Raw genomic sequence first — 57,671 nt, 5'->3', positions numbered from 1 at the left:
GTTATTCAGATCAAAGTGGCGCAGGGTGCAAAACCAGGCGAAGGCGGCCAGTTGCCGGGTGATAAAGTGACGCCGTACATCGCGAAGCTGCGTTATTCCGTGCCGGGCGTGACCCTGATTTCTCCACCGCCGCACCACGATATTTATTCCATCGAAGATCTGGCACAGCTGATCTTCGACCTGAAACAGGTCAACCCGAAAGCAATGATTTCGGTAAAACTGGTTTCAGAACCGGGCGTGGGCACCATCGCGGTCGGCGTGGCAAAAGCATATGCAGACCTGATCACCATCGCAGGTTACGACGGCGGCACCGGCGCAAGCCCGCTGTCTTCGGTCAAATACGCGGGCTGTCCGTGGGAACTGGGTCTGGTGGAAACACAACAGGCGTTAGTGGCTAACGGCCTGCGTCACAAGATTCGTTTACAAGTGGATGGCGGCCTGAAAACCGGTCTGGACATCATCAAAGCGGCAATCCTTGGCGCTGAAAGCTTCGGTTTCGGTACCGGCCCGATGGTGGCGCTGGGTTGTAAATACCTACGTATTTGCCACCTGAATAACTGCGCAACGGGTGTGGCAACTCAGGATGACAAACTGCGTCGTAACCATTATCACGGCCTGCCAGAGCGTGTGACGAACTACTTCAGGTTCATCACGCAGGAAACCCGTGAAATCATGGCAGAACTGGGTGTCAGCCAGTTGGTGGATCTGATTGGTCGTACCGATCTGCTCACCGAACTCGATGGCTTCACAGCAAAACAAAACAATCTGGATCTGTCCGCGATGCTGGCAACAGCGACGCCGCACGAAGGCAAAGCGGTGTACTGCACCGAAGGCAACCCGGCGTTCGACAAAGGCCAGCTGAACAAAGACATTCTGGAACAGGCTGCGCCACATATCGATTCTAAGCAGAGCAAAGCGTTCTATTTCGATATCCGCAACACTGACCGTTCAGTTGGTGCCACATTGTCCGGTGCGATTGCTGAAAAGCATGGCGATCAGGGTATGGCGGCAGATCCGGTGCGTATTAACTTCAACGGCACCGCAGGTCAGAGCTTCGGCGTCTGGAACGCGGGCGGCGTCGATTTAATGCTGACCGGCGACGCGAACGACTACGTGGGCAAAGGCATGGCCGGTGGCCGTATTGCTATTCGTCCGCCAATCGGTTCAGCGTTCCGCAGCCATGAAGCCAGCATCATCGGTAACACCTGCCTTTACGGCGCAACCGGCGGCAAGATGTTCGCGGCTGGCCGTGCAGGCGAGCGTTTCGCCGTGCGTAACTCCGGTGCTATCACCGTAGTCGAAGGCATTGGCGATAACGGTTGTGAATATATGACCGGCGGCATTGTATGTGTGCTGGGCCGTACCGGCGTCAACTTCGGGGCTGGCATGACCGGTGGCTTCGCTTACGTTCTTGATGAAGACGGCGAATTCCGCAAACGCGTTAACCCGGAACTGGTTGAAGTCCTGGAAGTGGCCGATCTGGCTATCCATGAAGAGCATCTGCGCGGTTTGATCATCGAACACGTCCAGTTGACCGCATCGACCCGTGGTGAAGAGATTTTGGCGAACTGGCCGGAATGGGCGCCTAAATTTGCCCTGGTAAAACCGAAGTCCAGTGATGTCAAAGCATTGTTGGGTCACCGTAGTCGTTCCGCAGCTGAGCTGCGGGTACAAGCGCAGTAAGAGGTTAAGATGAGTCAAAACGTTTATCAATTTGTCGACTTACAGCGTGTTGATCCGCCGAAAAAAGCGCTGAAGATCCGTAAAATTGAGTTTGTGGAAATTTACGAGCCGTTCTCAGCAACTCAGGCCGCATCGCAGGCAGACCGCTGCCTGTCTTGTGGTAACCCTTACTGTGAATGGAAATGTCCGGTACATAACTACATTCCAAACTGGCTGAAGCTGGCGAACGAAGGTCGCATCATGGAAGCCGCCGACCTCGCGCACCAGACCAACAGCCTGCCGGAAGTTTGCGGGCGTGTCTGCCCGCAGGACCGACTGTGCGAAGGTTCCTGCACCCTGAATGATGAATTCGGCGCGGTGACTATCGGTAACATCGAACGCTACATTAACGATAAAGCGATCGAAATGGGCTGGCGTCCGGATATGTCTCACGTGCAGCCAACCGGCAAACGTGTGGCGATTATCGGTGCAGGTCCGGCAGGTCTGGCCTGTGCTGATGTGCTGACCCGTAACGGCGTGAAAGCGGTGGTTTACGATCGTCATCCGGAAATCGGCGGTTTGCTGACATTCGGTATTCCAGCCTTCAAGCTGGAAAAATCAGTGATGACCAAGCGTCGTGAAATCTTCACCGAGATGGGTATTGAGTTCCAGCTCAATACGGAAGTCGGCAAGGACATCACGATGGAAGCCTTGCTGGCAGAATATGATTCTGTCTTCCTCGGCGTTGGGACTTATCAGTCCATGCGCGGTGGCCTGCAGAATGAAGATGCACCGGGTGTTTACGACGCCCTGCCTTTCCTCATCGCTAACACCAAACAGCTGATGGGCTACGACGACAGTCAGGAAGAGCCTTACGTCACGATGGATAAGAAACGCGTCGTGGTGCTGGGCGGTGGTGACACCGCGATGGACTGTGTACGTACTTCAATCCGTCAGGGCGCAACGCACGTCACTTGTGCGTACCGTCGTGATGAAGAGAATATGCCGGGTTCACGTCGCGAAGTGAAGAATGCGCGCGAAGAAGGCGTTGATTTCAAATTCAACCTGCAACCGCTGAGCATTGAACTGAACGATTCTGGCCGTGTGTGTGGTGTGCGGATGGCTCGTACTGAACTCGGTGCGCCAGATGCTGCTGGCCGCCGCCGTGCGGAAATCGTGGCCGGTTCAGAGCATGTGATGGAAGCCGATGCCGTGGTGATGGCGTTTGGTTTCCGCCCTCACAAAATGGAATGGCTGGCGTCGCACGACGTAGAACTCGATTCATCCGGACGCATTGTGGCTCCGGAAGGCAGCGACAACGCTTTCCAGACCAGCAACCCGAAAATCTTCGCCGGTGGCGATGCCGTTCGCGGTTCTGATCTGGTGGTAACGGCGATCGCTGAAGGCCGCAAGGCCGCAGAAGGCATCATGAACTACCTCGAAGTGTAATTTCATTTTGCCCTTCACGAAGGCCGCGAAAGCGGCCTTTTTTATGGGATACGGTGATACCCGTCGCCGAATTCAGGCAATAAAAAACCCCGCGTAACAACGCAGGGTTTTGGCTGGACGACATCAGAAGCGCGGTGTTATTTCACAACGCGTAGGGCCGGGCGACCACCACGTGGCGGAGCCGGCGGCTCATCATCCGGATCTTCTTCAGCCACATCTGGCAAATCGCCGTCAATGACTGACATGGTCGGCTCTGTCGGCTCTTCCACACTCAGATCGCCAGCAAAGGCGCCTTCGGCTTCATAAGCAGGTTCAGGCTCGAACATGGTACCGGCTCCGTTCTCACGGGCATAAATTGCCAGAACGGCGGCTATCGGTACAAAAACGTTACGCGGTACGCCACCAAAACGTGCATTGAAGCGTACATCGTCGTTGCCCAGTTCGAGATTGCCGACAGCGCGCGGCGCAACGTTCAGAACAATTTGTCCGTCACGCGCAAACTCCATCGGCACCATCACGCCAGGCATCGTCACGTCAACCACCAGATGCGGGGTTAACTGGTTGTCGAGCAACCAGTCATAAAAGGCCCGCAACAGATAAGGGCGACGCGGAGACATGTCGGTCATCTCCATACCTTAACCTCGGGTATGCAAACGCATTTCGCGCTCGGGTTCGGTCAGGGAAGCCAGGAATGCATCACGCTCAAAGACGCGAGTCATATAACCTTTCAGCTCTTTAGAACCGGCACCTGACAGCTCGATGCCCAGTTCTGGCAAACGCCACAGCAACGGAGCCAGGTAGCAATCGACCAGGCTGAACTCTTCGCTTTTGAAGTAAGGCATATAGGAGAAGATTGGCGCAATCGCCAGCAACTCTTCGCGAAGTTGTTTACGCGCAGCATCCGCTTCGGTCGCAGAACCTTGCTCGATTTGACGCATCAGAGAATACCAGTCGTTTTCGATACGGTGCATCATCAGACGGCTCTCGCCACGGGCAACCGGATAAACCGGCATCAGTGGTGGATGCGGGAAACGCTCATCAAGATATTCCATGATGATGCGGGATTCGAACAGCGTCAGCTCACGATCGACCAGCGTTGGCACGGTGCGATAAGGGTTGAGGTCAATAAGATCCTGCGGCAGGTGATCCATCTCAACCTGCTCGATCTCGACACTGACACCTTTTTCCGCCAGTACGATACGTACTTGATGGCTAAAAATGTCGGTCGGGCCGGAAAACAGCGTCATTACCGAACGTTTGTTGGCAGCGACAGCCATGAAAACCTCCAAGTTTATCTAGAATATTACAGCGAGTTATCGCCAGCCTGCAGTTTTTGTCCCGTAGTTTCATAGACAACCATTGGCAAGGCGAACCCAGCCAGGAAGCGCGGCAACGTCAACTGCTCGGCGAACAGGCACAAAAGTGTGTGATAGTTTACCAGATTTTACGCACGCTGTGGGGGACGCTGAGACGATTTCATGGTGAATTGTGTGTCAGGAGATCTTTTCTTCCGAAAAATCGGAATAGTGGGCATAAAAAAACCCGGTGAAACACCGGGTTTTTGACGCTGATTTTCGTGCCGAAGCACTGAGCTGCATAAGCAGCAGAAAATTAACGTTTGGAGAACTGAGGACGACGACGTGCTTTACGCAGACCGACTTTCTTACGTTCAACCTGACGAGCATCGCGAGTTACGAAGCCTGCTTTACGCAGTTCGCCACGCAGATTTTCGTCATATTCCATCAGTGCACGGGTGATACCGTGACGGATAGCACCAGCTTGACCGGAGATACCACCACCTTTAACGGTGATGTACAGGTCGAATTTCTCAACCATGTCGACCAGTTCCAGTGGTTGACGAACTACCATGCGGGCAGTTTCACGACCAAAGTACTGTTCCAGGCTACGCTGGTTAATTACGATGTTACCACTACCCGGTTTGATGAAAACACGAGCGGCGGAGCTTTTGCGGCGACCAGTGCCGTAGTATTGATTTTCAGCCATTGCCTATAATCCCGAATTAAATGTCAAGAACTTGCGGTTGTTGCGCCGCATGAGTGTGCTCGTTACCCGCGTAAACTTTCATTTTACGGTACATTGCACGACCCAACGGGCCCTTTGGCAACATGCCTTTAACCGCGAGCTCGATCACGCGTTCAGGACGGCGAGCGATCATCTCTTCAAAGGTCGCTTGCTTGATACCACCGATGTGGCCGGTGTGATGGTAATAAATCTTGTCGTTACGCTTGTTGCCGGTTACAGCAACTTTTTCTGCGTTCAGAACGATGATGTAATCACCAGTATCAACGTGCGGAGTGTATTCCGCTTTATGTTTGCCACGCAGACGGCGGGCCAGTTCAGTGGCCAGGCGACCTAAGGTCTTGCCGGTAGCGTCAACTACGAACCAGTCACGTTGTACGGTTTCCGGTTTAGCTGTAAAAGTTTTCATTAAAAGCTTACCCAATTAAAGTTACACGTTGGCGAACACCCGAACGCTTACTTGTTTATAAAATAAGTATTTGAGGTTCACACGACCATCGTCCAGCAAACCTACCCCTTCGAATAGCCAATGCTGGCACTTATAAAGTTTCGGGAAAAAAACTTTGTAGTAACGTGGGGTCGCAAGATTATAGAGAAGTCCTCTGCAAAGATCGAACCCTTTTTCGACAAAAAGAAAGATTTCCCTCACGTCGCCCGGAGGGTTCACTTTGCATAACCGGCAGACGCTTTTATATCACAAATCGGGCAAATAATAACCAATCCATAATCAGGGCAGATGCGGACGTTTGAGATATTCCTCGCTTTGCATCTCCTGAAGGCGTGACAAACAGCGCTGGTATTCAAACTTCAGCCGTTCGCCCTGATAAATCTCAAACATCGGCACCGCCGCTGAAATCACCAGTTTCACATGACGTTCATAGAACTCATCAACCAGCGCCAGAAAACGCCGCGCCGCATTCTCGCTGTCAGCGGCCATCACCGGAACGTTATGCAGCAATACGCTGTGATAGATTTTCGACAGCGCAATATAGTCAAGCTGGCTGCGCGCCTCTTCACACAAGGTATGAAATTCTACCGCCAAAACGCCGTCTACCGCCGCGAGCGCCTGCAACGGCCGGTGATTCACTTCCAGCATGACCGGTTCAGCACCAGAATCTCCGTTGTGGTTGCCGGTCAGTTTCCCCAGCATGCTTTGCATCGCCACCGTCGCTTCCGGGCCCGCCGGAGACAGCCACAAATTCGCCTGCGTTAATGTGCGCAAACGATAATCAATGCCCGCATCCACATTCAGCACGTCACAGTATTCTTTAATCAGATCGATGGCGGGCAGGAAACGCGCGCGCTGCAACCCGTTTCGGTACAGCTGATCAGGCGGAATGTTAGACGTCGCAATCAGCGTGATACCGCGTGCAAATAAGGCCTGCAACAGCGTCGCCAGCAGCATCGCGTCGGTAATATCCGAGACAAAAAACTCATCGAAACACAGGACATCAGTTTCGGCTTTGAATTTATCCGCGATCACTTCCAGCGGATCTTCCTGCCCCTGAAGCTGCGTCAGTTCTTCATGCACACGCAGCATAAAGCGGTGGAAGTGCAGGCGCAGTTTGCGTTCGCCGGGCAGACTGTGGAAAAACAAATCCATCAGCCAGGTTTTACCGCGCCCGACACCGCCCCACATATAAAGGCCCTGAACCGGGCGTTGGGCTGTTTTTACCGGCGCTTTGCCGAACAAACGCCCCAGCAAGCCACCGCGTGCTGCCGTGGCAGGCGCCGACGCTGGCAGAGCAGAAAGCGCCTGATAAATAACATCCAGCTGCGCTACGGCCTGCTTCTGAACGGCATCCGGCTGGAACTCACCGGCATCAACTGCACTCTGATAAAGGGTAAGGGGTGATTTGGGTTGCATCGTAGTTAACGTCCCTGAGAAAAAAAATTTACGTTTTTCACGTTGTTTAGCTGCTTTTTTGCCGTGGGTTCGCCGCATTTCCCTGCTGTCTGTGTATGAAAAAAACGACAGGTGGCAGTGATTTTCCCGGCAGGATTCCACTCTGACAAGGTTAACGGTTATAGTGGAGCTATTGCATGACGAATTCGTGTGACAATTACGTTAAAACCATTGTCAAAAAAAGTTAAGTCATAAAAGTTACGTGAAAAAGCCCTGCGGGACAACGAAGTCAAAATAGGAGTCATTATGACCTGGGAGTATGCACTCATTGGATTAGTGGTCGGTATCGCGATTGGTGCGGTGGCGATGCGCTTTGGTAATCGTAAATTACGTGATCAACAAGTCATGAAAAACGAGCTGGAGAAAAGCAAGGCAGAACTCGATGAGTATCGTCAGGAACTGGTGGGCCACTTTGCCCGCAGCGCCGAGTTGCTTGATAACATGGCGACTGATTACCGTCAGCTTTATCAGCATATGGCAAAAAGTTCTAACAACCTTCTGCCGGATATGCCTGAGCAGGATAATCCGTTCAACTACCGTCTGACAGGGTCTGAAGCCGATAACGATCAGGTTCCGGTTCAGATGCCACGCGATTATTCTGACGGCGCATCAGGTCTGCTGCGCGGCGAGCGTCCGGTTCGTAAATAACAGACGTCATTAACCGGTGCGATCCACGGCACCGGTGCTTATAACGGCGCATGTTTCATGCATGTGCCGTTCTTCTGACCTGATCCTTCCCGTGCTGTGAATCACTGTTCTATTGTTCCTAACTGACGTCCATTACAGAAAGCGAGAGAGTTATCGTGATGAAGAAAAAGTCATTTTTGCTCAGTGTGTTAGCTGTTAGCCTTGGATTAACTTTCGCTTCTGCGCCTATGGCGAGTGCTGCTTTACCTACGGAAGTTCAGGGACAGCCCCTGCCCAGCCTGGCTCCGGTGCTTGAAAAAGTGCTGCCCGCTGTGGTTGGCGTTCAGGTTTCCGGCACGCAGCCGCCAAGTGCGGACGTTCCTCCGGAATATAAATTCTTCTTCGGTCAGCAAGATCCTGAGCCGAATACCGGGCCGCAGCCTTTCGAAGGGCTGGGTTCTGGCGTCATTATTGATGCGGCAAAAGGCTACGTGCTTACCAACAACCATGTGGTGAATAACGCCGATAAAATCAGCGTTCAGCTTAACGATGGTCGCGAATACAAAGCCAAACTTATCGGCAAAGACGATCAGTCGGATATTGCCGTGATCCAGCTGATTGATGCCAAAAATCTGACCCAAATTACGATGGCCGATTCCGATAACCTTCGCGTCGGCGATTTTGCGATTGCCGTGGGTAACCCGTTTGGCCTCGGCCAGACCGTCACATCCGGCATTGTTTCGGCGCTGGGTCGCAGCGGCCTGAATCTTGAAGGGCTGGAAAACTTTATCCAGACAGATGCTTCGATTAACCGCGGTAACTCCGGCGGCGCATTGCTTGACCTGAAAGGTGAACTGATTGGTATCAACACCGCCATTATTTCCTCGCAGGGCGGCAGCGTCGGTATCGGTTTTGCCATTCCGGTTAACATGGCCAAAAATCTTAGTCATCAGTTGATCGAATTCGGCGAAGTGAGGCGCGGTCTGCTGGGGATTCGTGGCAGCGAAATGACACCAGAACTGGCTCAGGCATTTAAGCTGGACAGCCAGCGCGGGGCTTTCGTCAACGAAGTTCTGCCTGATTCGGCTGCGGCGAAAGCGGGCATTAAATCCGGTGACGTTCTGGTGACGCTGCAAGGCAAAACCCTGAGCAGTTTCGCTGAATTGCGGGCGAAAGTCGGGACCGCGGGGCCAGGCGTCACTATGCAAATCGGTTTATTGCGCGACGGCAAACCAATGACCGTCAGCGTCACGCTGGATAAAAGCCCGGCGGTGGAAGTCAGCATTGAGAAACTCAATCCGGCACTTCAGGGCGTCACGTTGAGTGACCCGGCCGATAAGAACACCAAAGGCGTTCATGTCGATGACGTGAAAAAAGGCACGCCAGCGGATCAGATCGGCCTTGAGAAAGACGATGTCATTATCGGCGTAAACCGTGAGCCTCTCGAGAATCTGGCGGCATTCCGCAAAATCCTCGAAAGCAAACCCGACCTGATCGCGCTGAGTATTTTGCGTAAAGGTCAAAATATCTATTTATTCATGCCGTAATGCGTTGAAAATCGGATGCAGATGCTGCTGCGTCCGATTAACTCATGCTATCCTTCAGTCACTTTTCCTCTCGCACCCCATATATCCATGTTTGTTAAGCTATTGAGATCTGCTGTTATCGGCCTGATTGTCGCTGGCATTTTGCTGGCGGCGGTCCCTATGTTGCGTAAAAACATCTCAGAACCGATATTTAACCGTAATTTCAATCAGGACAGCGAACAGCCTGTCAGCTTTAACGGCGGTGTCCGTCATGCAGCGCCTGCGGTTGTGAATGTTTATAACCGTAATATGGGCAACAGTTCGCAAAACGAGCTGGCGATCCGCACGCTGGGTTCCGGCGTGATCATGAATGACAACGGTTATATCCTCACCAACAAACATGTGGTGAATAATGCCGACCAGATTATTGTTGCCCTGCAGGATGGCCGCGTTTTTGAAGCCCTGCTGGTGGGTTCAGACAGCCTGACCGATCTGGCCGTTCTCAAAATCAACGCCGGCAACTTGCCGGTAATTCCGATTAACCCGCGCAGAACGCCGCACGTTGGCGATGTGGTCATGGCAATCGGGAACCCTTACAACCTCGGCCAGACCGTGACGCAGGGCATTATCAGTGCCACCGGCCGTATTGGCCTCAGCCCTTCCGGCCGTCAGAATTTCCTGCAAACCGATGCTTCGATCAACCAGGGCAACTCCGGCGGTGCGCTGGTCAACTCACTGGGCGAGCTGATGGGGATCAATACCCTGTCCTTTGACCAGAGCAACGATGGCGCGACCCCGGAAGGCATTGGCTTTGCCATCCCGACTGCACTGGCGACCAAGGTGATGGGCAAACTCATCCGCGATGGTCGCGTCATTCGCGGGTATATTGGCATCAGCGGGCGTGAAGTTTCGCCACTGCACGGGCCGAACAACGGGCTGGATCATATTCAGGGAATTGTGGTTAACGAAGTAACCGCTAACGGCCCGGCGGCGAATGCGGGAATGCAGGTCAGCGATGTAATTGTTAACGTGAATAATAAGCCTGCGATTTCCGCCATCGAAACCATGGACCAGGTAGCCGAAGTCCGCCCTGGTACGGTGATTCCGGTTGAGATTATGCGTAACGGGCAGAAGCTTACGTTGCAGGTTACCGTGCAGGAATATCCTGAACACTGATTGCCGTAACTTCTGAACAAATAAAGAAAAAGCCGGAAAGGTTTCCCCTTCCGGCTTTTTGAATGCGCGCGGCGTAAAGTTTACTCGCCTTTGAAACGCTCAATTTTAGCGCCGAGTTGACGCAGTTTATCTTCGATGCGCTCGTAGCCACGATCGATGTGATAAATACGGTCAACGACAGTCACGCCTTCTGCGATGCAACCGGCCAGAACCAGGCTGGCAGACGCGCGTAAATCCGTCGCCATTACCTGCGCGCCAGACAGTTTCTCAACGCCGTGGCAAATCAGGGTGCTGCCTTCGATTTCAGCATGAGCGCCCATACGGATAAGCTCAGGGATGTGCATGAAGCGGTTTTCGAAGATAGTTTCGGTAATCACACCGGTACCTTCCGCCACCAGATTCAGCAGGCTGAATTGTGCCTGCATATCAGTCGGGAAGCCCGGATGCGGCGCAGTGCGGAAGTTGACTGCTTTAGCGCGTTTGCCATGCATGTCGAGACTGATCCAGTCTTCGCCCACTTCGATATCGGCACCGGCTTCACGCAGTTTTGCGAGTACAGCATCCAGCGTGTCAGGACGGGCTTCACGGCAGGTAATTTTGCCACCGGAAATAGCCGCTGCAACCAGGAAAGTCCCGGTTTCGATACGGTCAGGAACAACACGGTAAACACCGCCACCCAGACGTGCGACGCCTTCGATGGTGATCTTATCGGTACCCGCACCGGTGATTTTTGCACCGAGCGTGTTAAGGAAATTAGCGGTATCGACAATCTCCGGCTCACGCGCGGCGTTTTCGATAATGGTCGTGCCTTCCGCCAAGGTCGCTGCGCTCATGATGGTCACGGTGGCGCCCACGCTGACTTTGTCCATCACGATATGCGCGCCTTTCAGACGGCCATCAACGGATGCTTTTACATAACCTTCTTCCAGCACAATAGTCGCACCGAGCTGTTCCAGGCCGGTAATGTGCAGGTCAACAGGGCGCGCGCCGATCGCACAGCCGCCCGGCAGGGAAACTTCACCACGACCAAAACGCGCCACCAAAGGACCGAGAGCCCAGATGGAGGCACGCATGGTTTTCACCAGATCATACGGCGCACAAAACTCATTGACCGCGCTGGCATCCACGAACACAGAACCGTTGCGTTCGATTTTGGTGCCTAACTGGTTCAGTAATTTGATAGTGGTATCGATGTCTTTCAGGTGAGGAACGTTCTGGAGTTCAACAGGTTCCTCAGCAAGCAGTGCGGCAAACAAAATAGGAAGTGCGGCATTTTTTGCACCAGAGATAGTAACTTCGCCACTCAGACGAGTCCCACCCTGTACACGAAATTTATCCATTATGACTGCTCTCTTAAATTTCAACTCTGATTAAATACGAGGAAGCTGCCGGCGCTCCGGCAGTCTTATAAACCGCTCAGTTTACGGTCACGCGCCCATTCTTCCGGGGTATAAGCCTTAATAGACAGCGCATGAATTCGATTGTCGGCGATGTATTCCATCAGCGGGGCGTAAACGGTCTGCTGTTTTTTCACGCGGCTCATGCCATCAAACATCGCACCAACGACAATGGCCTGAAAATGACTGCCATCGCCAGTAATGTGGGCTTCATCCAGTGCCAACGCGTTCATCAGCACTTCTTTAATTTCACTCGTTTCCATAGGGATCTATTCTTCTGAAGAATCATAACAGCCAGATATCTTATAGGGATCGGACCAAATCTTAAACCACGAAAAAGCCCCTGAGGAAGAGTTTCGCACAGGGGCTTTGTGGACATTAAGGCAACGATTTACATCACACCGCCTAACCTCCCGTAACTGTTCACTTATTTGCCAGTGAGTCAGTCGGGATAATGTCCTGAAGATTATATAACGCAATCAGCGTATGCAGCCGGTCGGTAATGCCTGCGATGGTCAGCGCACTCCCCTGCTGGCTGGCTTCTTCGCGCAGATGCACTAACAGCGCCAGGCCCGAAGAATCCACGCGTTCAAGCCCGGACACGTCCAGAGTGGTCACGCCGGACATCAGTTTTTTACGCGCATCCCAAAAAGCCACCAGCGTTTCGCGATCCAACTCACCCTGCAAGGTCAGTCGCGGCGGCTGCGATTCCCAGCGCAGAGCTTCACTCATTATTGCTTATCCAGTGTGATCGGCTGAGCAGCGGCTTGTTTCAGACGGGCAGTCAGGCCATCGATGCCTTTCTGACGCAGGATGTCCGCCCACTCGTTCTGCTTGGTCGAAATCATGCTCACGCCTTCTGCAATCATGTCATATGCCTGCCATTCACCGGTGCGGCTGTTTTTACGCCACTGGAAATCCAGACGTACTGGCGGACGGCCATTGGGATCGGTGATGGTGACGCGGATAGCGATGATATCTTTGTCCGCATAAGACTGTTCAGGCTGCACGGTGTAGCTCTGGCCGTTGTACATCGCCAGTGCCTGACCATAGGCCTGCTGCAAATATTCAGAGAACGCCGCAAAGTATGCGTCACGTTGTGCAGGCGTTGCCTGTTGGTAATAGCGGCCTAATACCAGCGCACCGGCATATTTAATCTGCACGTACGGCAGCAGTTCATCACGAACGATCTGGCGCAGGTAGTTAGGATCCTGCTTGATTTTAGGCTGTTCGGTTTTCAGGCGGGTGAAGGTTTTATTCGCCGCTTCATTCATCACGCTGTAAGGATTGGTTTTATCCACAGCGGCATTGGCCAGCGGAGCCATAACCACCAGCAGTGCAGCGATCACTAAACGTTTAAACATACTTATTTTCCTCTTTTATGGAGAATCCGTGATAGCAAATCTTAATGGGCAGCCGGCTGTGGCGCCGTATTAGCGTCAGGTGCAGGTGCGGCATTCCCTTCAGTTGCTGCCGGAGCAGCCGCTGCATCAGGGTCAGCCTTGCCGTCGCCGCTTTTATAAAGGAACTGGCCAATCAGGTCTTCGAGAACCAGTGCGGATTTCGTGTCCTGAATGACGCCACCGTTTTTAAGGATAGTCGTTCCCATCTCCGGGTCTTCAAATCCAATGTTCAGCGCCAGGAATTGTTCACCCAGTAAACCCGAGGTACGGATAGCCAGCGTACTGGTGCTTGGGATCTGGTTGTATTTCTGGTCGATATCCATTTCCACTCGCGGAGAATAATTTTTATCCAGCGTAATGCTGCTGACGCGACCGATCACCACACCGCCAACTTTCACCGGCGAGCCGCTTTTCAGGCCACCGATATTGTCGAAGTCCGCAGAAATACGATAAGTCGGATCCGAACCGATAGAACGGATGTCAGCCACTTTCAGGCACAAAAAGACCACCGCAATCAACGCGATGATTAAAAATGCGCCAACCCAAATCTCACTCTTTTTCGTTTGCATGGTTTAATTTCCAAACATCAGTGCTGTCAGCACAAAATCCAATCCCAGCACCGCCAGTGACGAATGCACCACAGTACGTGTCGTTGCCCGGCTGATCCCTTCGGATGTCGGGATCGCATCATAGCCATTGAACAACGCAATCCAGGTCACGGTGATAGCGAAAACAAGGCTTTTAATCAGGCAGTTAAGCAAATCTGTCCGCCAGTCTACGGCAGTTTGCATCGCAGACCAGAAGAAACCGCTGTCGATCCCCTTCCAGTCCACGCCAACCAGTGAACCGCCCCAAATCCCGACGGCAACGAAAATTGCCGTCAGCAGGGGCATGGAAATCAGACCGGCCCAGAAGCGCGGTGCCACAACGCGGCGCAGCGGATCAATCGCCATCATTTCCAGACTGGAGATTTGCTCAGTGGCTTTCATCAGACCCAGTTCAGCGGTTAACGCAGAACCCGCACGCCCGGCAAACAGCAGCGCGGTCACGACCGGACCAAGCTCACGCAATAACGACAACGCCACCATCATGCCCAGACTGGCTTCGGCGCTGTACGTGGTCAAAATAAGATATCCCTGCAACCCCAGAACCATGCCGATGAACAACCCGGAAACCAGAATGATTAACAGAGAAAGCACGCCAACGCTGTAGAGTTGCTTTATCAGCAGCGGCCATTGCTTGGCAAATTGCGGCTTACCGACTAATGCCCGGAAGAGCATTAAACCGGCACGGCCAAAGGACGCACAGGTGTTTATCCCGCTGCGCCCGACTGAGGCTAATGCCTTAATTAACATGGGTACTCCATCATCCGAGCAGCTCGGTTTTGTAATCACCGGCAGGGAAACGGAAAGGCACCGGTCCGTCGGCAATACCATCAAGGAACTGACGAACCCGCGGATCAGGATTATTTTGCAGCTCCTCGGGCGTTCCTTCAGCAATAACATGTTGTGCTGCAACAATATACGCGTAATCCGCAATGCTCAGCACTTCAGGTACGTCATGGGAAACCACAATACAGGTCACGCCCAGCGCATGGTTCAGCTCGTCGATCAGTTTGACCAGCACGCCCATCGTGATCGGATCCTGCCCCACGAAAGGCTCATCAAACATGATGAGTTCAGGGTCAAGCGCAATGGCACGCGCCAGCGCGACACGACGCGCCATGCCGCCGGATAATTCCGCAGGCATCAGTTCACCGGCACCACGCAGCCCGACGGCTTCGAGCTTCATGGTCACGGTACTGCGCAGCAGTTCTTCCGGTAATTTACTGTGCTCACGTAACGGGAACGCGACATTTTCGAACACATTGAGATCGGTAAACAATGCACCGGACTGAAACAGCATGCTCATTTTTTTGCGTGATTCGTAAAGCTTTCGGCGTGACAGCGCAGGAATGTTGTCTCCGTCGAACCAGATTTCACCTTTATCCGGCGTAAGCTGGCCGCCGATAAGACGCAGGAGCGTCGTTTTACCGATCCCCGAAGGCCCCATAATGGCGGTGACTTTGCCTTTCGGCACGGTCATGTTTATCTCTTCGAAAATGGGACGATCGCCGCGCACGAAACTCATGCCTTTGATCTCAACCAGATTCGATTCGCTTTGACTCATTCAGTTTATCCCTTCGGAATACTTTCGCTAAGAATACGTCTGACCCTCACGGGGTGTCGTATAACTTTGGTATTTTTACAAAAACTTACCCCGCTTTCGTTACCAAAGTTGCCATCGATTTACTTTTCCGTCACAGACGGTCAAAATCAACGAATTACCATTTTAAATTAAAAGCCTTCATCGTCTAACATACAGGAACCTGCTGGCCGCGTTTTCAGACAAAATGTCGCCTTAGCTCATGTTGACGAAGGAATCGCCTGCCTTTCAAGGCGACGAACCTCGCATTATACCCAATAAAGGATGTTTCATGCTTCTCGCTATCGTACTGATGATTGTCGGCCTGTTACTGCTTGTTTACGCCGCCGATCGTCTGGTGTACGGAGCCGCTGTGCTGGCACGCTCGCTGGGCATGCCGCCACTGGTGATTGGCATGACCGTCGTCGGCGTGGGCATATCACTGCCTGAGCTGGTGGTTTCCACCACCGCCGCCATCAACGATCAAATGGATTTGGCCGTTGGAAACGCAATTGGTTCGAATATCATTAATATTCTTCTGATTTTGGGCGGTGCCGCCCTGATTCATCCACTTTCCGTTCGTTCTGATATATTACGCCGCGAACTCCCTCTATTGTTACTGGTCACAGCGCTGTGCGGTTTTCTGCTCAGTGACGGGGAACTCAGCCGGCTCGATGGCGTTTTACTGCTGGCCAGTGCCGCCGCATTTATGATGCTGGTGATTAAAATCGCCCGGGCGGCTGAAAAAGAAGGGCTGGACACGCTGACGTACGAGCAAATGTCTGAACTTCCGCAAGACAGCAGCAACACTGTGGCATTTCTGTGGCTGGCATTGGGCTTTATTATCATGCCACTGGCGTCAGGCATGATTGTCGACAACAGTACAGTGATTGCACGATATTTAGGCGTGAGCGAACTGGTGATTGGTCTGACGGTCATCGCTATCGGCACCAGCCTGCCGGAACTGGCAACGTTTATCGCCGGTGCGATTAAAGGTGAAGATGATATCGCGCTGGGCAATATCATCGGCGCCAATATTTTTAACACCTGCCTGGTGCTGGGATTACCCGCACTGGTGGCACCGGGTTCGTTCAACCCGGATGCGTTTCACCGCGACTACTGGGTGATGCTGGCGGTCAGCGTGGTGCTTTCCGGTTTGTGCCTGATGCGCAAACACCGGATCGGGCATCTGGCCGGAGCATTATTGCTGTGCGGATTTATCGCCTATATGGCGGTGCTGTTCCTGTTACCGGACAGCATCGCCTTCTGAACTCTGTCAGGAATTGACTATGGCTAACTTTACCTTCGCCTCCGACTTTGATTTCCAGGCCGTCGGGCGTGATGTGCTGAAAACAGAACGTGAAGGACTTGAGCAGTTAGATCAATACATTAACGGTGATTTTACCCGTGCGTGCGAAAAAATCTTCGGTTGCACCGGAAAAGTCGTCGTGATGGGTATGGGCAAATCGGGTCATATTGGCCGCAAGATGGCCGCCACATTTGCCAGTACTGGGACTCCGGCATTTTTTGTCCACCCGGGTGAAGCCAGTCACGGCGATCTGGGCATGGTATCAAAGCAGGACATCGTTATCCTGATTTCCAATTCCGGCGAAGCGCATGAAATTCTGGGGCTGATCCCGGTGCTGAAACGGCTGAGCATTACGCTTATCTGCATGACGTCCAATCCGGACAGCACGATGGGCAAAGCCGCCGATGTGCATCTTTGCGTCCGTGTGCCGAAAGAAGCCTGCCCGCTGGGTCTGGCACCGACCAGCAGCACCACGGCGGTATTGGTTATGGGCGATGCGCTGGCAGTGGCCCTGCTTGAAGCCCGCGGATTCACCCCTGAAGATTTCGCCCTTTCTCACCCCGGCGGAGCACTGGGTCGCAAGCTCTTGTTGCGCGTCAGCGATATCATGCACACCGGCGATGAAATCCCGCACGTCAGCCGTGATGCGTCTTTGCGCGATGCCCTTCTGGAAATCACTCGCAAAAATCTGGGCATGACGGTCATCTGCAACGATTTGATGAAAATCGAAGGGATCTTTACCGATGGTGATTTACGCCGCATCTTTGATATGGGCGTGAACATTAATAATGCGGCGATTGCCGAGGTGATGACGACCGGCGGGATCCGTGTTCGCCCTTCGCTTCTGGCGGTTGACGCACTGAATCTGATGCAGGAAAAACACATTACCTGCGTAATGGTTGCTGATGGTGACCAGTTGTTAGGTGTGTTACATATGCACGATATGCTGCGCGCTGGCGTAGTCTAATTGAGGAATAGCCCGAATGAGTAATAGCGCAGCCCTGGTGGAGACCTGCTACGGTCCGGTCAGCGCCCACGTGCTGGAACGCGCCAAAGCCGTTCGCCTGCTGATTTGCGATGTGGACGGCGTCATGTCCGACGGCCTGATCTACATGGGAAATCAGGGCGAAGAGCTAAAAAGTTTTAACGTTCGCGACGGTTACGGTATCCGTTGCCTGCTGACATCTGACATTGAGGTCGCGATTATTACAGGCCGCAATGCAAAATTACTGGAAGATCGCGCTAAAACCCTCGGTATCCGCCACTTGTATCAGGGGCAATCGGATAAGCTTTTGGCCTTCCGCGAACTGTTAGATACACTGTCCCTGCGGGCCGAAGAAGTGGCTTATATCGGGGATGATCTGATTGACTGGCCGGTCATGGCCGAAGTCGGTCTTTCCGTGGCGGTTCAGGATGCACATCCGATCCTGTTGCCGAAGGCCGATTACGTTACCCGCATCGCTGGCGGGCGTGGCGCCGTACGCGAATTGTGTGATTTGATTCTGCTGGCGCAGGGTAAGCTGGAGGACGCCAAAGGGCTGTCGATATGAGTAAAACAAAACTTTGGATTATCCTTGTTCTGACGGCCATCGTTCTGGTTCTGGTGGGCTGGTCATTGTCTGATAGCAGCGATGACGCACCGCAGGCCGTTAACGATCAGGATCCCACTTACCAGACATCCCACACGGTCACGATGGTCTATGACCCAACGGGTAGCCTGACCTATAAACTGGTTTCGGACCAGGTAAAATACTACGCCGCCGATCAGGTGACATGGTTTACCAACCCGGTCGCGACCATGTTTGACAAGAATAAAACACCAACCTGGGTGCTGCGTTCTGATAAAGCCAAGTTGACTCAGGATAAGATGCTTTATCTTTACGGGCATGTGCAGGCTGATAGCCTGACGCCTGAGACATCACAGCTTCAAAGAATCAAAACGGATAATGCCCGGGTTAACCTGACGACACAGGACGTTGCCTCAGACGATGAAGTAACGCTTTATGGCACAGGTTTTACATCTAACGGCATGAAAATGCGCGGTAATCTGCGTGATAAGACAGCACAGCTGATCGAAAAGGTAACGACCTCTTATGAAATTCAAAGCAAAAAATAAAATCCGTGATCTCCTGATCGTCAGCTCGTTGTTAGCCGTGAGCATTCCGGCCTTCGCCTTAAAAGATGACACAACGAAACCGATCACCATTGATTCCGCCAATCAGGCGCTGGATGTGAACACCAACACGGCCACCTTCACCGGTAACGTCGTAGTCAATCAGGGCACTATTCAGGTGAAAGCCGATAAAGTTGTCGTGATCCGTCCTCAGGGCGTATCCGGCAAAGAAGTGGTGGAAGGTTACGGCAATCCGGTGACGTTTTACCAGATGCAGGACAACGGCAAGCCGGTAAAAGGCCATGCGCAGAAAGTCCGCTATGAAGTGGAAAACGATCTCGTGACCCTGACCGGTAACGCATACCTCGAACAGCTCGACAGCAACGTGAAAGGCGACCGTATTACCTATCTGGTGCAGAAACAGCAAATGGAAGCCTTCAGTGATAAAGGCAACCGCGTGACGACCGTTCTGGTTCCTTCGCAGCTGCAACAAAAAACGCCTGCCGCGGGCGGCCAGCCGACCAAAAAGAGTAACTGATATTTTATGGCAAAATTAATCGCAGAGAATCTGGCAAAAGCCTACAAAGGCCGCAAGGTTGTAGAAGATGTCAGCCTGATGGTGAACTCCGGCGAAATCGTCGGATTGCTGGGGCCAAACGGTGCGGGTAAAACCACCACCTTCTACATGGTCGTCGGGATTGTGCAACGTGATGCGGGCCGTATCATCGTTGACGATGAAGACATCAGCCTTTTGCCATTGCATACCCGCGCCCGTCGCGGCATTGGCTATCTTCCGCAGGAAGCCTCCATCTTCCGTCGTCTCAGCGTGTTTGATAACCTGATGGCCGTACTGCAGATCCGCGATGATCTGAACAAAGAACAGCGTAACGATCGCGCTAATGAACTGATGGAAGAGTTCCATATTTCTCATTTGCGCGATAACCTCGGTCAGTCCTTGTCCGGTGGTGAACGTCGCCGTGTTGAGATTGCCCGCGCACTGGCAGCGAATCCCAAGTTTATCCTGCTGGATGAACCTTTCGCCGGCGTTGACCCGATTTCCGTCATCGACATCAAAAAAATCATTGAGCATTTGCGTGACAGCGGCCTCGGCGTACTGATCACTGACCACAACGTTCGCGAAACTCTCGACGTTTGTGAGCGTGCCTATATCGTCAGTCAGGGGAAATTGATCGCCCACGGCACGCCAGCCGACATTCTTGCTGATGAACAGGTTAAACGCGTTTATCTTGGTGAAGAATTCCGTCTGTGATCTGTGCCGCCGGAACCGTGCCCGTTTCGACGTAAAGTCTGACGGGAGGTCTCTGACAGAAGTTACTCAGTTTGTAATCAACGGAAATAAAACCAAGATATGAAGCAAGGTTTGCAACTCAGACTCAGCCAACAACTGGCAATGACTCCTCAGTTACAACAGGCCATCCGCCTGTTGCAACTGTCCACGCTTGAGCTCCAACAGGAGATCCAACTCGCGCTGGAGAGCAACCCTCTGCTGGAACAAACCGACCTTCATGATGAAATCGATTCGGTAGAAGCCACTGACAACGAAGCGTTAGATACCCGCGAAGCGCTCGAGCAGAAAGACATGCCCGAAGAGTTGCCGCTGGACGCCACCTGGGACGAGATTTATACCGCGGGCACACCTTCCGGCACCGGCAACGATTACAGCGACGACGAGCTGCCAATTTATCAGGGTGAAACCACGCAAACGCTTCAGGATTACCTGATGTGGCAGGTGGAGCTAACGCCGTTTTCCGACACCGATGCCGCGATTGCCACGTCCATTGTCGACGCGGTAGACGATACCGGTTATCTGACCGTTTCCCTTGACGACATCCTCGAAAGTATCGGTGACGACAACGTCAGCATGGACGAAGTGGAAGCCGTTTTAAAACGTGTGCAGCGTTTTGATCCGGTTGGTGTGGCGGCGCGTGACCTGCGTGATTGCCTGCTGATCCAGCTTTCACAGTACGCCACAGATACGCCTTTCATCGCCGAAGCGCGCCTGATTATCAGCGAACATCTGGATTTGCTGGCGAACCATGATTTCCGCGCACTTATGCGTTCAACCCGGCTAAAAGAAGATACACTGAAAGGAGCGATGCTTCTGATTCAGTCTCTTGATCCGCGTCCGGGACAATCGATCAACACCGGTGAATCCGAGTACGTGATCCCCGATGTGCTGGTGCGAAAAGTGTCAGGTGTCTGGACGGTAGAACTGAATTCCGACAGCATTCCGCGTCTTAAGATTAACCAGCAGTACGCCGCGATGGGCAATTCCGCGCGCAGCGACAGCGACGGGCAATTTATCCGCAGCAACCTGCAGGAAGCCAAGTGGTTAATCAAAAGCCTGGAAAGCCGTAATGACACGCTGTTGAAAGTCACGCGCTGTATCGTTGAGCAGCAGCAGGCGTTCTTTGAACTGGGTGAAGAATTTATGAAGCCTATGGTGCTGGCCGATATCGCCAGCGCCGTAGAAATGCACGAATCGACGATTTCACGCGTGACGACGCAGAAGTTTCTGCACAGCCCGCGTGGAATTTTCGAACTGAAGTATTTCTTTTCCAGCCATGTCAGTACAGACAGCGGCGGCGAGGCATCGTCAACCGCGATCCGGGCGCTGGTGAAGAAATTAATCGCAGCGGAGAATCCTGTAAAACCGCTCAGTGACAGTAAGTTAGCCACCCTCCTTTCCGATCAGGGAATTATGGTGGCACGACGAACCGTCGCCAAATACCGAGAGTCTTTGTCCATCCCGCCCTCAAACCAACGTAAACAGTTAGTTTGACCTCAACAGAGAAGGAAGACATTATGCAGCTCAACATTACCGGACATCACATTGAGATCACGGATCCCCTGAGAGAATTCATCACGTCGAAGCTGGCTAAGCTTGAACAGTATTTCGACCGGATAAATCAGGTGTATGTGGTGTTGAGCGTTGAAAAGGTGCAGAAAGTAGCGGAAGCCACTTTGCATGTGAACGGAGGCGAGTTGCATGCCACCTCGGAGCATCAGGATATGTACGCGGCAATTGACGGCCTGGTTGATAAACTGGCCCGTCAGCTGAACAAGCACAAAGACAAACTGAAACAGCACTGACATTCATGTAGCCAACCCTGTGCTACAAACCTTCGGGCATCGGCTTGTGACCTTCGGGAAACGAGCCGATATAGCTTTAAGGGTGAAACAGCGCCAAAGTGAAGATGACATGATTAACGATACTGCAATGCAATTAACGTCGGTGCTTAATGCCGAATGCACCAAAAGCGGCGTTCATTGCGCCAGCAAAAAACGCGCACTGGAAATCATCAGTGAGCTGGCGGCCAAACAGCTAAATTTATCACCGCAGGTGATTTTTGACGCCATTTTGACCCGTGAACGCATGGGCAGCACCGGGATCGGTGCAGGGATCGCCATTCCGCACGGAAAGCTGGAAGAAGACACTTTACGTGCCGTCGGGGTGTTCATTCAGCTTGAGCAGCCGATCGCTTTTGACGCTATCGATAATCAGCCTGTGGATTTGCTTTTTGCCTTGCTGGTTCCGGCAGATCAATGTAAAACCCATTTACATACCTTGTCTTTAGTCGCCAAAAAGCTGGCGGATAAAGGGGTGTGTCGTCGTCTGCGCGGAGCGCAAAGTGACGAAGAACTGTTCCAGATAATGACTGAAAACGAATAAATTACTGATTCCCGGTTGCGCGCCGGGAAAATGAATTCTGAACACTGAATGCCAGGGGAGTGACACCATGGTGCTGATGATTGTCAGCGGCCGTTCCGGTTCCGGGAAGTCGGTTGCCCTAAGGGCATTGGAAGACATGGGTTTTTACTGTGTGGATAACCTGCCGGTGGTGTTGTTGCCGCAGCTCGCCCAGACACTTGTTGAACGCAATACGTCTGCGGCCGTCAGCATTGACGTTCGCAACATGCCAGAAACACCGGAAGTTTATGAGCATGCGATGTCACAGCTGCCGGAAAGCTTCTCGCCACAGCTGCTGTTCCTCGACGCTGACCGTAATACCCTGATCCGCCGTTACAGCGACACCCGTCGTCTGCACCCGCTCTCCAGCAAAAACCTGTCCCTTGAAAGTGCAATCGATGAAGAAGCCGATTTGCTGGAGCCTTTGCGCTCTTCCGCGGATCTGATCATCGACACCTCCGAGATGTCCGTTCACGAACTGGCAGAAATGCTGCGTACGCGCCTGCTGGGCAAACGCGAACGTGAACTGACCATGGTCTTTGAATCCTTTGGTTTCAAACACGGTATTCCGATTGATGCGGATTACGTTTTCGACGTGCGTTTCCTGCCTAACCCGCACTGGGATCCGAAACTGCGTCCGATGACCGGCCTCGATAAACCGGTCGCTGCGTTCCTCGACCGTCATACCGAAGTACATAATTTTATCTATCAGACGCGCAGCTATCTTGAACAATGGCTGCCCGCGCTGGAAACCAACAACCGCAGTTATCTGACCGTCGCCATTGGCTGTACCGGCGGTAAGCACCGTTCGGTGTATATCGCAGAACAGCTGGCTGACTATTTCCGTTCCCGCGGGAAGAACGTCCAGTCCCGCCATCGCACGCTGGAAAAACGCAAATCATGACGGTTAAACAAACGGTAGAAATCAAAAACCGGTTAGGGATGCACGCCCGTCCGGCGATGAAGTTATTTGAACTGGTACAGAGTTTTGAGTCAGAAGTGATGCTGCGCAACGGCACAGGCATCGAGGCGGAAGCCAGCAGCGTGATCGCACTGCTGATGTTGGATTCCCCGAAAGGCCAGAAAATCGAAATCGAAGCCACCGGCCCCGATGAAGAACAGGCTCTCAGCGCCGTCGTAAATCTGATTAATTCTGGTTTTGACGAAGACTGAGGGTTAACGAACTGTTTAAGCCGTATTAAATGCGGCTTAAACAGTCGATAGCAATCGCCTTGAAGCTTTCAAAATTCTCACTGCTCAGCAAACGGCTCATCGAGCGTTCCCGCACAAACGTCACGAACAAATCGTAAATCGCCATTGCTTCCTCGTAATCCGCCTTGCTGATCGCCAGCAGGAAAATCACGTGCGCCGTTTCTCCTTCGCCCCAGGCAATGCCCTGCGGCGAAAGCAAAGTGATCACCACGGTTTTCTTCGCGAGCAATCCCAGCGAATGCGGCAGCGCAATGCCTTCGCCCAGCATGGTCGAGACAATCTCCTCGCGCTCCACCACCGAAGGATAAAACGCCTGATCGACAACCCCTTCTTCTTCAAGCTGCGAACAAACATGGCGAAAAAGCTCCGCCTGTGTCATCGGCTCATTGACGATCATGAAGTGTTTTTCGTCGAAGAATTTTTCCAGCATATACGGGCGCGTGCGGTCGACGAGTACCAGCTTGCCGAGCTGCTCCATCTGGTATTCGGTCGGGAACGGCGACAGCACCACCACCGGCTTATTCTTCTCGGTGATACGGGCGTTGGAGATAATAAAATCTTCGTCGATGTGCTCCAGCTGCTCGTAATCACGCAGCGAAACCACCTGCTTCATCACCAGTTGAGGATACTTACGGTTAATCTGCGCCTGGATCATACGGATGGTTGAATTGCCGGTGTCGCACACCAGCATCACCTGCGGATGGCGCTGGTAGCCAATGTTGTAATGCCGCTCCAGCCCGACGCCAATATGCAGCACCAGAAAGCCGATTTCATTCTCACTCAGCGTGTAAGGCGTGTATTTACCCCAGCTGGAAACGGCCGCCAGCGTGACGTCATACGCCATCGGATAATGCTGTTTGATATTGCTCAGCAGCGGATTGGGGATATTAATCTGGTATTTCACCCGCGTAATCATGGTTTTGATGTGCGTCAGCAGATCCGCTCGCAGCTGCTTATCACCCTGCAAATCATAGTTATAGTGCGAATTGATGTACGAAAGAATGTAATCGACCAGCGACTCATCGTCGTCGGCGTTAATGTCCGTCGGTAAAATCTGCTGGACGCGGCGCGCGGCAATATTCACCCGCAGATACGCCTCTTCCGAAGCGGGAATTTCCTTACCGACCAGATTTTTCAGCTCCGCGGCCAGCCGCACAGAAACCTGCTTCACCGCCGGATCACCGTCTTCGGCATCAAAATCTGTCAGCGGATAACCGCCGGTAATGCGTTTGATCGCCACGGCGCAATAGAGGATCAGATACTGTTCGCCTTCATCCGTCAGCTGAATGGAAGACTGCGTCAGCAACTGATGCATAAAACGCGTCAGCGGAACCAGCGCTTCCGGCTCCAGACTTTCTGCTTTCAGTAGCGGATTCGCCTGCTCTTCGGCATCCAGCTGGAACAGCAAATCGGTCAGACAGGCGCGGATCGCCAGTTCAGCACCGAACAATTTCATGCCGTAGCGCGGCTTGGTTTCGATATTCAGGTGATAGCGCGCCAGATGCTCCCTCACCTCAGCCATATCATTTTGCAGGGTTCCCCGGCTGACAAACCATTCATCGGCCAGATCTTCCAGCTTTAATGAAAAAGCTGAGGTCAAAAAGCGGATCAGCAACGTCTTCACCCGCTCAGCGGCGGTGCGCGGCGTCGGATTCGGTTTACGTTGTGTTGATTGCTGTAACGACGAAAACAGCGCCGCATCATCGATGCGCAACTGATATCCGCTGCCCCGGCTGTGGACAAACGTCGCACCAAAATCGGCGATGATTTCGTTCAGCGCAGTAATATCGGCACGCACCGTGCGCGTCGAAACAGACAGACGTTTTGCCAGTTCATCCTGAGGAAGGGTTTCGGTTTGCAGCGCATCAAATAACTGCGCCAGACGTTGATTGGGAAATCTCACCATTGTTCTTCCAGTTCGTTTCAACGAGGCTCCGTTCACGAACAAAACACGTCGTGAACGGAGTTTGTTTCTGTTGCGGCACCGCTTAAGGCGCAATCACCATCTGTGACGGGCTGCCCACAGCCACATAGTCATCCACAAATGACAGCTTGCCGTTTTCGCCAGATACCTTGAATCTGGTGATGTTATCGCTTCGTTGATTCATTGCGTAAATATATTTACCGTCCGGTGACAACGTCAGCGTTCTTGGATAGTCACCGCGCGTCCAGGTTTCATCACTCCAGGTCATCGCGCCTTCACCGGTCACGTTGATTTGCGCGATGCTGTTGTGCAGACGATTGGCAACGTACAGATGTTTGCCGTCTTTGCTCAGCACAATGCCCGCGGCGAAGTTCGTGCCTTTGAAACCGGCCGGCAGCGTGGACAAGCTGTGCAGCTCGCTGAGCGTGCCTTTTACGGCGTCAAAACGATAGCTGGTCAGCGTCGAAGCCTCTTCGTTGATCAGGAAAACGACTTTGCCGTTAGGATGAAACACGAAATGGCGGGGTCCGGCACCTTCAGAAGAGGCTTTGATAAACGGCGGATCGTTGGCTTCCAGTACGCCGGTTTCACCGTTGAGCTTCCACTGATAAATCCGGTCCAGCCCCAGATCGGTAGAGAACACGAATTTGCCGGAAGGATCTGTGGCAATCATGTGCGCGTGTGGCCCGTTGTGGTCGCTGATGGCAAAACTGCCTTCCGCCGCCGCGGCCGGTTTGCCTGCGCCTGCCGGACCGGAATCCTGCTGGCTGTTACTGGCTTCACTCAGCTTCCCGCTGATGTCCACCGGGAAGACGGCAACCACGCCGCTGATGTAGTTCGCCACCAGCAGATGATCACCTTTTGGCGTCAGCGAAAGATACACCGGCCCTGCGCCCTGCGAATCCACCTGATTAATCAGCGTCAGGCTGCCATCTTCAGGCGCAATGCGATAGGCCGCCACTGAACCATGTTTGCCACCATTGTAATGATCAATTTCGCTGCCGATAAACAGCGTTTTACCGTCATGGCTGAGCACCATCTGTGCCTGATTTGGCAACTGGCTGGCGAGCGTTTTATCGCTCAGCGCGCCGGTTTTCGGATCAAATTTAAAGCGGTAGACACCTTCCCCGTTGGGATTGTAAGTGCCGACATACGCGAAATGTGGCGTTGTAGAAGTCATTGTTTTTTCTGCTGCGTAGAGCGGCATGGCCGAAACGGCCAGCATCGCGGAGGTTAAACCTGAAATCAGAAACCAGTTTCTCATACATTTCCTCAAACCTGGGTTGTCAGACAAACGAGAGGCTCAGCGCCCGTTCAGTGGATGAAGGACGCTGAGTGTTTAACCGCGCAGACGGCTTACCGCGCAGGAAAGGTCAGAACCTTCAGCCCACCAGTTTTTTGACGCTGGCCAGCAGGGTTTTCACATCTTCAGGACGGGTATTGCCCGACGCGCTGTCGATGATTGAGCTGTAGATATGCGGGATGATTTTGGTCACGCCCGCGGCCAGTGCGATTTCCATGATTGGCTCGAAGTTTTCCAGATCGATACCGCCGGTTGGCTCCAGCCAGAAATCCTGTTCTGCACAGGCACGCGCCACGGCAGCGAATTCTTCACGAGTTTTCAGGCCGCCCATCGGGAAATATTTCACCGAGCTGCCGCCCATGTCTTTGAGCAGCGCAATGGCGGTTTCCACCGGCACAATGGCGTCACTGGCCGCGGAGCTTAGCGGGCCGGTGTTAATTTTGACGAAACCGACTTTGCCGGTCGGCGAAATCAGGCCGTTGACCACGCTGTCGTTTTGACCAAGCAGCGCACGGCTGGTGCCGACACCGGTGAAGACCTGATTCACATGCTGCGGCTGAACGTGTTGTGAAATCTGGCTGACCATCAGCGACTGACGCGGATCTCCCGCGCCTAAGCCAACGGACAAAGCGTTTTCGATAAGCTCCGCGTACTCCTTCATGTCCGTTACCGCACTCGCAACGTCCGGATAATTTTTGGAAAGCACACCGACCAGAACATGACCTTCTGCCGCCTCATAGATTTCACGGGCATTGTCTTTCGAGCCAGCCAGCACATTCAGGCACACGCGGTCACGGTAGAAATTCGGGGTCAGCTTCATGCTTTCTCTCCACTAAAAAGTTGTTTAAAACGTTCTGCGACGATGGCGAGCTGCGGCGGCGTCACGCTGCGCACATCAACTTCAATCTTGCCTTCGTTAGCGCGGTAGCCACGGAAATAAATCGCGATATCGCCGGTTTTCATCGCATCCACAATGGCTTTGGTTTTCCAGCCCAGTACCGTTTCATCGAACGTAATTTCCGTACGCGCAATATCACGCCCGGCGCTGTCCCAGACCACGCGTCCGGTGACGCCGTTAATTTCATTCAGGCTGGCGATAAATGGCGTCATCTTGTCGACCATTTCCTGCCCGGTGGTTTTGGGTTGCGTGATGTAGCTTTCGATGGCCTGCGTCAGGCCGAGAATGCCCTCTTTGCCGACTTTCATCGCACGGCCAATCCCGCCCGATTGCAGTTTCACCCATTCGACGTACTGTTTTTTGCCGAGCACCAGACCGCTGGTCGGCCCTTCGATGGCCTTCGCGCCGCTGTAAATCACCAGATCTGCGCCCATTTCGTAATAACAGGTCAGGTCTTCTTCTGCGGCAGCATCAACGATCAGCGGCAGGTTATGCTCACGGGCAACGGCAGCGGCTTCCGCCACCGAAAGAATGCTTTTCTGCACGCTGTGATGTGATTTGATGTACAAAATGGCGGCAGTGCGTGGCGTAATGCAGGCCGCAAGCTGGGCGGCTGAACATTCGTTGGCATAACCGGCTTCCACGACTTTGCCGCCGCCCATTGTCACCATCGTGCCCACCGGCGCACCGAAATTCACGTTGTGGCCTTTTGGCAGCACGATGTCGTGAGGGACTTCCAGCGGTGCGGCATGCAGGTTTTCCAGCAGCCAGGCGTTATCTTTCACAATCACCGCCGCGACCGACTGCGCAATCCCGGCAGACGCACAGGACACCACCACCGCGTTTTCCACGTTCAGCAGTTTGGCGATATAAGCACCGGTTTTGTTCACCAGATCCTTCATCTCGAAATAATGATTCAGACCGGTATTCACCACCGCCGCCACTTCTTCACGCGGCGTGGAAACACCGAGCGCCGTCATGCGACCGGATGCGTTAATCACCTGTTTCAGCTGATATTTTTCATACAAAGATTGTTCAGAAGACATGAGCAGATTTCCCTTCTTCGGTTAACAGAGTGACACCCGCGACCACGGCGGCCAGAGGTACCAGCAAACTTTCGCCCTTCACGGACTGACCTTCGGAATCGACAAATACCTGCGGCGCAAAACGCTGCTCGAACAGAGTCAGGTCGGCGTCAGCGCCCACTTCGAGACGGCCTTTGGCAGGCAGGCGTAAAGCATCGGCGGCGTGTGAAGTGACGCAATCAATCACCTGCGTCAGTGTCATGCCTACGCTAAAGAACTTCGACATGACGGTCGCCAGGCTATGCACCGGCCCGTTCATGCGGTTGCGGCAGTAAATATCGGAGCTGATGGTGTGGGGCAAAATACCCTGCTTAATCGCCCGTTCCGCCACTTCAAAACTGAAACTTGCGGTCCCGTGACCGACATCCAGCCGCACGCCGCGGCTCAGCGCGCGCTTAATGGAATCGCGCAGTACACCTTCTGGCGAGAGGATGCGGTTTGGCTTGCCGTTATAGCAGTGCGTGATGATGTCGCCTGATGTCAGCAAATCGGCGATTTCATCGAGGTTCGGCGGGTTATTACCGATATGCACCATCAGCGGCAGATCGTTGTTTTCCTGCTGAATCTCTTTGGCGCGCACCAGCGGTTTAATACCGTTCTGGCCGACCACGCTGCTGCTCATGCGCGCTTTGATGCCGATAATAAAACCGGGATTGCGCGCGATGGCGTCACGCACGCCGACTTTGTCGATCTGCGTCATATCCGCCAGTTCGTTCTGCGTGACGATGCCGGTGCGCGCGATATTCAGGAACGCGTAGACGTTGGTTTTCGCCGCTCGGGTGATCTGATAGAAATCGTCGACATCATTCGCGCCGGTGCTGCCGGCATCCGCCACCGTGGTGACACCACAGGCGATGCCAATCAAATCGGCATCGTCATGATAAATGGGTGATTTCGGGTAACAGTGAACATGGGAGTCAATCCAGCCTGCGCTGGCGTAAACTTTGCCCTGAAGGTCGAGTGTCTGGCGGGCTGTGGCGTCGGGTGCCAGCGTGCCGATGGCGGCGAATTTGCCGCCCTGAATTGCAATATCAGTCAGGCTGCCGTCTGTGCTTTTTGCCTGTCGGATGATTAAGTCATACATACGACGTTCTCCATAATCTCAGGCGCCAGAGAAATCCTGACGCCTGATTACTGCTTTCTTATTGAAGTACTTACAGTGATACCGGGAAGATAGCGCCCAGCACCATCGCACCGAGAATGGCACCGCCGGTGATAGGTTTCTGCCACAGGTAGAAGCCCAGCGCGCCAAGCAGTGATCCCAGGCCGATTGGAATCGACGCGGCCATCGCGGAGAGGATAATCAACGGCCCGAGGAAGCGGCCGGAGGCGTTACCCGCACCCATCATCACGTCCGCACCGTAGGTGGAATTGCTCTGATTGATGGTAAATTTACGCGCCAGAATAATGATGTAGCCCACAGCTAAACCGAGGATCAGGCCGGTCACCAGCGAAGCGGCAAAGTTCGCCACCGGGAAGATAATCCCCGCGCCGAGCAACAGTGCCGGAACGCCCAGACCAATACCGGTCTGGATCGCGCCGCCGATATCCAGAATACCGACCAGCGAACCTTCGATAATGCGGGCAAACAGGAAGCTGGCACCGAAGGCCGCCACTGCGCCGTACACACCGGTATCCATGCCTGAACGCAGCATCGACACAAACGCCACTTCGTTAAAAGCACCAATGCCATACAGGTAATACATGTGTGTCCCGGCGAAAACGCCTGACGACAGCAGTCCGACAAAAATCGGGAACGACCACTCGGCGTACCAGAAACCACGTTTGGCTTGTTCTTCCATTGTCATGTTCCTCTTACTTGCCGCTGAGTGAGTTGTGAATGCCGTTCAGCCACGCGGGAACATCCAGCATGAAAGACTGCAACAGTTTGACGTCGAAACCGCGGAAGAAGCCGCTGAGTGCGAACAGCGCGATAATCGCTGCCATCATCACTTTGGTGACTCGGTTCCAGCCGCTTTCTTCAACGCCTTTCCCGATCAGAATACCCAGCACCAGACCCGGCACGGCGTTACCCATGATCATCTGCGCCAGACCGCCGAAGATGGTGGCCCAGAAACCAGAACGACGCCCTGCATCAATCGCCGCCAGCCAGAAAATTACGGGCATGACGGTGTTCACCAGCAGGTTGGCCGCAGGCACCAGCACTTTAATCGCCGTCACCTGTAAAGCCGCAGGTACCGCGGATGCGGTGGTATTCAGAAATGCCACCACAATCATGCCGATGATGCCGCCCGCAATCGCCATCTTGCGCGGGTCGTGCATGGTTTCAGCCACATTGCGGTTTTTGAACATCAGAGCAGCGGTCGCCCAGTGAGGGATGATGCGGTGGTCGACGTCCTGTGTGAAAGAACCCGCCGCAACGGAAGAAGCCCAGGCGTTAAAGAAGAAGCCCAGACCAAATGAGAAATGCGAAGCCGGATCGCCTTCACAGGAATTTAATTCCCCAAGAGTACGAAAAGCCCCCATCCCTTGCACGGTAGGCGCGTGGAACATACGTGCAGCACCTGCACCTACCCCCACGCCAACCAGTCCGCCGATAATAAGCGACTTAAATAAAATAATTAAAAACATCAGTATATCCTTGTCATTTATAGCTAACGTTTTTATTTCGTGACAAAAACTACCTGTTCCGTATTAATAACAGTCAGGTTGACGGTAATGTCTAACGCCACGTAATAACTCTTTCTTTCCCTGGCCAGAAAAAAGAACAGAAACTTTTCTCTTTTCACTGACTCTTCTGCCTTTATTACCTTGACGTCCTGCGGTTCAATGCGCAGCAAGACATTATTGGTAGAAGATTTGAGAACCGTTCTCTGAACCTGACTCAGTGCGGAAGAAAAGGCGGCAGCCTTATTTTCGCCTTTTCCTTCAACCCGAACTGTCGTGCTTAATTGTTGCTTCATTACGCCTGACCATACTTCTTGTTATAAGCTTCAACCAGGCGCTGACCCAGTTCTTCTTTATCCATAAATCCGAACCCTAATACCAGACAGCCTTCATTAATTGCCGTCACACCTTCATCCACTGAACGCATTCCGTACTTGGCTTTATATCCGTATTTGTTTTGTGCGGTAATCGCACCGGCGCCGCCGCTGCCGCAGAAGGAAATACCAAAGGTCGCGCCTTCTGTTTTCATCACGTCGCCGAGTTTCATATCGGCTGCCATGCCTGGGACAACAATGGCTCTTCCGCCAGCCGCTTCCACGCCTGCTGCCACTTTCTGGCCTTTACCTAAACGGTCGCCAATCACAACTAATACTTGTCCCATAATTTACTTCTCCAGTTTGGTTAATTCGTTAAATCAAAAATCAGGATTATTTCGGTTCGTTGTCTCTTGCGACTTCAAAATGCACCGAGAGCAAATACGCTTCCTCAATCGGTAAATTTCCGAACCAGCTGACAACTTCTTCTGCCATTTTCATGGACTCATCAGAAATTTCGTCAAATAAATCTTTTTCGACTTCAGGCAATGGTTCGCCGGTGATTGAGCGTAATACCATGGCTTTAACGTGTGACGTTAACATCTGCAACTGAACATCTGTGGTGTAGATATTCTTCGCACTTTGCATTGCCTGAATATCTTTTAATACTTTCTCTGTTATTGCAGGAGCATCTTCCAATTCTGTCTGCCCGTTACCCTTCACAGATGCGGTTCCGTTATTCACTCGCGGTTACCTCTCTCCTTGCCTGACTTTCTATTTTCAGTCGTTTATTTCGTCTGTCTTTACCCTAACCTTGGAGAGATTTCCTGTGTAGTGGGTCTTTTTCCAGTTCGAAGTGGAAATACGGTGAGCTGAGCAGATCTAATTCGCAAAACGAAAAGTTAAGTCGTCATATCACTGAGTATTACCGTCTGTAGCAGCGTATTTCACTGGTAATCGGATTTTTCGCAATGCGGATTAATTCCCTTACAACGCTTTCTTTTACCGATAAGAATGCCTAGTATCAAAGAACACATGCAGAACACTGACACCCCCGCGTTTACCCGCGGGGGTGTTATTTTTTGCCGACCGGCACCCCACTCGCATGAAGCGGGTGATGCAAAAGGAACCATGGAGAATGTTATGAGTAAACCGACACTGATCATCAATGAACTTGACGCAGAACGCCTGGACACATTGCTGGCGCAACCGGCATTTGCCAGCAGCCCGGTCGCCGATGCCCTGAATGAAGAGTTGGATCGCGCAGAGATTTTGCCGCCCGGGGAAATTCCTGCCGACGTAGTTACGATGAACAGCAAGGTTCGCTTTACGGAAGGTAAAGAAGGCGAAGAGCACATCCGTACACTGGTCTATCCGGCAGCGTTGAAAGACAGCAATGAGCAACTGTCGGTGATGGCCCCGCTCGGCGCTGCCCTTTTAGGCCTGCGCGTCGGCGGCAGCATTACCTGGGAAATGCCCAATGGCGAAGAAAGCCACATTACCGTGCTGGAGTTGTTGTATCAGCCGGAGGCGGCCGGGGAACTGAGAAGTTAAGATTTTTTTGCAGAAGCCGCTGCAATGGCGGCTTTACTTAAGGATGAGAAAATTTCGGTTTCTCACCTGCAGTGATCACTCAACGCGCAGCGCCGAAACCGCCCAGGAGAGGGAAGTGCTTTCCCTCTCTTGGATCTCTCCCCGCTTTTTTACTGCGCGCTATCGCAGGCTCGATGGACATGTTCCATGGCAATAGTGAGTGGCGCAAAATGTCATCGCTGCGCGATTCCCTCATTTCAGGCTTCGGGCCTCAGGTCTCGAACCATTCATTCGGTACCATTTTTGAGCACGCCATTAAGCTTATTTAAAAGATGAAAACGATCTGCCGTTGAATTTAAGATCGTGCGGGCGATTCAGAAATCTTGCTGAGCGAGAGGTTCGAGACCAGAGGCTCGAATCCCGAGAGAAGGCACCGCGCAGCGGCAAGATTTCCAGCCTGTCGCGGTGGTATCTGAAACATAGACAGCGAGCGGAGCGCGCAGTTTAAGACGTGGAGATTCCAAAGAGGGCTCGTCTTAGCCCTCTTTGGTCGGTTTCGGTGCGAGAGGCCGTGTGATAACCGTTATTGAGAAACCGAAACTTACGCTGCTATCAGCATGAAAAGCCGCCTAAGCAGCGGCCATCTGCTTACTTAAACTTCTTGTGGTTCTCATTCCTTGTGGCCTTAAACCCTTCGGCTTCTTTCTTCGCTTCATCTACTTTGCCGGCTTTCGCCAAAGCTGATGCCGAATCAATCTGCCCAATCAGCGTATCCAACCCTTTGTGGTAATCCTGAATCTCCGGACTGTCCGGCGCTTTGCCTTTCAGCTTCGGCGGTGTGGCTTTTTTCGCGTCTTCCGCTGCCGCTTTCATGTTCGCCAGGCTGGTCGTAAGTTCTGCCTGATCGCTGGTCTTCAGCACTTTGCTGTAGTTATCCGCAATCGTGTCCATGTCCGTTTCTAAATCTGCGGCCAGAACCGCCGTACTGCTTCCTAACAGGGCGATTACCGCCAACGCCATCAGTTGTTTGCGCATATTCTTTTCTCTCTATTGTTATTTATTTGTTAGTTAAAACGACATTGCTTGTAAGGCTTTATAAAAATAGGCTGAGAGAGAGGAAAACGGGATGAATTTTTTGTAAAGAAAGGTAGTAAAGGAGGAAGCAGCGATCGGGCGATCGCTGCTTTTAAGTCAGGATTATTCGCCGGCGATTTTCATCGCAGGCAACAGCACAGAGCCGCACTGAATATTGCTGCGGGTTTCAATATCGCTGCCGATGGCGACCATATTGCGCCACATATCTTTCAGGTTACCGGCGATGGTGATTTCGCTCACCGGATACTGGATCTCGCCATTCTCGACCCAGAAACCTGCCGCACCGCGGGAATAGTCACCGGTCACGCCGCTGACGCCCTGGCCCATCAGTTCGGTAACAACCAGACCTTTGTCGAGTTTACGCAGCATACCCGCGAAATCATCGCCCTGACCCGCGATGCGCCAGTTGTGAATACCGCCCGCATGGCCGGTGGTTTGCAGACCGAGTTTACGCGCGGAATAACAGGTCATCAGCCAGTTTTGCAGCACGCCGTCTTTAACGATATCACGGCGTTCGGTGCGCACACCTTCGCTGTCGAACGGCGTCGAAGCCAGACCTTGCAGCAGATGCGGATGTTCTTCAATGGTCAGCCATTCCGGCAAAATTTGCTTGCCGAGGCTGTCGAGCAGGAATGACGATTTGCGGTATATGCTGCCGCCGCTGATCGCCCCGACCAGATGACCGAACAAACCGGTCGCCACTTCGGAAGCGAACAGAACCGGTGCCTGCATGGTCGGTAATTTACGCGGAGCCAGACGCGATAACGTGCGGCGTGCGCACTCTGCGCCGACCCATTCAGGGTCTTTCAGGTCGCTCATTTTACGGGCGATGGAATAGGCGTAATCGCGTTCCATGTCGCCTTCGTGTTCAGCAATAACCGAAGCAGAAATGGAGTGACGCGTCGAACAATAGCTCTGCAACATACCGTGGCTGTTGCCGAAAACCCGGATGCCGTAGTGGCTGTTGAAACTGCCGCCTTCAGTGTTAGTGATTCGTTTATCCGCCTGCAATGCGGCTTGTTCAGCACGGGCGGCCAGTTCGATACTGCGATCTGGATCCAATTCTTCCGGATGGAATAAATCCAGATCCGGCGCATCGAAGGCCAGCATTTCTTTATCCGCCACGCCCGCGAACGGATCCGGTGACGTATAACGGGCAATATCCAGCGCAGCCTGCACGGTGCGGGAAATCGCGTCAGGGCTTAAATCGGTGGAAGAAGCACTGCCCTTGCGGTTCTGGTAATACACCGTGATGCCTAACGCACCATCGCTGTTGAATTCTACGTTCTCAACTTCGCCAAAACGCGTGCTGACGCCGATACCGGTGGTTTTGCTGACCGCCACTTCTGCGGCATCTGAGCCTGCTTTCGCCAGCTCCAGTGCCTGTGAGACGGCCTGTTCCAGGGTTTTACGCTGCTGCGCAACTTGATTGACTACGTTCATCGGCATGCCATCGCTTATGAGATAAAAGGGATTGTTCTACACTGAATTATGAAGACGATTACCTTTGAGTCTAACAGAGACTCGCCATAATTTCGCTTTCAGTCCGAGAGTGTTAAACCGAAGTTGCAACAGAATATAGAGGACTGTGGCATAATGCGGCCGAAGCAATAAAGCACAATCAAACTGACAGGATTACCTCGTTAAGAGGAAGCGCCCATGACAAAGAAAATTGACGACTGGCACGACGACGTTCCGGATAACAACGCGAACGAAGAAGATGATGAGATCATCTGGGTCAGTAAAAGTGAAATCAAACGTGACGCCGAGGCGCTGAAAGATCTCGGTGCAGAAATGGTTGATCTGGGTAATAACTCGCTCGACAAATTGCCGCTGGATGAAGATCTCCGCGCCGCCATCAATCTTGCGCAAAAGATCAAGAAAGAAGGCCGTCGCCGCCAGATGCAGTTGATCGGTAAAATGCTGCGTTCCCGTGACGTTGAGCCGATCCAGACCGCGCTGGATAAACTGAAAAACCGCCACAACCAGCAGGTTTCGCTGTTCCATAAACTGGAAATGCTGCGTGACCGTCTGGTCGAAGAAGGCGACGATGTCATTCCTTCCGTTTTAGTTCTCTATCCGGAAGCTGACCGTCAGCAACTTCGCGCGCTGATCCGCAACGCGCAAAAAGAGAAAGCGACGAACAAGCCGCCAAAATCTTACCGCCAGATTTTCCAGTATCTGCGCGAACTGGCTGAAGGCCAGGACTAAAATAAAAACCCGCCTTTTGAGTCACCGAAATGGCGGGTTTTTTCTTTTTAGCCTTTCGCTTTCGCGGCAGGTTTCTCCAGCAGGTTCAGCCGCAACTCGCCTTCCAGCTCTTCTTCCGCCTCTTCAAACAGCAGAATCAGCGCACCAAATCGCCGTTTGCGGCTGGCGTTCAGATTTAAGAAATCAATTTCAACCGGCAGCGCTATTCCGCCGGTCACCTCATCCCAAAGTGCGTCCAGATTCGCGCCGAATTCGTCGGTCAGTTCAAACTGACGGGCAAACTCGCCGTAGAATGCGGGTAAATCCGGGATGTGATTAAAATCGAAGCTCACTTTTTTCATCGACATTACTCCACCCGAACAAAATTCTGATAATGGTTACGGCTGACATAAATCAGTCCGTCGCTGGTAAACAGCACGCGGTCAGCACCGCGGCGTCCGCAGCGATAGTTGATATCTGCCTCACGCCATACGCGTTTGTTAGCCGCCGGTAAACGCCCTTCCCGGTTTGAGAACCGGTCGCCGCCGATGGCTTTTCCTGGCAATACATCGCACAGGTTGCCGGAACGCGCATCCCAGCCCGCTTCGCGTGCCTTTTTCTTGGTGATGTAGTTATCAGGCAATCTGTGATTCTGGCGCAAATAATTCACCACGGATTGTTCATCAGTACCCGCAACGATTGTGCCCTGATTGTATGTCGATTTTGCGACAACGTGTCCGGCAACACCGGCCAGCCCGAGAATGACGGCGATGGCCATGATCAGATTGCGAGAAAAAGTGCGCGAACGCAGCCCGTTGAATGCCTTCATTGACGTCCCTTTTATAATGCGAAAAACCGTCGGTTGCTGAATATTGTTTCTCAAAACAGAGTTTCGGGAAAGCGGACTTATAGATTTCCCAAATGTAATGTTTTCACCTGCAAATACTCTTCCAGCCCCAGCACGGAGCCCTCGCGCCCCAGACCGGACTCTTTTACCCCGCCAAACGGCGCGGCCTCATTAGAAATAGCACATTCGTTAATGCCGATCATGCCGCTTTCAATTGCATCGGCGACGCGGAAAATACGTTGCAGATTCTGACTGTAGAAATACGCGGCCAGTCCGAACGGCGTATCATTGGCGCGCTTAATCACTTCCTCTTCCGTTTTGAAACGGAAACAGGCTGCCAGCGGACCAAAGGTTTCTTCGCGCGCGACTTTCATGTCGTCGGTTGCATTGATAATCACCGTCGGCTGGAAGAAGTTACCGCCCAGCTTATGTCGCTGCCCGCCTTCCATCAGTTTCGCGCCCTTCTCCAGCGCGTCTTTAACATGTTCCTCCACTTTCTCCAGCCCTTTGATGTCAATCAGCGGGCCGACTATCACGCCTTCATCCATGCCGTTACCGACTTTCAGCTTGCGCACTTCTTCGACCAGGCGCGAGGTGAACGCTTCGTAAACGCCGTCCTGAACGTAGATGCGGTTGATGCACACGCAGACCTGTCCGGTGTTACGGAATTTGCAGGTGATGGCCCCTTTCACGGCGGCCTCAATATCAGCGTCGTCGAACACGATATACGGCGCGTTACCCCCCAGCTCCATTGACACTTTTTTCATGGTGTCGGCGCTGTTGCGAACCAGCGTTTTCCCGACTTCAGTAGAACCGGTAAAGGACACTTTTCTTACTTTATCGCTGGCCATAATCACGCCGCTGATAGCCTGCGTATCGCCCGCCACGCCGTTGATGACGCCATCCGGCACGCCCGCGTCTTTCGCCAGCTGCAACAACGCAAAAGCGGAAAGCGGCGTATTATTTGCCGGTTTGATAAGGCCGGTACAGCCTGCGGCCAGCGCCGGACCGAGTTTGCGGGTCAGCATTGCCAGCGGGAAGTTCCACGGCGTGATGGCCGCGACAACGCCGACCGGTTCGCGCGTAGCGAGGATCCGGGAACCGGATTTGGCCGGCGGAATGATTTCACCGTTGGCGCGTTTGGCTTCTTCGCTAAACCATTGCAGATAGCTGGCGGCGTAATCGACTTCGCCCAGCGCCTCTTTCAGCGGTTTGCCTTGTTCAGCCACCATCAGCTCGCCGAGAAACTGTTTGTTTTCCAGCATCAGTTCATACCAGCGGTGCAAAATCTCCGAACGGGCTTTTGCAGTCGTTTTCCGCCATGCGGGGAAAGCATCGCTGGCGGCTTTGACGGCGGCTTCGGCCTCGGCTTTACCGGCCTTGGCCACTTTAGCCACCACATCGCCGCTCGCCGGATTCAGGACATCGAAGGTGTTTTTGGCTTCATGCCATTCGCCGCCGACAAAATAGCCGGTCTTGAATAAAGGATGCGCGGACAGTTTTTGAGAATGGGCAGACATTAGGGATCCTCCTGATTTGTGCTGTTTAACGCACGGGATTGCGTTAAGTATAGCGGCTGAGAAGAAAGCGTCTGTCAGACAGCACTGAGAGACACAGCTCGCAAAGTTGAATGTCATACGTTCACAGCCCGTGTGGCACTCCGTAAACTGTCTGCAATCTGACTCATTTTAAAAAAGGACGAAAGTATGTCGACACGCGAAAAAATGAACATTGGCGAGCTTTATACCGACATGGGCGAAGGACTGCCTGAAGAGCGCCGCGCCGGAAAAGAGCGGGTGTACGATTACAATCTGACCCGCCCGTCTGAAGAAGACAAACGCCAGCGGTTGCTGAAAGACATGATGGGCAGCATCGGCGAAAACGGCTGGATCGAGCCGCCGCTGCGCGTCGCGTACGGCACGCATATTCATATCGGCAAGAACTTCTACGCCAACTTCAATCTCACGGTGGTGGATGACGCCACGGTGACGATTGGCGATAACGTGATGTTCGCGCCAAACGTGACGCTGGCGACAGCCGGTCACCCGATCGACCCTGAAATCCGCGCAACCGGACAGCAATTCTCCCTGCCGATTGTCATTGAAGATAACGTCTGGCTGGGCACGGGTGTAATGGTGAATCCGGGCGTGACTATTGGCCGTAACAGCGTGATTGGCGCGGGCAGCGTGGTGACAAAGTCCATTCCCGCCGGTGTGGTGGCAGCTGGCGTTCCCTGTCGGGTAATACGTCAGATTACCGCCGCCGACCGCGAAGCGTTCATGAAATAATGCGCGGAGCACGACAATAAAAAAGGCCGGTGTAGTTAAACACCGGCCTTATGTTTTTTGCAGACAATTACGCCACAAATGAATGCTGATAACGATGTAGCATTTCGGTCAGGCGCCGCACTGGCTCGGTCACTTTCAGTGGTGCATCGTAATCGACCAGCTTCTGCTGATACTCAGCCAGCTCCTTGAGCAGACGCTGGTAGTAGTAAGTCCGCTTGCCTTCGCCCGACGCAGAAACCACGTGATCTGCCGTGTTGCGGATTTTCTTATGGAACGCTGACAGCTCATCATTCACCGGCACTTCGGCGAGTTTCATGCGCTGGTGAGCGATAATCAGCATCAGCGCCAGGCGGTATTTACCGATGTCATTTGGGAACATGACCAGCAGCTGATTGAGCTGATGATAAAGCGCCGGAAGGTGGTTTTCACGACGACGGTACGCCTTGGTGGTCAGCGCCGATACTGCACTGCTCATAAAGCGGTTCAGCAATGTGCGCCCCGTTTTATCGCGGGACTTATCGCGAATAATCAGCAACACAGCCATCGCAATGACTGTCCCGATTGCCTGCCCCAGCGCGTTATCGAGAAACGACGTTACGTTAAATTTCATCGGGTTACTGAGCACCAGAATATTGATGGTGCCCGCCAGCAGACCGAGCATTCCGAGACGGCGTTTGGTGACTTCGATCCCGATAAAGAAGGTGAAAATCCCCAGCATCAGACACAGCAGGAACAGACTTTGCTGCGTCGAAGGCATGATCAGCATAAACATCATCGAGCCAACCGGGATCGCCAGTAACATACCGACGATAAAATCCATCGCCATGCCTTTCGGGTTCGGCGTGCGCATCGCCAGCGAGGTCACCACGGCGATAATAATCACGCAGCCACTGGCCGACGTCCAGCCGGTCCACAACCACATCAGGCAGCCAATCGCCGTCGCAGTAAAGGTACGCAGGCCGTTGATCAGCGCATGATGCCGTTCTGCAGACACCGGACGCACTACCACTTCGCCTTCCAGCACACCGCTTTCAATGCTGCTGATGCTGCTGTTGGTCTGAACACCTTTCATCAGCAACAGCGCACGGGTCCCTGCCCCGGCCCAGGCGCTGAGCGTCACCAGTACGTTATCGCTGTGCATGCCGGTAATAATCTGGCGCAGCTGTTTCAGGCGACGGTGAACATCCGCAACGGTTTCTGCCGGTTCAGCAAATAACGCTTTCAGCTCGGGAGAAAGCCTTTCCGGCGTGTCCTGCATAATCAGGTAGGTTTCACAGGCCTGGGTAATCATGCTCAGCGAGGTGCTGTGCAGCGCCTTCAGACGCTGATTGCAACGCTGCCAGCGCGATGATTCCATCATCAGGCTGCCGCGCATACCGTTTAGCGCTGTGGTGCTTTTGACCAGATTATTCCAGGATTTGTCGATATCTTCTTTAGAGCCGACATTCACGCAAATCCGCATCAGCGCAAACTGATCCAACATCAGCTGACTGACGGCGCGGTCGATATCTTTTTTGATGGAACGCGGAGAAAACAGCAGGTCAGCCACGATGGCGCAGCAAATACCGATCACGATTTCGCTGCAACGCTCAACGGCAAACTGCGGTGTCTGTAACGGTGCGCTGGCGGAAGTCACCACGATAATCAGCGCGGTATAACCCGCCAGCCCCAGCGCATAGGAGTTTTCAATGCGCACCAGTGAAGACCACCAGGTGCAGATGCCCGCCCATATACAGCATAAAAGCAGCATCACGACCGGCGCGCGGGCGGTGGCGATAACAATCACCAGCGCCGCGATACAGCCGATAAACGTCCCGATAACGCGCAGGAAACCACGGTGACGAATAGCACCGGCAAAAGGTTCGCCGCCCGCCACCAGCGCAGGGCCGGAGGTCACAATGGCGGCGGTCATGGCCGACCAGCGCGGGGTCTCGAGTTGCAGATAAAATCCGAGAACCAGCGCGCCGAGGATCGCGAACGTCAGCTTGCAGGCAAAACGTATGCGCGGGATAAGTACGCTATTCATCTTTCCGGCCTTATCCAAACTCTCTCAGGCGATGCAGGAGACGAAGGAACGGAGAACCTTCATCTCGTTTACGATCATGACTGCCGGTGATTACGACGGTGGCCGTCGTCCCCGCCGGGTACGGATGCTGCTGGTCTTTATCGTCGAGCACGATTTTCACCGGCACGCGCTGCGCAAGGCGCACCCATTCCAGGTTGCTGTCGATAGTCGCCAGACCATTGGTCGCCGCCGAAGATGAGCTGTTGGTGACCGCAGCAGCGACGCTGTCTACCGTGCCGTGCATAATGCGGTTACTGCCCAGCGGAGTAATTTCCGCACGGTCACCTTTTTTCAGGCCCGGCAATTTAGTTTCTTCCAGATACGCCAGAATGTAGAAAGAGTTTTTCTTCACCAGCGCCACGGCGGTCGACCCCCGGTTAATGTAGTTGCCGGGATGAACCGTGAGGTTGGTGACCCAGCCATCAGCCGGTGCGACAACCACGGTACGCTCTAAATCCAGTACCGCCAGATCGCGCGCGGCCTGCGCTTTCGCCAGCTGATGCTGCGCGGTTTGCAGTACGTTGTTCGCCTGATCAATTTCTTCCTGCGACATTGCCTGAACGCCCAGTTTCACACGGCGTCCGGCTTCGCGTTTTTTCTCGGCGGCCAGCGCCTGATAATAAGCGACGTCAGCACTCGCTTCGTCCAGCGCCTGCTGATAACGCGGCTGGTCAATTTTGAACAGCACCTGACCTTTGGTCACCAGCTGATTATCAATCACCGGCACGTCAGTGATTAAACCGGTCACATCCGGCGCAATCGACACAACGTCAGCGGTAAATTTGGCATCACGGGTCCACGGAGATTCCGTATAGAACGCCCAGGCTCTGAAGATTGCGATGACAGCCAGAACGACAAGAATCAGCGTAATTGCATAACGTATTATTTTTATAGAGAAATTTTTCACAACGGCCTCAGACGAACAAGCGGGAAATCAGGTAAAAAAGACAGCAATATAATGCTGTGTTAAACAAAGCCGGATGCCAGACAAAGTCATAAATACCAGTCGGTTGTAATATCCGCCGGAGCAGGAAAAACACCACCAGCGCCAGCAGTATTTCAAAAAATACCGGTGGAAACGACAATCCGAAAATCACCATTACCGGAAGCAAACTCATCAAAAATTCCTTACATTATTACCAGCAGCAGTGACGGCGGGCAGATCTGCTCGTCCCGCGCACGCATTATTCATTATTTTAGGCAATGCCACGCGTCCCCGGAGATAAATAATTCACTGGGAAGTGCTCAATGAAACTGTGGGGTTGCCAGGGAAGTGTGCGAAGGTAAGCATTGATTCAGGAAATCAGAAACCTGAGTTTTATCGCCCGGACGAGTATATTAGCGTGCTTATTATCAAGTAATCAACGTTCTGTGATCTAAATCACTTTTAAGCCAGAGTTAACAATGGATCGATTAAAACGCATGTCGATATTCGCTCAGGTCGTGGAAAGCGGTTCTTTTACCGCCGCCGCACGACGCCTCGACATGAGCGTTTCCGCCATCAGCCAGACCATTTCAAAGCTGGAAAATGACTTACAAATCAAATTACTAAACCGCAGCACCCGCAGCATCGGCCTGACAGAAGCCGGGAAGCTTTACTATCAGGGATGCCGGAAAATGCTGCATGACGTGCGTGAAGTGCATGAACAGTTGTATGCCTTCAATAACACGCCGACCGGCACTTTGCGCATCGGCAGCTCATCGACAATGGCACAAAATGTTCTTGCTGCCATGACCGCCGAAATGCTCGGCGAATATCCCGGCCTGACGGTGAATCTGGTCACCGGCATTCCCGCGCCCGATTTAATCGCCGACGGGCTGGATGTCGTGATCCGCGTCGGTGCGTTGCAGGATTCCAGCCTGTTTTGCACCCGATTAGGGTCCATGCCGATGGTGGTGTGTGCGGCACGCAGCTATCTGGCGCAGCACGGTACGCCGGAAAAACCTGCCGATATGGTGAATTTCTCGTGGCTGGAATACAGCGTGCGTCCCGACAGTGAATTTGAGCTGATCGCACCGGAAGGCATTTCGACGCGCATCACGCCACAAGGGCGTTTCGTCACCAACGATTCGCAGACCATGATCCGCTGGCTGAAAGCGGGTGTTGGCATTGCGTATGTCCCGCTGATGTGGGTGATTGAGGAGATTAACGCCGGTGACGTGGAGATCCTTTTCAGAAGCTACCAGTCCGATCCGCGCCCGGTGTACGCGCTGTACACGGAAAAAGACAAACTCCCGCTGAAAGTGCAGGTCTGCATTGATTATCTGACGGATTATTTCAAACGGGTGAGTAAGGTGTATCAGGGTTACCGGCAGGGTAAGAAAGTGACGCAGTGGAATTAGGCAGGAAATAAATAGCCTCCCGCAAAGGGAGGCTAATCGCTGAAAAAACTGAGGTTACGCCGTACCGCCCACCGTCAGATTATCCAGCTTAAGGGTTGGCTGACCGACACCGACCGGAAGGCTTTGACCTTCTTTACCGCACACGCCCACGCCTTTATCGATGGCCAGATCGTTGCCCACCATGGAAATCTGCTGCATCGCTTCGATCCCGGAGCCAATCAGCGTGGCGCCTTTCACCGGTTTGGTGATGCGGCCTTTTTCAATCAGATAGGCTTCAGAGGTGGAGAACACGAATTTACCGGAGGTAATGTCGACCTGACCGCCGCCGAAATTCGGTGCATACAAGCCGTATTCCACGCTGCTGATAATATCTTCCGGCGTTGATTTCCCGGCCAGCATGTAGGTATTGGTCATACGCGGCATTGGCAGGTGCGCATAGGATTCGCGACGGCCATTACCGGTTGGCGCAACGCCCATCAGACGCGCGTTCAGTTTGTCCTGCATGTAGCCTTTCAGCACGCCGTTTTCGATAAGCACGTTGTATTGCCCCGGCACGCCTTCATCATCGATGGCCAGCGAGCCGCGCAGGCCTGGCATTGTGCCGTCATCAACAACCGTGCACAGCTCAGAAGCCACAAGTTTACCCATCTGGCCACTGAAGACTGACGTTCCGCGACGGTTGAAATCGCCCTCCAGACCATGCCCGACCGCTTCGTGCAACAGCACGCCCGGCCAGCCCGCGCCGAGTACCACAGGCATGCCGCCCGCAGGTGCCGCAACGGCGGTCAGGTTCAGCAACGCCATACGCACGGCGTCACGGGCGAAGGCTTCTGCGCGCACTTCACCATTGACGGTTTCGAGGAAATAATCATAACCGACGCGGCCACCGCCGCCGCTTGAGCCACGCTCGCGACGACCATCCTGCTCGACCAGCACGCTGACAGATAAACGCACCAGCGGACGGATATCCGCCGCCAGCGTGCCATCGGTTGCGGCGACCAGTACGGTTTCGTAGACGCCGGTAATGCTGGCGCTGACTTCCTGAACGCGTTTATCGGCAGCGCGGGCAATTTTATCGACACGGTGCAGAAGCTCAATTTTCGCTTCACGCGGCAGGCTTTGCAGCGGATCCAGTGGCGTATAAAGGGATTTGTAAGCAATTTCGCCCAGCGTATGCGCTTTGCCATTGCCCTGCTCGCGGACGATGCTTCGCGCCGCCGTCGCGCTTTGATTCAGCGCGTTCAGCGTGATCTGATCGGCATAAGCAAAACCGGTTTTTTCACCGCTGACCGCACGGACACCGACGCCCTGGTCGATATTGTAAGAACCGTCTTTGATGATACTGTCTTCAATAACCCAGGCTTCGTGGAAACTGGACTGGAAAAAGAGATCGGCATAATCAAGGCGACGTTCTGACAACTGGCCCAAAACGGAAAACAGATCCTGATGACTCAGATTATTGGCAGTTAGTAACTGCTCACTGACTAAGGCCAGACTCATAGATTCACTCTCTTTTAGACGAAAATCCGGCAGTGCTGGCTCTGCGGTAATCAGTCAGCCTGCCGGACAATCCATTGTTACAAAGTTATTAACAGCCTAACACAGCCCGAACGAGCTTTCCTGCGCCGTCTCGGAAACGTTACTGCGCGGTGGCCTCTTTTGGCGGGACAGCAGGTTTACGCAAAATTTCATTGATATGCGGTTCAGCAATCGTCCCGCTAATCTGGTAGCGGATCAGCGAGATTTTATTCCACAGCGGTGCCAGCACTTTACTGGCCGCAAAAACAGCCACGCCGACCACCGGGTTAATCACGAATGCCGTCGCCACGCCCACGGTGGCTGAAATTTCCGGCGCAATCACCGCTTCTAAATCGAGCTGCTGGTTTACGAAATTCACTTTACCGGTAATGGCGATATCCGCTGCCAGCCCGTCAACCAGCAGGTCATCGGTGTGCAGCGTGCCATCTTTAATCCACGCGGTGGATTTGATGGAATCAAAATAGAATCCCTGACCAAAGGTGTCGCTGAAATCCAGACGCAACTTACGCAGCAGCGCGTCGAAGCTCACCAGACGAAGCAACTGTCCGGCGCGACCGCCACCAATATCAGCAATTTCGCCTTTGCCCAGCTCGTTTTTCAGCGTGCCGTTCAGCGTGCTGATATCCGGCTTCCACGGCACCGATTTCCAGTGGAGATCGAAGTTCACATTAAACGGCGCATCTTTAAGTGGCGTAGTCACGCCAAAGAAGGACATCGCCTGTTCGATATTTTTGCCCGACAGTTTCCCTTTCAGGCCGGTATTTTCACCCTGTTCGTCCTGCTTCCAGTCGCCCTGCACATCCAGTTTTGCCACACCGGTATCAATCAGGCCGTTACGCAGCATCAGCAATTTGCCCTGCGGCGTCAGGTCAGCATTCACCTTGCGGAAGTTCTGCCCGAGGAACCAGCACGCTTCACACCGGAGCTGCAATGCAGGCCAGTTCGCGAAAGAAATCTTACTCGAGGCAAACGGGTTCCCGCCAGGCTGGCCGCTGCTGGCCACGTCGTCCACGGTCCACTGCGGGTTGAAATACAGATAATGCAGATTCACCAGCCACGGACCGTTGTCATTCATGTTCAGCGTGCCGTCGATTTCTTTACCTTTGGCAGTCACTTCCATGCCCTGATGGCTCTGAACCGACTGAATCTTCAGGTCATTCCAGACCTGCCCGCCCAGCGTCAGCGCCGGTGTGGTCAGGATAATCTGGTGCGGGAAGCTGAATCCGGACAGTTTAGTACTGGCGCTTTGCGTCGCTTTGTCCGGCGACAACAGGCCAAGCCAGTTTTCACCATCCAGCGGTGGCAGATGCAGCGTCAGGCTGCTGTCATCCGGCAATGGCGGCGTTTTTTTGGTGTTTTCCTGCCACGAAGCGCGGTCCAGTTTCAGCTGTTTGCCCAGCAACCAGCGGCTGTTGAAATGGTTTTTACCCGCCAGCACACCTTCCAGATTAAAGCTGTGCAAATCACCTTTGACGTTCACCACCAGCGGCATCGAATGACCCGGCTTTTTGTTCAGAGGATCAGGTAAGTGACTGCTTACATCTTTCAGGTCAGCATTCACGTCTACGGTATACGTCGGCGTACCTTTATGCGGAAGGGTGATATTGACGTTGCCTTTCCACGGCGTACCGCCGGAAATTTTGCTGGCCGCCGCGGCAGGCATGCCTGGAATTTTTGACAGCTGCCAGTTAGCATCCAGACCAACCTGCACTTTGAAATCGTCCGGCAGTTCCTGCGTGCTGAACATCACGTTGATCGGTTGCCCGAACCAGTTACCGGTTAACTGATTGCTTTGAAGATTGCCGTTGTCGTAGCTGAACTGGCCGCTGAGATGGCTGATTTTGCTGTCCAGCGGTTTGATAAACAGGCTGTTATCGTTAAGCGTTACGCCACCGGATGCGCGTACCAGTTCCCCGTCCAGCGGAATGTCCAGATGTAAGCGACCATTTACTTCGCCACCAATCTGGAGCTCCTGCAATGCAGAACCCAGCGTGTCGTGAAGTGGTGTATCCATGAAGTAATCGCCGATATCTTTACCCTGCCCGCGCAGGTCGGAATCGATGAACAGTTTTTCTTTCAGATAATCCGGAATATTGGCCACGACGTTGTTGCCATCGACATTGCCCAGTTTGGTGTGCGCGGCTTTCATAAACAGGCCGTCATTCAGGAAGTCGAGGTCGATATCCAGATCGGTCAGCGCAGGCCATTCCGGCTGGAACTGGAAGGTCGAATGGCGCAGCGGAACCCAAACCTGAAACTGCCCTTCGTTCTTTTTAAACGGGAAATGATGCGGATTGCCGTTAAAGGTCAGCGTCGCGTTATCCACCTGCCCGGCCTGAATCGCGCCACTCAGATAATCCACCAGATGTTTGCCCATCAGCGGTTCAGGGAAATAGCGCCAGGCCTGGCCCGCATCATACAGGCGGATACCGGCCAGAATGTTCAGCCACGGCTCACCTTCAGCGGGTTGCTTGTAGCTGAAATCACCTTTCGCCCACAGCGCGTTGGCTTTGACATCCACGTCTTTGCCCGACAGCGCCCAGCCGTCTTTGCCGCTGGTCCAGTTGAACGTACCGGTTGCCACACTCACGTCCAGCGGCGCGCGGAACATTTCACCATATGGCAGAAGGCTGTCCTGTAAATTAACGATCAGTTGCCCGCCCGACATGCTGCCTTTCACGCTGCCTTTAAAGTGGTTAATCCCGGGCAGAAGTTCCCAGCGCTGCCAGCTGACATCATTCCAGCTGGCATCAAAACGGGTCTGATCCGGCTGTTTAAGCGGGATATCCAGCGCGAGGCGATCGACATTCCCTGCCGGTTTCAGATCCTGCCAGCGCTCCAGCAGCGACGGTGTCAGGAAGGAAAAAGTCGGAATAATCGGCCCTAAACGTTCGAGTTGCAGATTTGTACCGCGGATACGTAATTCTTCGCCCTGCGTGGGCCCGAGGAAATCATTATTTTCAGGCAGGTACAGCGCTTCGAGACGCCCTTTCGGCCACTCTATGCCGTCAGTTTTCAGGTTCAGCTGTTGTGTACCAACCTGCCAGCCATCGCCCTGACGGCTGCCGTGCAGGGCCAGGTTATCAACGTCCAGACGGTGTTCATCCGCGCCCGTTTTCCAGGTCGCCGAGCCGTTTTTCAACAGCGCATCGCCCGCGTAAATATCGCCGTTACGCACCGTCAGCCAGGCCGCAAGGCTGAAATTGGCGTTTTCTAAACCGGTATTGCTGCGCAGCCAGCGGCTGAACCACGGCTTCATATCAATATCGTCGGCCTGCAAATAGATTTTGCCGTTATTGAGCAGACCGTCGGTATCGTTGAGATCCATACGCACCTGGACAATGCCGTGCTGCCCGTTGAAGCTGGATAAACTCAGCTGCCCTTCGGCCCGGTGACGGTTGTGCGTGTTCAGCCAGGTCAGTTGCGGAATATCGAATTCAGCGCGCGGGCCGGAAGGCGTCAGAAAAGAAATACGGCTGTTACGCAAATCGAAATGATCGACCTGCCTGAGGAAGATGTCGCTGATGCGATTTGGCTGAATGCCGTTCCCTTTATTGGTATCGCCGCCCAGCGTGCTGTTGAGATCCAGCTGTAAATTATAGAAAGTGAGATCGCGGAACTGCCAGCGGAAATGGAGAAGGGATTGCCAGACGTCGAGCGCCATCGTGATGCGCTGAACCTGCCAGTCCGAATCCGGCAGGGTCACATGCAGACCACGGATTTCCATGACAGGGCCAAAAGTTTGCCAGCTGGCGCTGATTTGCGACAACTCAATCGGCACGCCCGTAGCGGATTCTACTTTGCTGACCAGTTGTGCCTGAAAGCGGGTGAGCTGAGGCAATGCCAGACGCAAGCCACTGATCACCAAAGCCACTATCACGACAAGGGTTGCGCTGGTCGTTAATAAAATACCGGGCAGTCGCCTCAAACTTCTCTCCTTGTTTCCCATTCCATACGGGTTTTCACCCGTACAGACGGCAATGGAAACCTTTAACTTCTCGATGTTGCTGGCTTGCGGCCATCAAATCACATCATCACCACGTCAAACTGCTCCTGACTGTAGAGCGGTTCAATCTGCACTTTGACCTGTTTACCGACGAAGATTTCCACTTCGGCCAGCGCATGTGATTCTTCGCCTTTCAGCGCCTCCCCCACGGCCGCAGAAGCGTAAACCAGGAAACGGTCAGAATCGTAGGCGTGATGCACGCGCACGATTTCACGCAGAATTTCATAGCACACCGTTTCAACCGTTTTCACCGTGCCGCGCGCGTGACAGGTCGGGCAATCGCTGCACAATACGTGCTCCACGCTTTCACGGGTACGTTTGCGGGTCATTTCCACCAGACCGAGCGCGGAGAAACCGTGGATACCGGTTTTGACGCGGTCTTTGGATAATGCCTGCTCGAGGCTGTGCAACACGCGACGCCGGTGATCTTCATTCGACATATCAATGAAGTCGATGATGATAATGCCACCGAGATTACGTAACCGGAGCTGCCGGGCGATAGCCTGTGTTGCTTCGGTGTTGGTGTTGAAGATGGTGTCTTCCAGATTACGATGGCCGACAAACGCACCGGTGTTGATGTCCACGGTGGTCATGGCTTCGGTCTGATCGATGATCAGATAGCCACCCGATTTCAGCTCAACCTTGCGCTCGAGCGCACGCTGGATTTCATTTTCCACATCAAACAGATCGAAAATTGGCTGTTTGCCGCTGTAATGCTCCAGCTTGCTGGTCATTTCCGGCATGTATTCGCTGGTGAATTCCACAAGTAATTCATAGGTCAGACGGGAGTCAACGCGGATCCTGTCCAGCGCTTCGCCGGCAAAATCACGCAGCACGCGGTGCGCCAGCGCCAGTTCGCCATACAGCTTGCACTTGGTTTTGTTACGACGCTTGCGTTCCATGACTTTGGTCCACAGGCGTTTTAAATACGCAGCATCCTGCTTAAGCTCTTCTTCGCCCACGCCTTCGGCCGCGGTACGAATTATGTAGCCGCCATGTTCGTCACAATATTCTGAAACGATGCGTTTGAGGCGGTCACGTTCTGCTTCGCTTTCGATGCGCTGGGAGACACCAACGTGAGACGCTCCCGGCATAAACACCAGATAACGGGATGGCAAAGTAATGTCGGTCGTCAGGCGCGCGCCTTTGGTACCCAGCGGATCTTTCACCACCTGAACCATCAGATCCTGGCCCTGATGCACCAGCTCTGCGATATCGCGCACATGGAAATTTTTCTGCTCATCGCGCGCCACACATTCGGTGTGAGGCATGATGTCTGAAGCGTGCAAAAACGCTGCTTTTTCAAGGCCGATATCTACAAATGCTGCCTGCATCCCAGGCAATACACGGCTGATACGTCCTTTATAGATGTTGCCGGCAATCCCGCGTTTGGTCTCACGCTCAATATGGATTTCCTGCAGAATGCCACCGTCAATGTAGGCCACGCGGGTTTCAGACGGGGTGACATTGACCAGTAATTCAGCTGTCATGTTTACTCCTAAGCTCGCGTAAGGCAGAAAATTCATTTAGCAGTTCCTGAGTTTCCACCAGAGGAAGACCCACAACTGCATAGTAACTGCCGCGAATTTCACGGACGAAACAACCGCCCTTTCCCTGAATACCATAAGCGCCCGCTTTATCCATGGGCTCACCGCTCAGAATATAATGTGCAATGTCGTCGGAGGATAGTGAACGGAAGGTGACATCGGTCACAACCAGCGTACAGAGGCAATCCCGACGATCCGCAAAGGCGATGGCGGTCATCACCTGATGCTGTTTTCCGGACAATGCCTTAAGCATAACAGCGGCTTGCGCTTCGTCACGTGGCTTTTCCAACACTTTACCGTCAAGTACCACAATCGTATCTGCGCCCAGTACCGGCAAATCTTCTGATGCCACCGCCACACCGGCCTGCGCCTTGTCTTTCGCCAGGCGTAAAACATAGTCCTGCGGCGCTTCTCCGGGCTGACGTTCTTCTGCCACATCTGTCGACAGACGCTCGAAAGGCAGTTCCAGCAAAGTCAGTAATTCACGGCGACGCGGAGAGCCGGAGGCCAGATAAAGTGCAGTCATAACATCCTCATTGCACGGCAAACTGACGACGAATTTTTCGCATCAGCAGGAACAGCCATGGCCACAGAATACCGTCAACCACACTGCTCCAGAAAACTTCCGGCCGGAACGAAACGTTAACGACCAGGAATTCCCCCCAGAACACCATGACGTCCACTGCCAGTGAAAGCACCATGACAATCAGCGCCTGCTGCCAGAGTGCCAGATTACGGAATAACTGGAATTTAAAGGCGACCAGATAAGCGGTAATCGCAAATGCCAGCGCCCTGATCCCCAGCGTTGAACCGAGGATCAAGTCCATGATGAAGCCGACAACAAAACCGGTACCCACATTGACGCGGTGCGGCAAGGCCATCACCCAATAAATCAGGATCAGCATCAGCCATGAGGGCCTGAACATGTAAATCTGCTCAGGCCACGGCATCACTTGCAGCAACATGGCTATCAGGAAGGATAGCCAAATAATCCAACGTCCGTGGCTCCGGTAACTGTTCATTGTGTGGCTCCCTGTGCAGGCGGAGCGCTGACAGGTGCCGTCACCGTGCCTGTGGCAGGAGCGGGAACAGGTGCCGGAGGCCCCATATCACCCGGCGGCGGCAGAACCTGTGGCATCATTTGCATCAGACGCTCATTGGCAACACGATGCACTTCGTCCGGTGGCAACGGGTGTTCGCCATTCCGGTCAGAACCCCACAACAACAGAAGATAGCGCAGACGTTGCAGACCGGCTGTAGGACGAGCCTGAATGACGGTGTACGCGCGCTGGTTATCCACTTTGACAGAAGACACCACGCCCACCGGATACCCTTCAGGGAACCGGCCTCCCAACCCTGACGTCACCAGCACGTCACCCACACGAATGTCAGTGTTGCTTGGCAGATGCTCAAGCTGCAGGTCATCGGCACAGCCGCTACCGGCTGCAATCACGCGGATATCGTTACGTAACACCTGAATCGGCAACGCATGGGAAGCATCGCAAATCAGCAGAACGCGGCTGGTCAGTGCGGCAACGGCCACAACCTGGCCGACTACACCTTTATCGCTGATCACCGGCTGCCCGATGTAAACGCCGTTGTTGCTGCCTTTATCGATGACAACCTGATCGCTGTACGGATCATTACTGGTGGAAAGTACCTGCGTCACCATCTTGTGCTCGTCCTGACGCAGTGGTGAACCCAGCAATTCACGCAAACGGGCGTTTTCTTGTTTGTACTGACCAAGCAACATCAGATCGCTGTTTTTCAACAGCAATTCCTGACGCAGTGCGCGGTTTTCCAATTCAAGCTGGCCACGTGTCGCAAAAGTCGAGGAAACCTGATCTAAAAATTCACGCGGGGCGTTAGATAGGAAATAGAAGGGACTTACGGCAGTATCCATATAGGTGCGGATTTTAACAAACGTACCTATCTTACTGTCGGCAACAATCAGGACAATGGCCGTAAGAATAGCCAAAAAAAGTCGCAGTTGCAGGGAAGGCCCCCTGCTAAAAATTGGCTTCATAAAATATGCGAGTTCCTCGGCAACAGAAGGTTTCAGCCAGTCGAAGTCGGTGCTTCATCTGACAGAAAAGGCGGCAATCTCATGGGATAGCCAAAAACACCGCCTGAACAATTAAGCTCAGACAGTGTTTGCGCGGATCCACATTGAACACTGCACACTTCACGTTGCAGGTTTTACCTGACGGACAACCACCTTCCCGGGCAGACTATTTCTGCTTGCAACGGGTCTTGTCAAAAACAACAAGTCTTCGCTGAGATTACTCTTCGCTGAATAAGTCGCCGCCGTGCATGTCGATCATTTCCAGTGCTTTACCACCGCCGCGCGCTACGCAAGTCAGTGGATCTTCTGCGACAACCACCGGAATACCGGTTTCTTCCATCAGAAGGCGATCGAGGTTACGCAGTAATGCGCCACCGCCGGTCAGCACCATGCCGCGCTCAGAAATATCGGAAGCCAGTTCTGGCGGGCACTGTTCCAGTGCAACCATCACAGCGCTAACAATACCGGTCAGCGGCTCTTGCAACGCTTCCAGGATTTCATTGGAGTTCAGCGTGAAACCACGAGGAACACCTTCAGCCAGGTTACGGCCACGCACTTCAATTTCATGCACTTCATCGCCCGGATACGCAGAACCGATGCTGTGCTTGATGCGTTCTGCCGTGGCTTCGCCGATCAGTGAACCATAATTACGACGAACGTAATTGATGATGGCTTCATCGAAGCGGTCGCCGCCGATACGGACAGAAGAAGAGTACACGACGCCGTTCAGGGAAATCACGGCAACTTCCGTTGTACCACCACCGATATCCACAACCATGGAACCGGTAGCTTCTGAAACTGGCAGACCTGCACCGATTGCCGCAGCCATCGGTTCTTCAATCAGGAACACTTCACGCGCGCCTGCACCTTGTGCAGATTCACGGATAGCGCGGCGTTCAACCTGAGTTGCGCCGACAGGCACACACACCAGCACGCGAGGGCTTGGGCGCATGAAGCTGTTGCTATGAACTTGCTTGATGAAGTGTTGCAGCATTTTTTCAGTCACGAAGAAGTCAGCGATAACGCCATCTTTCATCGGACGGATAGCCGCGATATTGCCAGGAGTACGACCCAGCATCTGTTTTGCGTCGTGACCTACAGCAGCAACGCTTTTAGGTGAACCAGCACGATCCTGACGAATAGCCACAACAGATGGCTCATTCAGCACGATGCCTTGTCCTTTTACATAGATAAGGGTATTGGCGGTACCCAGGTCGATGGACAAGTCGTTGGAAAACATGCCACGAAATTTCTTAAACATAACGAAAGGATAATCCTGCAAGCTGGGGGCGGAAAATAAAATCCGCCTACTTTACCAACCACGCGAAGCAGCGACAAGGCGCAAAAACGTCCTGCTTCCGTGAAAATTGTCCGCGATGTCGCCATTCACTGGTTGTTACTTTTTGAGGCTGATGGCACTGCGAAATAATTCTGTATCGCAGGCTCGGTTTACCTCGGGCAGGCACCCAGGCGAAGTAGCAACACCGCACATAAATTCTTACACTTTCACCCACATATTCCGTCCACCTGCGGCCATAAAGCGTGCACCGGATGCCAGGTAAGGGTGTCGGTTAAAAGCTGGCTCATTCTACGTTAAATAAACCAATAACGGTCACTTAAACATCGCGGTTGTGTGAATATTTTTTACCGACCGGTTCAACAGGCTGTGGTCCGGCAAAAAAATCCCCCTGGCCGCCGTGGATACCGCTTTTCTGCAAGGTGTTCCACTCTTCTTTTGTCCTTATGCCGGCTGCAAAAACCAGCGCCTGAGTCCCTTCACATGCGCTGAGCAGACTTTGAACAAAGAGCTGATTCTCCACCCTTTTATCAATATCACGCACCAGTCCGGGGTGAAGCTTAACCCTTTCCACCGGAAAAGTTTTCAGATACGACGTGCTGACCACCGTCAGACCGGCCTGTGAAACCGCCAGCCGACAGCCCAAACCTTGCAATAAACGGATCGCAGGGCGCAGCCGGTCGGTATGTTGACAGAGATCTGCCTCAGCAAGTTCAATCAAAATTCGGTTTCGTTTTTTTCTTTCACACTGAAGCAGCGTATCGCGCAGCCAGCGAACAAATGAGCGCTGCAATAATGAATCAACCGTCAGGTGAAATGCTAACGTTTCGTCCGGCCAGCGGTTAAGTAACGGAATAATCTGACTTAACATCACCCGATCAAAGCTCTGAGACAGCCCGAATTGCACGACAAGAGGAATAAACTCGGCCGCCAGCAGTTCCTGTTCGCCATCAAAGACGCGCCGCTGAATCTCGCGGTGATCGAGTTTTCCGTCTCTGCCAAACGCCGGTTTCTGGTACAAACGCGGACCGCCGCGCGCCAGAGTGTTTTCCAGCAAGGTGCGCCAGCGGACGCTGCCACGCCCTTTTTCCGGCACGTTTTTATCGTAGATAAACCAGCTGTTGCTGCCCTGGAAGGCCGCGTGGCGCGTTGCCTGTTCGGCCATATCCATAGCCTGATCCGGCGTCTGGCCGAAACGGTACGCGGTGATCCCGATGTGCATCAGGGCGTCCCGGTCGATCAGAGAAGACGTCGGCAGCACGCCCAGCGCGTTAATTAACTGCGCGGCCATCACTTCGGCATCTTTCAGCGTGCGGTGCGGAAGGAGCACAGCAAAATCGCTGTGGAAGTAGCGCGCCAGCAGCGCATCGACATGACGCATCACGAAAGTCGATAACAGGTTCACCATCGCCGACCGTAATTCTTCAACCACCGTCTGCCCGTGGATTTCGCGCATCATGTCAAAATCGGGCAGCCGCAGCAGCATCAGTACGCCATGCGCGCCCGCTTCCTCGAGCTGCGTCGCCAGCTGATTGTCGAAAAACAGCCGGTTGCTGAGCCCGGTTTGCGCATCCCGCTGAGCGTACGCGCGGATCAGCGTATCGACGCGGCTGCGCTGTTCGCGCGCTTCATTAAGATCGGTTAACAGGAGATCGATAGCGCTGCTGGCAGAATGCGGCCATTCCCCGACAGTGCCAGACAGCCCTTCCCGTTCACCGCGCAAAATCCTGACGGCGCGGTCTTCCAGTTTTTCCACACCTTCGGTTTCATTACGTAACCAGCGGAAACTCAGCATTAACATTGAGAGCATGACCACGATAGCCAGGCTGATAGCGAGCGTTGAACGCATGGAGCGGATATAGCTGCTGACGGGATCAATATAAGAAACACGCAGCGACATTGCGTGGTTTTGCATCAGGGGGATAACTACCGTGTCATATTCTGGCATAACGCTGTCCCACGAACGGTGCAAATCCGGACGCTCGTGATATTCATAAACCGTGGAGTTATCGAGCTTTACCTCGATATCGGTGACGTCAAGCATGCGCATCGCCTGCGGCAGCCAGCGCTCGGCTTCCGCCGGAGTATGAGTCAGTAACGACTGATCATAAGTGGTCGCCAGCGCCTGTAAGTGCTGTTCGGTACTTTGCTTGTTGAGGTAGATAAAACTAAACGTCACGCCAAGCAACATTAACAACATTGCCAGCGCAACTAACATCGAAATCAGTGCCGATAGTCTGGTAGTAAATCGCATCCCTGTGCCTTACTCGCTACGGTGAGGTGGAAACAGCGCCCGTATTCTCTGAGCCTGCTACGAAAAAAACGCCGCTACTATAAAACAGAAAAACCCGCCGGCAGGAGAAATTTACCAAACAGGCATGAAGGAATGTTACGGGCATTGGCGGGCGCAGGGTCTGATATTCGACAATATCTGACCATTTTGTACCCGGGAAAGTTGCATTTACATACATTCATAGCATAGCAACTCAAAAGTTAATCAATTTAGAATTCTTATGGTGTCAGGAGAAATGCGCCAAAACGGGGGATTAAAAATCGCTATTTTATTTGCCTGTCTCGCAAAACCCTGTGTTTCACGCCATGCTGTCTACATAACGATAAAAACATTAATAAGATGAATACCGGAGACTGCAATGTCCAAATTTCGCAAGCTGACGGAAGCTGATGTCACCCCCGAGGATATCTTTCAGGATCGTCGTAAAGTTTTGCAGGCGCTGGGGATCAGCGCTGCCGCACTGGCGATCCCGGCCAGTGCGCAGGCAGATATTCTTTCCTGGTTCAAAGGCCATGACCGCCCGGCCGCGCCCGCGGGAAAACCACTGGATTTCACCAAACCCGCCGCCTATCAGAATTCACTCACACTTACCCCGGAAGATAAAGTGGAAGGCTACAACAACTTCTACGAATTCGGGCTGGATAAAGCCGATCCGGCCGCTAATGCCGGGCAACTGGTGACGTCACCCTGGACAA

General features: G+C 53.3%; 59 protein-coding genes (2 of these 59 cut by a window edge). 21 read left to right on the top strand and 38 right to left on the bottom strand.

The annotated features are described in order from the left end of the window. A protein-coding gene (gene gltB / locus J1782_RS26070) for a glutamate synthase large subunit (protein WP_152327321.1) crosses the window boundary here: on the top strand, positions 1-1,683 show its 3' portion. Its footprint begins 2,775 nt before the window's first position; the window shows 1,683 of its 4,458 coding nt (coding positions 2,776-4,458); its start codon lies beyond the left edge, outside the window; it ends in the stop codon at positions 1,681-1,683. A gap of 9 nt (positions 1,684-1,692) precedes the next feature. Beyond that, positions 1,693-3,111 carry a glutamate synthase small subunit gene (locus tag J1782_RS26065; protein WP_217154247.1) on the top strand — a complete coding sequence of 473 codons (1,419 nt, stop codon included), beginning with the start codon at positions 1,693-1,695 and terminating at the stop codon, positions 3,109-3,111. A 137-nt stretch (positions 3,112-3,248) separates the two neighbouring features. Here J1782_RS26065 and sspB read toward each other — a convergent pair whose 3' ends face one another. From sspB to zapE, 5 genes are all read right to left on the bottom strand, one after another. Then, complete coding sequence (sspB, locus tag J1782_RS26060; RefSeq protein WP_152327323.1) at positions 3,249-3,743, bottom strand: ClpXP protease specificity-enhancing factor; 495 nt, start codon at positions 3,741-3,743, stop codon at positions 3,249-3,251. A gap of 3 nt (positions 3,744-3,746) precedes the next feature. After that, entirely contained in the window at positions 3,747-4,388 is a 642-nt protein-coding gene (gene sspA, locus J1782_RS26055) for a stringent starvation protein SspA (protein WP_104924272.1), read from the bottom strand. 334 nt (positions 4,389-4,722) lie between these two features. Next, on the bottom strand, positions 4,723-5,115 hold the full coding sequence (gene rpsI, locus J1782_RS26050; RefSeq protein ID WP_013577238.1) for a 30S ribosomal protein S9: 393 nt from the start codon (positions 5,113-5,115) through the stop codon (positions 4,723-4,725). A gap of 16 nt (positions 5,116-5,131) precedes the next feature. Further along, positions 5,132-5,560, bottom strand: coding sequence for a 50S ribosomal protein L13 (gene rplM, locus J1782_RS26045; RefSeq protein ID WP_013577239.1), 429 nt, complete (start codon positions 5,558-5,560; stop codon positions 5,132-5,134). Between the two features lie 318 nt (positions 5,561-5,878). After that, positions 5,879-7,018 (bottom strand): cell division protein ZapE, encoded by a 1,140-nt coding sequence (zapE, locus tag J1782_RS26040; protein ID WP_165061357.1) that lies wholly within the window; start codon positions 7,016-7,018, stop codon positions 5,879-5,881. Positions 7,019-7,303: 285 nt separating this feature from the next. Between zapE and zapG the strand changes: the two genes are divergently transcribed. From zapG to degS, 3 genes are all read left to right on the top strand, one after another. Next, complete coding sequence (gene zapG / locus J1782_RS26035) at positions 7,304-7,705, top strand: Z-ring associated protein ZapG (protein WP_013577242.1); 402 nt, start codon at positions 7,304-7,306, stop codon at positions 7,703-7,705. Between the two features lie 158 nt (positions 7,706-7,863). After that, complete coding sequence (gene degQ / locus J1782_RS26030; protein ID WP_152327464.1) at positions 7,864-9,231, top strand: serine endoprotease DegQ; 1,368 nt, start codon at positions 7,864-7,866, stop codon at positions 9,229-9,231. 87 nt (positions 9,232-9,318) lie between these two features. Beyond that, the gene (gene degS, locus J1782_RS26025) at positions 9,319-10,386 is read left to right on the top strand and encodes an outer membrane-stress sensor serine endopeptidase DegS (RefSeq protein ID WP_152327326.1); all 1,068 of its coding nucleotides are present in this window, start codon (positions 9,319-9,321) and stop codon (positions 10,384-10,386) included. 80 nt (positions 10,387-10,466) lie between these two features. On the opposite strand, the gene murA is transcribed toward degS, so the two are convergent. The 7 genes from murA to mlaF form a co-directional block, all read right to left on the bottom strand. Continuing rightward, positions 10,467-11,726 carry a UDP-N-acetylglucosamine 1-carboxyvinyltransferase gene (murA, locus tag J1782_RS26020; protein ID WP_152327327.1) on the bottom strand — a complete coding sequence of 420 codons (1,260 nt, stop codon included), beginning with the start codon at positions 11,724-11,726 and terminating at the stop codon, positions 10,467-10,469. Positions 11,727-11,791: 65 nt separating this feature from the next. Then, the gene (ibaG, locus tag J1782_RS26015) at positions 11,792-12,046 is read right to left on the bottom strand and encodes a BolA family iron metabolism protein IbaG (protein ID WP_152327328.1); all 255 of its coding nucleotides are present in this window, start codon (positions 12,044-12,046) and stop codon (positions 11,792-11,794) included. A gap of 160 nt (positions 12,047-12,206) precedes the next feature. After that, positions 12,207-12,515, bottom strand: a complete 309-nt coding sequence (gene mlaB, locus J1782_RS26010; protein WP_165061348.1) for a lipid asymmetry maintenance protein MlaB — start codon at positions 12,513-12,515, stop codon at positions 12,207-12,209. Further along, positions 12,515-13,147 carry a phospholipid-binding protein MlaC gene (gene mlaC / locus J1782_RS26005; protein WP_152327330.1) on the bottom strand — a complete coding sequence of 211 codons (633 nt, stop codon included), beginning with the start codon at positions 13,145-13,147 and terminating at the stop codon, positions 12,515-12,517. The genes mlaB and mlaC overlap by 1 nt, the downstream gene beginning before the upstream one ends. A 41-nt stretch (positions 13,148-13,188) precedes the next feature. Continuing rightward, positions 13,189-13,755 carry an outer membrane lipid asymmetry maintenance protein MlaD gene (gene mlaD, locus J1782_RS26000; RefSeq protein WP_152327331.1) on the bottom strand — a complete coding sequence of 189 codons (567 nt, stop codon included), beginning with the start codon at positions 13,753-13,755 and terminating at the stop codon, positions 13,189-13,191. 3 nt (positions 13,756-13,758) lie between these two features. Beyond that, positions 13,759-14,541 carry a lipid asymmetry maintenance ABC transporter permease subunit MlaE gene (mlaE, locus tag J1782_RS25995; protein ID WP_152327332.1) on the bottom strand — a complete coding sequence of 261 codons (783 nt, stop codon included), beginning with the start codon at positions 14,539-14,541 and terminating at the stop codon, positions 13,759-13,761. Between the two features lie 10 nt (positions 14,542-14,551). Beyond that, the gene (gene mlaF / locus J1782_RS25990) at positions 14,552-15,355 is read right to left on the bottom strand and encodes a phospholipid ABC transporter ATP-binding protein MlaF (RefSeq protein ID WP_152327333.1); all 804 of its coding nucleotides are present in this window, start codon (positions 15,353-15,355) and stop codon (positions 14,552-14,554) included. Positions 15,356-15,662: 307 nt separating this feature from the next. Here mlaF and J1782_RS25985 point away from each other — a divergent pair, with 307 nt between their 5' ends. The 11 genes from J1782_RS25985 to npr all read left to right on the top strand — a co-directional run bounded on the left by J1782_RS25985 (position 15,663) and on the right by npr (position 23,677). Then, the gene (locus J1782_RS25985) at positions 15,663-16,640 is read left to right on the top strand and encodes a calcium/sodium antiporter (protein ID WP_152327334.1); all 978 of its coding nucleotides are present in this window, start codon (positions 15,663-15,665) and stop codon (positions 16,638-16,640) included. Between the two features lie 19 nt (positions 16,641-16,659). Beyond that, positions 16,660-17,646, top strand: coding sequence for an arabinose-5-phosphate isomerase KdsD (gene kdsD / locus J1782_RS25980; protein WP_217154246.1), 987 nt, complete (start codon positions 16,660-16,662; stop codon positions 17,644-17,646). Positions 17,647-17,662: 16 nt separating this feature from the next. Beyond that, entirely contained in the window at positions 17,663-18,229 is a 567-nt protein-coding gene (gene kdsC / locus J1782_RS25975; protein ID WP_152327336.1) for a 3-deoxy-manno-octulosonate-8-phosphatase KdsC, read from the top strand. Further along, complete coding sequence (gene lptC, locus J1782_RS25970; RefSeq protein ID WP_152327337.1) at positions 18,226-18,795, top strand: LPS export ABC transporter periplasmic protein LptC; 570 nt, start codon at positions 18,226-18,228, stop codon at positions 18,793-18,795. Before kdsC ends, lptC begins: the two co-directional genes overlap by 4 nt. Further along, complete coding sequence (lptA, locus tag J1782_RS25965; RefSeq protein ID WP_152327338.1) at positions 18,773-19,330, top strand: lipopolysaccharide ABC transporter substrate-binding protein LptA; 558 nt, start codon at positions 18,773-18,775, stop codon at positions 19,328-19,330. Before lptC ends, lptA begins: the two co-directional genes overlap by 23 nt. Before the next feature lie 6 nt (positions 19,331-19,336). After that, positions 19,337-20,062 (top strand): LPS export ABC transporter ATP-binding protein, encoded by a 726-nt coding sequence (gene lptB, locus J1782_RS25960; RefSeq protein WP_112288368.1) that lies wholly within the window; start codon positions 19,337-19,339, stop codon positions 20,060-20,062. A gap of 99 nt (positions 20,063-20,161) precedes the next feature. Next, on the top strand, positions 20,162-21,595 hold the full coding sequence (gene rpoN, locus J1782_RS25955) for an RNA polymerase factor sigma-54 (RefSeq protein WP_152327339.1): 1,434 nt from the start codon (positions 20,162-20,164) through the stop codon (positions 21,593-21,595). 23 nt (positions 21,596-21,618) lie between these two features. Further along, the gene (hpf, locus tag J1782_RS25950; RefSeq protein WP_013577259.1) at positions 21,619-21,906 is read left to right on the top strand and encodes a ribosome hibernation promoting factor; all 288 of its coding nucleotides are present in this window, start codon (positions 21,619-21,621) and stop codon (positions 21,904-21,906) included. A gap of 109 nt (positions 21,907-22,015) precedes the next feature. Continuing rightward, positions 22,016-22,486, top strand: a complete 471-nt coding sequence (ptsN, locus tag J1782_RS25945) for a PTS IIA-like nitrogen regulatory protein PtsN (RefSeq protein WP_152327340.1) — start codon at positions 22,016-22,018, stop codon at positions 22,484-22,486. A gap of 67 nt (positions 22,487-22,553) precedes the next feature. Beyond that, the gene (gene rapZ / locus J1782_RS25940; protein ID WP_101074959.1) at positions 22,554-23,408 is read left to right on the top strand and encodes an RNase adapter RapZ; all 855 of its coding nucleotides are present in this window, start codon (positions 22,554-22,556) and stop codon (positions 23,406-23,408) included. After that, entirely contained in the window at positions 23,405-23,677 is a 273-nt protein-coding gene (npr, locus tag J1782_RS25935) for a PTS phosphocarrier protein NPr (RefSeq protein ID WP_112288366.1), read from the top strand. The genes rapZ and npr overlap by 4 nt, the downstream gene beginning before the upstream one ends. Positions 23,678-23,702: 25 nt before the next feature. Here npr and J1782_RS25930 read toward each other — a convergent pair whose 3' ends face one another. From J1782_RS25930 to J1782_RS25885, 10 genes are all read right to left on the bottom strand, one after another. Beyond that, positions 23,703-25,622 carry a transcription antiterminator gene (locus J1782_RS25930; RefSeq protein ID WP_193333196.1) on the bottom strand — a complete coding sequence of 640 codons (1,920 nt, stop codon included), beginning with the start codon at positions 25,620-25,622 and terminating at the stop codon, positions 23,703-23,705. A gap of 82 nt (positions 25,623-25,704) precedes the next feature. Continuing rightward, complete coding sequence (locus tag J1782_RS25925; RefSeq protein ID WP_152327341.1) at positions 25,705-26,904, bottom strand: lactonase family protein; 1,200 nt, start codon at positions 26,902-26,904, stop codon at positions 25,705-25,707. Positions 26,905-27,022: 118 nt separating this feature from the next. Then, positions 27,023-27,763 (bottom strand): KDGP aldolase family protein, encoded by a 741-nt coding sequence (locus J1782_RS25920; RefSeq protein ID WP_165061344.1) that lies wholly within the window; start codon positions 27,761-27,763, stop codon positions 27,023-27,025. Further along, positions 27,760-28,887, bottom strand: a complete 1,128-nt coding sequence (locus tag J1782_RS25915; protein ID WP_217154245.1) for a DgaE family pyridoxal phosphate-dependent ammonia lyase — start codon at positions 28,885-28,887, stop codon at positions 27,760-27,762. Before J1782_RS25915 ends, J1782_RS25920 begins: the two co-directional genes overlap by 4 nt. Continuing rightward, on the bottom strand, positions 28,877-30,010 hold the full coding sequence (locus J1782_RS25910) for an amidohydrolase/deacetylase family metallohydrolase (protein WP_152327344.1): 1,134 nt from the start codon (positions 30,008-30,010) through the stop codon (positions 28,877-28,879). Before J1782_RS25910 ends, J1782_RS25915 begins: the two co-directional genes overlap by 11 nt. Before the next feature lie 70 nt (positions 30,011-30,080). Next, positions 30,081-30,728 (bottom strand): DUF4310 family protein, encoded by a 648-nt coding sequence (locus tag J1782_RS25905; protein ID WP_101074955.1) that lies wholly within the window; start codon positions 30,726-30,728, stop codon positions 30,081-30,083. Positions 30,729-30,741: 13 nt separating this feature from the next. After that, a complete protein-coding gene (locus J1782_RS25900) occupies positions 30,742-31,518 on the bottom strand; it encodes a DUF4311 domain-containing protein (RefSeq protein ID WP_101074954.1) in 777 nt (258 codons plus the stop codon). Positions 31,519-31,550: 32 nt separating this feature from the next. Next, entirely contained in the window at positions 31,551-31,850 is a 300-nt protein-coding gene (locus J1782_RS25895; RefSeq protein ID WP_217154244.1) for a DUF4312 family protein, read from the bottom strand. Next, positions 31,850-32,215, bottom strand: coding sequence for an SFCGS family glycine-rich protein (locus tag J1782_RS25890; protein WP_152327346.1), 366 nt, complete (start codon positions 32,213-32,215; stop codon positions 31,850-31,852). Before J1782_RS25890 ends, J1782_RS25895 begins: the two co-directional genes overlap by 1 nt. A 46-nt stretch (positions 32,216-32,261) precedes the next feature. After that, complete coding sequence (locus J1782_RS25885; protein WP_152327347.1) at positions 32,262-32,612, bottom strand: PRD domain-containing protein; 351 nt, start codon at positions 32,610-32,612, stop codon at positions 32,262-32,264. Between the two features lie 399 nt (positions 32,613-33,011). Here J1782_RS25885 and rnk point away from each other — a divergent pair, with 399 nt between their 5' ends. Further along, entirely contained in the window at positions 33,012-33,422 is a 411-nt protein-coding gene (gene rnk, locus J1782_RS25880) for a nucleoside diphosphate kinase regulator (RefSeq protein WP_152327348.1), read from the top strand. 627 nt (positions 33,423-34,049) lie between these two features. On the opposite strand, the gene cybC is transcribed toward rnk, so the two are convergent. Next, on the bottom strand, positions 34,050-34,436 hold the full coding sequence (cybC, locus tag J1782_RS25875) for a cytochrome b562 (protein ID WP_101074949.1): 387 nt from the start codon (positions 34,434-34,436) through the stop codon (positions 34,050-34,052). A 162-nt stretch (positions 34,437-34,598) separates the two neighbouring features. Continuing rightward, entirely contained in the window at positions 34,599-35,939 is a 1,341-nt protein-coding gene (gene pmbA, locus J1782_RS25870) for a metalloprotease PmbA (protein ID WP_015690526.1), read from the bottom strand. A gap of 216 nt (positions 35,940-36,155) precedes the next feature. Here pmbA and yjgA point away from each other — a divergent pair, with 216 nt between their 5' ends. Next, a complete protein-coding gene (yjgA, locus tag J1782_RS25865; RefSeq protein WP_101074947.1) occupies positions 36,156-36,707 on the top strand; it encodes a ribosome biogenesis factor YjgA in 552 nt (183 codons plus the stop codon). 47 nt (positions 36,708-36,754) lie between these two features. Here the strand turns inward: yjgA and J1782_RS25860 are convergent, their stop codons facing one another. The 3 genes from J1782_RS25860 to J1782_RS25850 all read right to left on the bottom strand — a co-directional run bounded on the left by J1782_RS25860 (position 36,755) and on the right by J1782_RS25850 (position 39,053). Next, entirely contained in the window at positions 36,755-37,048 is a 294-nt protein-coding gene (locus tag J1782_RS25860) for a barstar family protein (protein ID WP_165061611.1), read from the bottom strand. Between the two features lie 5 nt (positions 37,049-37,053). After that, complete coding sequence (locus tag J1782_RS25855) at positions 37,054-37,515, bottom strand: ribonuclease domain-containing protein (RefSeq protein WP_217154243.1); 462 nt, start codon at positions 37,513-37,515, stop codon at positions 37,054-37,056. Between the two features lie 77 nt (positions 37,516-37,592). Then, the gene (locus J1782_RS25850; protein WP_217154242.1) at positions 37,593-39,053 is read right to left on the bottom strand and encodes an NAD-dependent succinate-semialdehyde dehydrogenase; all 1,461 of its coding nucleotides are present in this window, start codon (positions 39,051-39,053) and stop codon (positions 37,593-37,595) included. A 186-nt stretch (positions 39,054-39,239) separates the two neighbouring features. Between J1782_RS25850 and J1782_RS25845 the strand changes: the two genes are divergently transcribed. Then, positions 39,240-39,821, top strand: coding sequence for a maltose acetyltransferase domain-containing protein (locus J1782_RS25845; RefSeq protein WP_208951006.1), 582 nt, complete (start codon positions 39,240-39,242; stop codon positions 39,819-39,821). A gap of 67 nt (positions 39,822-39,888) precedes the next feature. Here J1782_RS25845 and aaeB read toward each other — a convergent pair whose 3' ends face one another. From aaeB to aaeX, 3 genes are read right to left on the bottom strand one after another with little or no spacing between them, the layout of a single operon-like run. Next, entirely contained in the window at positions 39,889-41,847 is a 1,959-nt protein-coding gene (gene aaeB, locus J1782_RS25840) for a p-hydroxybenzoic acid efflux pump subunit AaeB (protein WP_165061334.1), read from the bottom strand. Between the two features lie 10 nt (positions 41,848-41,857). Further along, entirely contained in the window at positions 41,858-42,793 is a 936-nt protein-coding gene (gene aaeA / locus J1782_RS25835; protein ID WP_152327354.1) for a p-hydroxybenzoic acid efflux pump subunit AaeA, read from the bottom strand. 7 nt (positions 42,794-42,800) lie between these two features. Then, positions 42,801-43,004: a p-hydroxybenzoic acid efflux pump operon protein AaeX gene (gene aaeX, locus J1782_RS25830; protein WP_152327355.1), complete on the bottom strand. Its 204-nt coding sequence runs from the start codon at positions 43,002-43,004 to the stop codon at positions 42,801-42,803. A gap of 286 nt (positions 43,005-43,290) precedes the next feature. Between aaeX and aaeR the strand changes: the two genes are divergently transcribed. After that, positions 43,291-44,229 (top strand): HTH-type transcriptional activator AaeR, encoded by a 939-nt coding sequence (gene aaeR / locus J1782_RS25825; protein ID WP_217154241.1) that lies wholly within the window; start codon positions 43,291-43,293, stop codon positions 44,227-44,229. 54 nt (positions 44,230-44,283) lie between these two features. Here aaeR and tldD read toward each other — a convergent pair whose 3' ends face one another. The 8 genes from tldD to csrD form a co-directional block, all read right to left on the bottom strand. Then, positions 44,284-45,729, bottom strand: coding sequence for a metalloprotease TldD (gene tldD / locus J1782_RS25820; protein WP_165061332.1), 1,446 nt, complete (start codon positions 45,727-45,729; stop codon positions 44,284-44,286). Between the two features lie 139 nt (positions 45,730-45,868). Then, on the bottom strand, positions 45,869-49,696 hold the full coding sequence (gene yhdP, locus J1782_RS25815; RefSeq protein ID WP_217154240.1) for an AsmA2 domain-containing protein YhdP: 3,828 nt from the start codon (positions 49,694-49,696) through the stop codon (positions 45,869-45,871). A gap of 98 nt (positions 49,697-49,794) precedes the next feature. Further along, entirely contained in the window at positions 49,795-51,264 is a 1,470-nt protein-coding gene (rng, locus tag J1782_RS25810; protein ID WP_013577287.1) for a ribonuclease G, read from the bottom strand. Then, a complete protein-coding gene (locus tag J1782_RS25805) occupies positions 51,254-51,847 on the bottom strand; it encodes a nucleoside triphosphate pyrophosphatase (RefSeq protein WP_152327361.1) in 594 nt (197 codons plus the stop codon). The genes rng and J1782_RS25805 overlap by 11 nt, the downstream gene beginning before the upstream one ends. A gap of 7 nt (positions 51,848-51,854) precedes the next feature. Next, positions 51,855-52,343, bottom strand: coding sequence for a rod shape-determining protein MreD (mreD, locus tag J1782_RS25800; protein ID WP_120508332.1), 489 nt, complete (start codon positions 52,341-52,343; stop codon positions 51,855-51,857). Next, positions 52,340-53,347, bottom strand: coding sequence for a rod shape-determining protein MreC (gene mreC / locus J1782_RS25795; protein ID WP_217154239.1), 1,008 nt, complete (start codon positions 53,345-53,347; stop codon positions 52,340-52,342). The genes mreD and mreC overlap by 4 nt, the downstream gene beginning before the upstream one ends. Positions 53,348-53,603: 256 nt before the next feature. Next, positions 53,604-54,647 (bottom strand): rod shape-determining protein MreB, encoded by a 1,044-nt coding sequence (gene mreB / locus J1782_RS25790; protein ID WP_013577291.1) that lies wholly within the window; start codon positions 54,645-54,647, stop codon positions 53,604-53,606. 355 nt (positions 54,648-55,002) lie between these two features. Then, a complete protein-coding gene (csrD, locus tag J1782_RS25785; RefSeq protein WP_217154238.1) occupies positions 55,003-56,937 on the bottom strand; it encodes an RNase E specificity factor CsrD in 1,935 nt (644 codons plus the stop codon). Between the two features lie 397 nt (positions 56,938-57,334). Between csrD and msrP the strand changes: the two genes are divergently transcribed. After that, positions 57,335-57,671, top strand: partial view of a protein-methionine-sulfoxide reductase catalytic subunit MsrP gene (gene msrP, locus J1782_RS25780; RefSeq protein WP_217154237.1) — the start only. It continues 665 nt past the right edge of the window; 337 of the gene's 1,002 nt are visible here — the first part of the coding sequence; its start codon is at positions 57,335-57,337; its stop codon lies off the right edge, out of view.

The sequence above is a fragment of the Rahnella sp. BCC 1045 genome (genome assembly GCF_019049615.1).
GTDB lineage: Bacteria > Pseudomonadota > Gammaproteobacteria > Enterobacterales > Enterobacteriaceae > Rahnella > Rahnella contaminans.
Note: the sequence above shows the minus strand (reverse complement) of the source record. Positions and strands in the feature narration are given on the sequence as shown.

Coding starts and splice junctions, on each gene's coding strand:
- J1782_RS26065 (WP_217154247.1), top strand. CDS start 1,693: ATGAGTCAAAACGTTTATCAATTTGTCGACTTACAGCGTGTTGATCCG.
- sspB (WP_152327323.1), bottom strand. CDS start 3,743: ATGGAGATGACCGACATGTCTCCGCGTCGCCCTTATCTGTTGCGGGCC.
- sspA (WP_104924272.1), bottom strand. CDS start 4,388: ATGGCTGTCGCTGCCAACAAACGTTCGGTAATGACGCTGTTTTCCGGC.
- rpsI (WP_013577238.1), bottom strand. CDS start 5,115: ATGGCTGAAAATCAATACTACGGCACTGGTCGCCGCAAAAGCTCCGCC.
- rplM (WP_013577239.1), bottom strand. CDS start 5,560: ATGAAAACTTTTACAGCTAAACCGGAAACCGTACAACGTGACTGGTTC.
- zapE (WP_165061357.1), bottom strand. CDS start 7,018: ATGCAACCCAAATCACCCCTTACCCTTTATCAGAGTGCAGTTGATGCC.
- zapG (WP_013577242.1), top strand. CDS start 7,304: ATGACCTGGGAGTATGCACTCATTGGATTAGTGGTCGGTATCGCGATT.
- degQ (WP_152327464.1), top strand. CDS start 7,864: ATGAAGAAAAAGTCATTTTTGCTCAGTGTGTTAGCTGTTAGCCTTGGA.
- degS (WP_152327326.1), top strand. CDS start 9,319: ATGTTTGTTAAGCTATTGAGATCTGCTGTTATCGGCCTGATTGTCGCT.
- murA (WP_152327327.1), bottom strand. CDS start 11,726: ATGGATAAATTTCGTGTACAGGGTGGGACTCGTCTGAGTGGCGAAGTT.
- ibaG (WP_152327328.1), bottom strand. CDS start 12,046: ATGGAAACGAGTGAAATTAAAGAAGTGCTGATGAACGCGTTGGCACTG.
- mlaB (WP_165061348.1), bottom strand. CDS start 12,515: ATGAGTGAAGCTCTGCGCTGGGAATCGCAGCCGCCGCGACTGACCTTG.
- mlaC (WP_152327330.1), bottom strand. CDS start 13,147: ATGTTTAAACGTTTAGTGATCGCTGCACTGCTGGTGGTTATGGCTCCG.
- mlaD (WP_152327331.1), bottom strand. CDS start 13,755: ATGCAAACGAAAAAGAGTGAGATTTGGGTTGGCGCATTTTTAATCATC.
- mlaE (WP_152327332.1), bottom strand. CDS start 14,541: ATGTTAATTAAGGCATTAGCCTCAGTCGGGCGCAGCGGGATAAACACC.
- mlaF (WP_152327333.1), bottom strand. CDS start 15,355: ATGAGTCAAAGCGAATCGAATCTGGTTGAGATCAAAGGCATGAGTTTC.
- J1782_RS25985 (WP_152327334.1), top strand. CDS start 15,663: ATGCTTCTCGCTATCGTACTGATGATTGTCGGCCTGTTACTGCTTGTT.
- kdsD (WP_217154246.1), top strand. CDS start 16,660: ATGGCTAACTTTACCTTCGCCTCCGACTTTGATTTCCAGGCCGTCGGG.
- kdsC (WP_152327336.1), top strand. CDS start 17,663: ATGAGTAATAGCGCAGCCCTGGTGGAGACCTGCTACGGTCCGGTCAGC.
- lptC (WP_152327337.1), top strand. CDS start 18,226: ATGAGTAAAACAAAACTTTGGATTATCCTTGTTCTGACGGCCATCGTT.
- lptA (WP_152327338.1), top strand. CDS start 18,773: ATGAAATTCAAAGCAAAAAATAAAATCCGTGATCTCCTGATCGTCAGC.
- lptB (WP_112288368.1), top strand. CDS start 19,337: ATGGCAAAATTAATCGCAGAGAATCTGGCAAAAGCCTACAAAGGCCGC.
- rpoN (WP_152327339.1), top strand. CDS start 20,162: ATGAAGCAAGGTTTGCAACTCAGACTCAGCCAACAACTGGCAATGACT.
- hpf (WP_013577259.1), top strand. CDS start 21,619: ATGCAGCTCAACATTACCGGACATCACATTGAGATCACGGATCCCCTG.
- ptsN (WP_152327340.1), top strand. CDS start 22,016: ATGATTAACGATACTGCAATGCAATTAACGTCGGTGCTTAATGCCGAA.
- rapZ (WP_101074959.1), top strand. CDS start 22,554: ATGGTGCTGATGATTGTCAGCGGCCGTTCCGGTTCCGGGAAGTCGGTT.
- npr (WP_112288366.1), top strand. CDS start 23,405: ATGACGGTTAAACAAACGGTAGAAATCAAAAACCGGTTAGGGATGCAC.
- J1782_RS25930 (WP_193333196.1), bottom strand. CDS start 25,622: ATGGTGAGATTTCCCAATCAACGTCTGGCGCAGTTATTTGATGCGCTG.
- J1782_RS25925 (WP_152327341.1), bottom strand. CDS start 26,904: ATGAGAAACTGGTTTCTGATTTCAGGTTTAACCTCCGCGATGCTGGCC.
- J1782_RS25920 (WP_165061344.1), bottom strand. CDS start 27,763: ATGAAGCTGACCCCGAATTTCTACCGTGACCGCGTGTGCCTGAATGTG.
- J1782_RS25915 (WP_217154245.1), bottom strand. CDS start 28,887: ATGTCTTCTGAACAATCTTTGTATGAAAAATATCAGCTGAAACAGGTG.
- J1782_RS25910 (WP_152327344.1), bottom strand. CDS start 30,010: ATGTATGACTTAATCATCCGACAGGCAAAAAGCACAGACGGCAGCCTG.
- J1782_RS25905 (WP_101074955.1), bottom strand. CDS start 30,728: ATGGAAGAACAAGCCAAACGTGGTTTCTGGTACGCCGAGTGGTCGTTC.
- J1782_RS25900 (WP_101074954.1), bottom strand. CDS start 31,518: ATGTTTTTAATTATTTTATTTAAGTCGCTTATTATCGGCGGACTGGTT.
- J1782_RS25895 (WP_217154244.1), bottom strand. CDS start 31,850: ATGAAGCAACAATTAAGCACGACAGTTCGGGTTGAAGGAAAAGGCGAA.
- J1782_RS25890 (WP_152327346.1), bottom strand. CDS start 32,215: ATGGGACAAGTATTAGTTGTGATTGGCGACCGTTTAGGTAAAGGCCAG.
- rnk (WP_152327348.1), top strand. CDS start 33,012: ATGAGTAAACCGACACTGATCATCAATGAACTTGACGCAGAACGCCTG.
- cybC (WP_101074949.1), bottom strand. CDS start 34,436: ATGCGCAAACAACTGATGGCGTTGGCGGTAATCGCCCTGTTAGGAAGC.
- pmbA (WP_015690526.1), bottom strand. CDS start 35,939: ATGAACGTAGTCAATCAAGTTGCGCAGCAGCGTAAAACCCTGGAACAG.
- yjgA (WP_101074947.1), top strand. CDS start 36,156: ATGACAAAGAAAATTGACGACTGGCACGACGACGTTCCGGATAACAAC.
- J1782_RS25860 (WP_165061611.1), bottom strand. CDS start 37,048: ATGAAAAAAGTGAGCTTCGATTTTAATCACATCCCGGATTTACCCGCA.
- J1782_RS25855 (WP_217154243.1), bottom strand. CDS start 37,515: ATGAAGGCATTCAACGGGCTGCGTTCGCGCACTTTTTCTCGCAATCTG.
- J1782_RS25850 (WP_217154242.1), bottom strand. CDS start 39,053: ATGTCTGCCCATTCTCAAAAACTGTCCGCGCATCCTTTATTCAAGACC.
- J1782_RS25845 (WP_208951006.1), top strand. CDS start 39,240: ATGTCGACACGCGAAAAAATGAACATTGGCGAGCTTTATACCGACATG.
- aaeB (WP_165061334.1), bottom strand. CDS start 41,847: ATGAATAGCGTACTTATCCCGCGCATACGTTTTGCCTGCAAGCTGACG.
- aaeX (WP_152327355.1), bottom strand. CDS start 43,004: ATGAGTTTGCTTCCGGTAATGGTGATTTTCGGATTGTCGTTTCCACCG.
- aaeR (WP_217154241.1), top strand. CDS start 43,291: ATGGATCGATTAAAACGCATGTCGATATTCGCTCAGGTCGTGGAAAGC.
- tldD (WP_165061332.1), bottom strand. CDS start 45,729: ATGAGTCTGGCCTTAGTCAGTGAGCAGTTACTAACTGCCAATAATCTG.
- rng (WP_013577287.1), bottom strand. CDS start 51,264: ATGACAGCTGAATTACTGGTCAATGTCACCCCGTCTGAAACCCGCGTG.
- J1782_RS25805 (WP_152327361.1), bottom strand. CDS start 51,847: ATGACTGCACTTTATCTGGCCTCCGGCTCTCCGCGTCGCCGTGAATTA.
- mreD (WP_120508332.1), bottom strand. CDS start 52,343: ATGAACAGTTACCGGAGCCACGGACGTTGGATTATTTGGCTATCCTTC.
- mreC (WP_217154239.1), bottom strand. CDS start 53,347: ATGAAGCCAATTTTTAGCAGGGGGCCTTCCCTGCAACTGCGACTTTTT.
- mreB (WP_013577291.1), bottom strand. CDS start 54,647: ATGTTTAAGAAATTTCGTGGCATGTTTTCCAACGACTTGTCCATCGAC.
- csrD (WP_217154238.1), bottom strand. CDS start 56,937: ATGCGATTTACTACCAGACTATCGGCACTGATTTCGATGTTAGTTGCG.